The 49,386-nt window shown below is 71.2% G+C and carries 39 protein-coding genes and 2 pseudogenes (1 of these 41 only partly in view); 13 read left to right on the top strand and 28 right to left on the bottom strand.

Going from position 1 to position 49,386, the window contains the following annotated elements; translation table 11 throughout:
- From ACWC09_RS04200 to ACWC09_RS04170, 7 genes are all read right to left on the bottom strand, one after another.
- A partial coding sequence (locus ACWC09_RS04200) for an L-arabinose isomerase family protein (RefSeq protein ID WP_450848282.1) occupies positions 1-956 on the bottom strand: 956 nt, incomplete at its 3' end.
- 23 nt (positions 957-979) lie between these two features.
- On the bottom strand, positions 980-2,635 hold the full coding sequence (gene araB, locus ACWC09_RS04195; RefSeq protein WP_450848280.1) for a ribulokinase: 1,656 nt from the start codon (positions 2,633-2,635) through the stop codon (positions 980-982).
- Between the two features lie 97 nt (positions 2,636-2,732).
- Entirely contained in the window at positions 2,733-4,778 is a 2,046-nt protein-coding gene (locus ACWC09_RS04190) for an RICIN domain-containing protein (RefSeq protein WP_450848278.1), read from the bottom strand.
- A 94-nt stretch (positions 4,779-4,872) separates the two neighbouring features.
- The gene (gene arfA, locus ACWC09_RS04185; RefSeq protein WP_450848276.1) at positions 4,873-6,393 is read right to left on the bottom strand and encodes an arabinosylfuranosidase ArfA; all 1,521 of its coding nucleotides are present in this window, start codon (positions 6,391-6,393) and stop codon (positions 4,873-4,875) included.
- Positions 6,394-6,449: 56 nt separating this feature from the next.
- A complete protein-coding gene (locus tag ACWC09_RS04180; protein WP_390667040.1) occupies positions 6,450-7,352 on the bottom strand; it encodes a carbohydrate ABC transporter permease in 903 nt (300 codons plus the stop codon).
- Positions 7,349-8,332: a carbohydrate ABC transporter permease gene (locus tag ACWC09_RS04175; protein ID WP_450848274.1), complete on the bottom strand. Its 984-nt coding sequence runs from the start codon at positions 8,330-8,332 to the stop codon at positions 7,349-7,351. Before ACWC09_RS04175 ends, ACWC09_RS04180 begins: the two co-directional genes overlap by 4 nt.
- A 97-nt stretch (positions 8,333-8,429) precedes the next feature.
- Positions 8,430-9,785 (bottom strand): ABC transporter substrate-binding protein, encoded by a 1,356-nt coding sequence (locus ACWC09_RS04170; protein ID WP_450848272.1) that lies wholly within the window; start codon positions 9,783-9,785, stop codon positions 8,430-8,432.
- Positions 9,786-10,394: 609 nt separating this feature from the next.
- Here ACWC09_RS04170 and ACWC09_RS04165 point away from each other — a divergent pair.
- On the top strand, positions 10,395-11,438 hold the full coding sequence (locus ACWC09_RS04165; RefSeq protein WP_450848270.1) for a LacI family DNA-binding transcriptional regulator: 1,044 nt from the start codon (positions 10,395-10,397) through the stop codon (positions 11,436-11,438).
- Between the two features lie 243 nt (positions 11,439-11,681).
- Here the strand turns inward: ACWC09_RS04165 and ACWC09_RS04160 are convergent, their stop codons facing one another.
- The 9 genes and pseudogenes from ACWC09_RS04160 to ACWC09_RS04120 all read right to left on the bottom strand — a co-directional run.
- Positions 11,682-12,734: a metallophosphoesterase gene (locus ACWC09_RS04160; RefSeq protein ID WP_450848269.1), complete on the bottom strand. Its 1,053-nt coding sequence runs from the start codon at positions 12,732-12,734 to the stop codon at positions 11,682-11,684.
- Between the two features lie 265 nt (positions 12,735-12,999).
- The gene (locus ACWC09_RS04155; RefSeq protein WP_450848267.1) at positions 13,000-14,646 is read right to left on the bottom strand and encodes a hypothetical protein; all 1,647 of its coding nucleotides are present in this window, start codon (positions 14,644-14,646) and stop codon (positions 13,000-13,002) included.
- 404 nt (positions 14,647-15,050) lie between these two features.
- The gene (locus ACWC09_RS04150) at positions 15,051-15,494 is read right to left on the bottom strand and encodes a PIN domain-containing protein (protein WP_450848265.1); all 444 of its coding nucleotides are present in this window, start codon (positions 15,492-15,494) and stop codon (positions 15,051-15,053) included.
- Positions 15,491-15,751, bottom strand: coding sequence for a ribbon-helix-helix domain-containing protein (locus ACWC09_RS04145; RefSeq protein WP_450848264.1), 261 nt, complete (start codon positions 15,749-15,751; stop codon positions 15,491-15,493). Before ACWC09_RS04145 ends, ACWC09_RS04150 begins: the two co-directional genes overlap by 4 nt.
- A 47-nt stretch (positions 15,752-15,798) precedes the next feature.
- The gene (locus ACWC09_RS04140; protein WP_450848262.1) at positions 15,799-16,866 is read right to left on the bottom strand and encodes an iron-containing redox enzyme family protein; all 1,068 of its coding nucleotides are present in this window, start codon (positions 16,864-16,866) and stop codon (positions 15,799-15,801) included.
- Positions 16,866-17,078 (bottom strand): CDGSH iron-sulfur domain-containing protein, encoded by a 213-nt coding sequence (locus tag ACWC09_RS04135; RefSeq protein WP_450848260.1) that lies wholly within the window; start codon positions 17,076-17,078, stop codon positions 16,866-16,868. Before ACWC09_RS04135 ends, ACWC09_RS04140 begins: the two co-directional genes overlap by 1 nt.
- Positions 17,062-17,751: a HemK2/MTQ2 family protein methyltransferase gene (locus ACWC09_RS04130; RefSeq protein WP_450848258.1), complete on the bottom strand. Its 690-nt coding sequence runs from the start codon at positions 17,749-17,751 to the stop codon at positions 17,062-17,064. Before ACWC09_RS04130 ends, ACWC09_RS04135 begins: the two co-directional genes overlap by 17 nt.
- 14 nt (positions 17,752-17,765) lie before the next feature.
- Positions 17,766-18,368, bottom strand: coding sequence for a flavodoxin family protein (locus tag ACWC09_RS04125; protein ID WP_450848257.1), 603 nt, complete (start codon positions 18,366-18,368; stop codon positions 17,766-17,768).
- Between the two features lie 109 nt (positions 18,369-18,477).
- Positions 18,478-19,926 (bottom strand): annotated as a pseudogene (locus tag ACWC09_RS04120) (FAD-dependent oxidoreductase); the annotation flags it as partial.
- A 326-nt stretch (positions 19,927-20,252) separates the two neighbouring features.
- On the opposite strand from ACWC09_RS04120, the gene ACWC09_RS04115 reads away from it, so the two are divergent.
- The gene (locus ACWC09_RS04115; RefSeq protein WP_450848255.1) at positions 20,253-20,780 is read left to right on the top strand and encodes a hypothetical protein; all 528 of its coding nucleotides are present in this window, start codon (positions 20,253-20,255) and stop codon (positions 20,778-20,780) included.
- Between the two features lie 114 nt (positions 20,781-20,894).
- Here the strand turns inward: ACWC09_RS04115 and ACWC09_RS04110 are convergent, their stop codons facing one another.
- The 3 genes from ACWC09_RS04110 to ACWC09_RS04100 all read right to left on the bottom strand — a co-directional run bounded on the left by ACWC09_RS04110 (position 20,895) and on the right by ACWC09_RS04100 (position 22,946).
- Positions 20,895-21,833, bottom strand: coding sequence for an SGNH/GDSL hydrolase family protein (locus ACWC09_RS04110; protein ID WP_450848253.1), 939 nt, complete (start codon positions 21,831-21,833; stop codon positions 20,895-20,897).
- A gap of 190 nt (positions 21,834-22,023) precedes the next feature.
- Positions 22,024-22,158, bottom strand: coding sequence for a hypothetical protein (locus ACWC09_RS04105; RefSeq protein WP_450848251.1), 135 nt, complete (start codon positions 22,156-22,158; stop codon positions 22,024-22,026).
- Positions 22,159-22,217: 59 nt separating this feature from the next.
- Positions 22,218-22,946, bottom strand: a complete 729-nt coding sequence (locus tag ACWC09_RS04100) for a DUF4232 domain-containing protein (protein ID WP_450848249.1) — start codon at positions 22,944-22,946, stop codon at positions 22,218-22,220.
- Positions 22,947-23,566: 620 nt separating this feature from the next.
- Between ACWC09_RS04100 and ACWC09_RS04095 the strand changes: the two genes are divergently transcribed.
- From ACWC09_RS04095 to ACWC09_RS04085, 3 genes are all read left to right on the top strand, one after another.
- Positions 23,567-26,956, top strand: a complete 3,390-nt coding sequence (locus tag ACWC09_RS04095) for a BTAD domain-containing putative transcriptional regulator (RefSeq protein ID WP_450848303.1) — start codon at positions 23,567-23,569, stop codon at positions 26,954-26,956.
- A 179-nt stretch (positions 26,957-27,135) separates the two neighbouring features.
- Positions 27,136-28,935 (top strand): serine/threonine-protein kinase, encoded by a 1,800-nt coding sequence (locus ACWC09_RS04090; RefSeq protein ID WP_450848247.1) that lies wholly within the window; start codon positions 27,136-27,138, stop codon positions 28,933-28,935.
- Complete coding sequence (locus ACWC09_RS04085) at positions 28,932-29,600, top strand: hypothetical protein (protein ID WP_450848245.1); 669 nt, start codon at positions 28,932-28,934, stop codon at positions 29,598-29,600. Before ACWC09_RS04090 ends, ACWC09_RS04085 begins: the two co-directional genes overlap by 4 nt.
- A gap of 9 nt (positions 29,601-29,609) precedes the next feature.
- On the opposite strand, the gene ACWC09_RS04080 is transcribed toward ACWC09_RS04085, so the two are convergent.
- The 4 genes from ACWC09_RS04080 to ACWC09_RS04065 form a co-directional block, all read right to left on the bottom strand.
- Positions 29,610-33,008, bottom strand: coding sequence for a BTAD domain-containing putative transcriptional regulator (locus tag ACWC09_RS04080; RefSeq protein ID WP_450848244.1), 3,399 nt, complete (start codon positions 33,006-33,008; stop codon positions 29,610-29,612).
- A gap of 202 nt (positions 33,009-33,210) precedes the next feature.
- On the bottom strand, positions 33,211-34,422 hold the full coding sequence (locus ACWC09_RS04075; protein ID WP_450848242.1) for an ATP-binding protein: 1,212 nt from the start codon (positions 34,420-34,422) through the stop codon (positions 33,211-33,213).
- Positions 34,419-35,087: a two-component system response regulator CseB gene (gene cseB / locus ACWC09_RS04070; protein WP_450848241.1), complete on the bottom strand. Its 669-nt coding sequence runs from the start codon at positions 35,085-35,087 to the stop codon at positions 34,419-34,421. Before cseB ends, ACWC09_RS04075 begins: the two co-directional genes overlap by 4 nt.
- A 57-nt stretch (positions 35,088-35,144) precedes the next feature.
- On the bottom strand, positions 35,145-35,600 hold the full coding sequence (locus ACWC09_RS04065) for a hypothetical protein (RefSeq protein WP_450848239.1): 456 nt from the start codon (positions 35,598-35,600) through the stop codon (positions 35,145-35,147).
- A 153-nt stretch (positions 35,601-35,753) separates the two neighbouring features.
- On the opposite strand from ACWC09_RS04065, the gene ACWC09_RS04060 reads away from it, so the two are divergent.
- From ACWC09_RS04060 to ACWC09_RS04045, 4 genes are all read left to right on the top strand, one after another.
- Positions 35,754-39,077, top strand: a complete 3,324-nt coding sequence (locus ACWC09_RS04060) for a S8 family peptidase (protein ID WP_450848237.1) — start codon at positions 35,754-35,756, stop codon at positions 39,075-39,077.
- A 207-nt stretch (positions 39,078-39,284) separates the two neighbouring features.
- The gene (locus ACWC09_RS04055) at positions 39,285-40,406 is read left to right on the top strand and encodes a sugar ABC transporter substrate-binding protein (RefSeq protein WP_450848235.1); all 1,122 of its coding nucleotides are present in this window, start codon (positions 39,285-39,287) and stop codon (positions 40,404-40,406) included.
- 59 nt (positions 40,407-40,465) lie between these two features.
- Positions 40,466-41,242: an ATP-binding cassette domain-containing protein gene (locus ACWC09_RS04050; RefSeq protein WP_450848233.1), complete on the top strand. Its 777-nt coding sequence runs from the start codon at positions 40,466-40,468 to the stop codon at positions 41,240-41,242.
- Entirely contained in the window at positions 41,233-42,501 is a 1,269-nt protein-coding gene (locus tag ACWC09_RS04045) for a sugar ABC transporter permease (RefSeq protein WP_450848231.1), read from the top strand. The genes ACWC09_RS04050 and ACWC09_RS04045 overlap by 10 nt, the downstream gene beginning before the upstream one ends.
- A 78-nt stretch (positions 42,502-42,579) precedes the next feature.
- On the opposite strand, the gene ACWC09_RS04040 is transcribed toward ACWC09_RS04045, so the two are convergent.
- On the bottom strand, positions 42,580-42,771 hold the full coding sequence (locus tag ACWC09_RS04040) for a hypothetical protein (protein WP_450848230.1): 192 nt from the start codon (positions 42,769-42,771) through the stop codon (positions 42,580-42,582).
- Between the two features lie 213 nt (positions 42,772-42,984).
- On the opposite strand from ACWC09_RS04040, the gene ACWC09_RS04035 reads away from it, so the two are divergent.
- Positions 42,985-43,308, top strand: a complete 324-nt coding sequence (locus ACWC09_RS04035; RefSeq protein WP_450848229.1) for a hypothetical protein — start codon at positions 42,985-42,987, stop codon at positions 43,306-43,308.
- Positions 43,309-43,504: 196 nt separating this feature from the next.
- The gene (locus ACWC09_RS04030) at positions 43,505-43,789 is read left to right on the top strand and encodes a hypothetical protein (protein WP_450848227.1); all 285 of its coding nucleotides are present in this window, start codon (positions 43,505-43,507) and stop codon (positions 43,787-43,789) included.
- Between the two features lie 7 nt (positions 43,790-43,796).
- Here the strand turns inward: ACWC09_RS04030 and ACWC09_RS04025 are convergent, their stop codons facing one another.
- Together ACWC09_RS04025 and ACWC09_RS04020 are read right to left on the bottom strand one after the other, a co-directional pair.
- On the bottom strand, positions 43,797-45,152 hold the full coding sequence (locus ACWC09_RS04025) for a chloride channel protein (protein ID WP_450848225.1): 1,356 nt from the start codon (positions 45,150-45,152) through the stop codon (positions 43,797-43,799).
- 234 nt (positions 45,153-45,386) lie between these two features.
- Positions 45,387-46,778 (bottom strand): glutamate decarboxylase, encoded by a 1,392-nt coding sequence (locus tag ACWC09_RS04020; RefSeq protein ID WP_450848223.1) that lies wholly within the window; start codon positions 46,776-46,778, stop codon positions 45,387-45,389.
- Positions 46,779-47,076: 298 nt separating this feature from the next.
- On the opposite strand from ACWC09_RS04020, the pseudogene ACWC09_RS04015 reads away from it, so the two are divergent.
- A pseudogene (locus tag ACWC09_RS04015) lies at positions 47,077-47,388 on the top strand (IS200/IS605 family accessory protein TnpB-related protein); the annotation flags it as partial.
- 176 nt (positions 47,389-47,564) lie between these two features.
- On the opposite strand, the gene ACWC09_RS04010 reads toward ACWC09_RS04015, so the two are convergent.
- On the bottom strand, positions 47,565-47,834 hold the full coding sequence (locus tag ACWC09_RS04010) for a hypothetical protein (protein WP_450848301.1): 270 nt from the start codon (positions 47,832-47,834) through the stop codon (positions 47,565-47,567).
- Between the two features lie 5 nt (positions 47,835-47,839).
- A complete protein-coding gene (locus ACWC09_RS04005; RefSeq protein ID WP_450848221.1) occupies positions 47,840-48,418 on the bottom strand; it encodes a DUF5994 family protein in 579 nt (192 codons plus the stop codon).
- A 293-nt stretch (positions 48,419-48,711) separates the two neighbouring features.
- Between ACWC09_RS04005 and ACWC09_RS04000 the strand changes: the two genes are divergently transcribed.
- Positions 48,712-49,386, top strand: the beginning of a protein-coding gene (locus tag ACWC09_RS04000; RefSeq protein WP_450848219.1) for a SpoIIE family protein phosphatase. 1,047 nt of this gene lie beyond the right edge of the window; only the first 675 of its 1,722 coding nucleotides appear in the window; its start codon is at positions 48,712-48,714; the stop codon falls past the right edge of the window.

Below are 49,386 nucleotides of genomic sequence, written 5' to 3'. Positions count from 1 at the left end.
AGCAGGGCGGAGGTCTTCCAGTCGCCTTCGCCGCCGAAGCCGTAGCCGTCGGCCATGAGGCGCTGGACCGCGAGGCCGGGCAGCTGGCGCAGGCCTCCGAGGTCCTCGAAGTTGGTGGTGAAGGCGGTGAAACCGCCCTCCGTCAGGAAGGCGCGCAGGCCGAGTTCGAGGCGGGCCGCGTACAGCAGCGAGTCGTGGCGGATGCCGCCGGGGCGCAGGGCCGGGACGACCTCGTACGACTCCACGTACTCGTCGGCGAGTTCGGCGGCCGCCTTGTCCTCGACGTCGTCGACCACGGCGACCAGGTCGTTGACGGCATAGGTGTTGACGGAGAAGCCGAACCGCAGCTGGGCCTCCACCTTGTCGCCCTCGGTCACCGCGACGTCGCGCATGTTGTCGCCGAAGCGGGCCAGGCGCAGGGTGCGCGAGGTGTGGCGGCCGACGGCGGCACGGGCCCAGGCGGCAACGCGCCGGATCACCCTCGGGTCGGTGGCGTGACCGGCGACGATCTTGCGGTCGACGCCGACGCGGGACTCGATGTGCCCGAACTCCCGGTCGCCGTGGGCGGCTTGATTGAGGTTCATGAAGTCCATGTCGATGCTCGGCCAGGGCAGCGACAGGTTGTACTGGGTGTGCAGATGCAGCAACGGCCGGTCCAGCGCGCTCAGTCCGGCGATCCACATCTTCGCTGGGGAGAAGGTGTGCATCCACACGATCACGCCGACGCAGGCGTCGGAGGCGCTCGCCTCCTGGCACATCCGGCGGATCGACTCGGCGTCGGTGAGGACCGGCTTCCACACGATCCTGACCGGGACCTTCCCGGGGCGGCCGAGGGTCTCGGAAATGCTTCTGGACTGGTCGGCGACCTGGCGCAGCACGTCGTCGCCGTACAGGCCCTGGCTACCGGTGAGGAACCAGATCTCCTGGCTGTCGTAGGGCCTTTCGGAAATGGTCATGAGGGGGTTCCTTCCACAGTGGCTCAGGCAGAGGCTTCCGCGCGGATGCGGCGCAGGCGGTGCATGACGTCGTTGGTGCCGCGGCCGAAGTAGTCGTGCAGCACGCGGTACTCGGAGTAGAGGCGCTCGTAGGCCGCCGCGCGCTGCGGGTCCGGCAGGTAGACCCGGCGGTGGACCTTGCCCATGGCGTGGGCCGCGGCACGGATGTCGGAGTACGCCCCGGCGGCGACGGCGGCGTGCATCGCGGCGCCGAGGGCCGGGCCCTGGGTCGAGCCGATGATGCTCAGCGGGCGGCGGGTGACGTCGGCGTAGATCTGCATGAGGAGGGCGTTCTTCGTCAGGCCGCCCGCGATGATCAGTTCCGTCACCGGTACGGCGGCGGACTCGAAGGCGTCGATGATGGTGCGGGTGCCAAAGGCGGTGGACTCGAGCAGGGCGCGGTAGATGTCCTCGGGGCGGGTGGAGAGCGTCTGGCCGATGAGCAGGCCGCTGAGGTCGTGGTCCACCAGGACGGAGCGGTTGCCGCTGTGCCAGTCGAGGGCGAGGAGGCCGTGTTCGCCGACCTTCTGTCCGGCCGCGAGGGCGGTCAGGTACTCGTGCGGGGTCTGGCCGGCCGCGGCGGCACGCTCCGCGTACTCGGCGGGCAGGCCCGTGCGGACGAACCAGCCGAAGATGTCGCCGACGCCGCTCTGCCCGGCCTCGTAGCCCCACAGCCCGGGGAGGATGCCACCGTCCACGACCCCGCACATGCCGGGCACGGCACCCTGCTGGTCGGAGCTCATCACATGGCAGGTGGAGGTGCCCATGATGGCGACCATCTGGCCGGGTTCCACGGCGACCGCCGCCGGGGCGGTGACATGGGCGTCGACGTTGCCGACACAGACCGTGATGCCCTCCGACAGCCCGGTCCAGGCGGCCGCCTCGGCCGTCAACACTCCGGCCGGATCGCCGAGTTGACCGATGGGATGGTCCAGCTTGTCGGTCACGAAGTCGGCGAAGTCCGGGTGCAGCGCCGCCAGATACTCGGGCGACGGGTAACGCCCGTCCTGGTACTGGCCCTTGTAGCCTGCCGTGCAGGCGTTGCGGACGTACGTCCCGCACAGCCGCCACACGATCCAGTCGGCTGCCTCCAGCCAGCGCTCGGTGCGCCGGTAGACCTCGGGGTCCTCCTCCAGGACCTGGAGCGCCTTGGCGAACTCCCACTCCGAGGAGATCTTCCCGCCGTACCGCCCAAGCCACGGCTCCTTCATCTCGGCGGCCAGCGCGTTGATCCGGTCGGCCTGGCCCTGGGCGGCATGGTGGCGCCACAGCTTGACGTAGGCGTGCGGGCGGTTCTCCAGGCCGGGGAGTTCGCGCAGCGGTGTGCCGTCGGCGAGGACCGGCAGGACCGTGCAGGCGGTGAAGTCGGTGCCGATGCCGATGACTTGCTCCGGCCGCACTCCGGCGCGGGCGAGAGCCTCGGGTACGGCGCCTCGCAGCACGTCGATGTAGTCCGAGGGGACCTGCAGGGCCCAGTCGGGGGGCAGCCGGGTGCCGTCGGGCAGGGTCCGGTCCAGGACGGCGTGGGCGTAGACGTGCTCCGCCGACGCCAGTTCCGCGCCGTCGCTGACCCGTACCACCACGGCACGGCCGGACAGGGTGCCGAAGTCGACGCCCACGACACAGGGTTCTTCAGACACGGGCCAACCCACCTCTCTCGTTCGATATGTCAGTCATCGTTCGGAATGCTGGACAGAAGGGCGGGGGGCCCGGCCGCGACCGGGCCCCCCGGGTGGGTCAGTTGACCCGTACGACCTGCCACAGTTCGTCATCGGCGCCGTTGTCCGCCGACTGGACGATCAGCGCGCCGTTGGCGGTGGAGGCGGAGGCGACGTCCGCCACCAGGCCGCTGCCGGAGTTGACGAGCTTGTAGTAGCCGCCGCCCGCGTCCGTGAGCGTCCACTTCTGGGAGCTCGCGGTGGACGACGAGTTCTGGACGACGGCCGCGCCGGCCGAGGCCGAGCCGTTGTTGTCGAGGAACAGACCGCTGTTGACGTTCTTCACGGTCCACGCCCCGCCGCTGACCGACTGGAACGTCCACAGCTGGCAGTTGTTGGCGGTGTTGACCCACTGGCCGGCCTGCTTGCCCACCGTGGTGGAGGCGCCGGGGATCTCCAGGAACTTGCCGCTGTTCTTGTTGACCAGCCGGTACTGGCCGGTGGACAGGGTGGGCAGGGCGGTCTGGGTGAGGTTCCAGCGCTGGCAGGCGCAGCCGGTGTCGGACCACTGCCCGGCGGCGGTGCCGACGGTGGTGGAGGCGCTGGGGATCTCCAGGTACTTGCTGCTGATCCGGTTGGTGGCGGTGAAGCCGCCCGCCGGGTTCGGGGCGATCGCCCACTCGTGGTCGAGGGTGCCGTTGTCGTCCCACTGCAGGACCTTGGCGCCGTTGGCGGTGGACTGGTTCTGCACGCCCAGGACCTTGCCACTGGCCACGTTGAAGATCTTGAAGTAGCCGGAGGTCTGCTGGACGAACTTCCACTGCTGGTCGGTGGCGTTGTCGGCGTTCTGCTGGGTGGCGTTGATTCCGTTGGTGGTGGAGCCACCCGCGATGGCCAGCATCAGGTTGCTGTTGGCGTTGGACATGGTGTACGTGGCGCCGTCGGAGATGCCGCCGCCGAGGTCGATGGTGCCGTAGGTGACAGGGTTGAGGCCGGTGCTGGTCAGGTGGCCGCCGCTGAGGACGAGCAGGCTGTGGCCGTCGGCCAGCGGGAGCAGACCGCGGCTGTAGCCGCCGGGCACGGTGGAGGCGATGCGCGTCCAGGTGTTCGCAGCACCGTTCTGGGTGTTGAGGAACAGGTCGTCACTGCTGTTGGCGCTGACGACGAGGGTGCCGTTGGCGCCGCCGGTGGGCAGCCAGGTGATGTACGGGGAGCTCTTGGGCTGGGTGCCGTCGGTCGCCTTGAGGGCGATGCCAGTGGCGGAACCGAACGCTTCCGGGTTGGAGGAGATCTTGTAGTAGACGGCGAAGCCGCCCTCCGGAGCGCCCCAGAACTCGTACGTCATCACGTAGTTGCCGTTGGGCAGCTTGGCGACGACGGGCATGCCCGGGCGGTCACCGTACGTCGAGGTGGCGACGTCGTTCACCACGGAACCCCAGGTCAGGCCGTCCGTGCTGACCTGGTGCACGATCTTCTGGCCGTTGTTGGGGTCACGCTGGTCGGAGTAGTACGCGATCAGCTTGTTGCCGGACACCATCAGGAACGGCTCCCACACCGGCGTCTTGCCGTTGGTGGGGTCGGCCTCGCCGCCGGTGGCGATGGTGCTGACGTAGGACCAGCTGCTGCCATGGTCGGTGCTGGCGTACAGGTCGAGGGAGGTCGAGGAGAGGTCGCTGGGGATGGAGTTGCCGGCGGCGAGGATCGTGCCCGCCGGGAAGTTGCCTACTGCGGTGGGGAGTTCGTACAGGAACGGCTGGTAGCGCATGCCGAAGCCGTTGTGCGTGTCGGTGATGCTGGAGATCTGCGTCCAGCTGTTGCCGTTGTCGGTGCTGCGGTAGATCGGGAAGACCGGGGTGCCCGAGCTGTACTGCTCGAACGTGGCGAGCAGGGTGCCGTCGGAGGATCCGCTGTACTGCAGGCGCACGGCGCGCGGGTAGAGCGAGCCGGGGGACGGGGCGTTCGACGGCGGGGTGTACATGGTCTGCGAGGCGCGCGAGATCGCGTGCGCCGGGCCGGCGGCGGGCAGGACGAGGGCGACGGCGGCTGCGAGCAGGGCCAGCAGCAGAGTGATCGCCTGGGTGCGGGGTACGGCGCGGAGTATGGCGCCTTCCCTGGTGGTGGACATGGGCGGCTCCCAAGGGATGTCCGGGATGAGGGGGTGGTGCTGGGCCCGCCGCTCTCCGGGAGAACAAGGAACGGCGGGTGTCCGAGGGGGCGGGTCAGCCGGCGCGGCGCAACCGGATGACGTTCCAGGAGACCGGCGGCAGGCTCGCGGTGAGACGGCCGTCGGCGACGGGACCGGTGTCGGCGGCGTACGGGCGTACCCGGTCGGGGTCGTCCTGGGTGTTGGCGGCGCGGATGTCGGGGTCGCTCAGCACCGAGTGCTCGACCGGCGTGTAGCCGGGGAACGCCCGCAGGTCGAGGGCGAGTTCGACGTTCTCGCTCTGGTGCCGGTTGACGGCGAAGACGGTGAGCTCGTCGGCGCCGTCCGCCTCCGAGAGGTGCGTGGCCACGGCGTCGACGACGGAGACTTCGCCGAAACGTTTCGTCTCATACGTCGGCGCCACCGGCTCCACGCGCAGGACCGTGCCTCGGGCGTGCCGGGCGGCCTGGGCGAAGGGGTGGAAGGTGGTCTGCCGCCAGCTGGGACCGCCGGCCTCGCTGCGGATGGGGGCGATGACGTTGACGAGCTGGGCGAGGCAGGCGGCGGTGACGCGGTCGCTGTGCCGCAGCAGGCTGATCAGCAGCCCGCCGACGACGACGGCGTCGGCGACGTTGTATTCGTCCTCGATCACGCGCGGGGCGACGGCCCATTCGGCGGGCTTCTCCTGCGCCTCGAAACGGGTGTTGTACCAGACGTTCCACTCGTCGAAGGAGAGGTTGATCCGCTTCTTGCGGCGCAGCTTGGCCCGGATGTGGTCGGCGGTGGCGACCACCGAGTCGACGAAGTGGTCCATGTCGACTCCGGAGGCCAGGAAGCTGCCGAGGTCGCCGTCGAGTTCCTCGTAGTAGGCGTGGCAGGAGATGTAGTCGACCTGGTCGTACGCCTCCTCCAGGACCGTGGCCTCCCAAGCGCCGAAGGTCGGCATGGAGGAGCTGGAGCTGCCGCACGCGACCAGTTCGAGCTTCGGGTCGATCATGCGCATGGCCCGGGCGGCCTCGGCGGCGATGCGGCCGTACTCCTGGGCGGTCTTGTGGCCGGTCTGCCAGGGGCCGTCCATCTCGTTGCCCAGGCACCACATGCGGATGCCGAAGGGGTCGGGGGCGCCGTTCTTGATCCGCTGGTCGGACCAGGCGGTGCCGCCCGGGTGGTTGCAGTACTCCAGCAGGTCCAGGGCCTCGGCGACGCCCCGGGTGCCGAGGTTGAGGGCCATCATCGGCTCGACGCCGGCCTTCTCGGCCCAGCGGTGGAACTCGTGCAGGCCAAACGCGTTGGTCTCGGTGCTGTGCCAGGCGAGGTCGAGACGGGTGGGCCGTTCGGCCACCGGGCCGACGCTGTCCTCCCAGCGGAAGCCGGAGACGAAGTTGCCGCCGGGATAGCGCACGGCGGTCACGCCCAGCTCGCGCACCAGGTCCAGGACGTCACGGCGCAGGCCGTCCTCGTCTGCAAGGGGATGGCCGGGCTCGTAGATGCCGGTGTAGACGCAGCGGCCCATGTGTTCGACGAACGAGCCGAAGGTACGGGGACTCACGTCGGCGACGCGGAAGGCGGGGTCGACGGCCAGGGAGGCGTGCAGCATGAAGGTCGCTCCGGGAGGTGCGCGAAGAAGAGGGGAGAACGGGCGGGCCCGTCAGGTCACTTGAGGCTTCCGACGGTCAGACCGCCGCGCCAGTACCGCTGGAGGAGCAGGAAGGTGACGATCAGCGGCAGGATCGCCACCAGGGAACCCGCGATGACCAGGGTGAACAGCGCGTTTGCGCCGGACTGGATCATCGCCCCCTCGTACCAGGACTGCAGGCCGACGGTGAGCGGGAACAGCTTGTCGTTGTTGAGCATCACCAACGGCAGGAAGAAGTTGTTCCAGGTGCCGACCATGGAGAACAGCAGCACCGTGACGAGCGCCGGCTTCAGGGTCGGCAGTGCGACCGACCACAGCACGCGCAGCTCGCCGGCCCCGTCCATGCGGGCCGCCTCCAGCAGCTCGTCCGGCAGGGACTCCTGGACGTAGACCCGTACGAGGTAGACGCCGAAGGGGTTGAGCAGCTGGGGCAGGATGACCGCCCACATGGTGTTGGTCAGCGCCACCTTGCTCAGCAGCAGATAGGTGGGGATGGCCAGCGCGGTGGCGGGCACCATGATGGCGCCGAGGAGGCTGGAGAAGAGCAGGTTGCGACCGGGGAAGCGGTACTTGGCGAAGGCGTAGCCCGCGAGGGTCGCCACGGCGGTGGCACCGACGCCGCTGACACCGGCGTAGATCGCGGTGTTGCCCATCCAGCGCAGGTACTCGCCGTCGTTGTACGTGAACAGCTGCTGGAGGTTGGTGAAGAAGGAGCCCGGCGAGTGGAACCAGAGGGCGGCGGTGGAGAAAAGCGCGTCGTTGCCCTTGGTGGCGGCGACGACCAGCCACCAGAACGGCAGCAGGAAGTACAGGATCATCGCGACCATCACCACGTTGACGGTGACGCGTCCACCTGCGGCGGACGGACGACGGCCGGTGGCCGGGGCGGCGGTTACGGCGGGTGCGGCGACGGTGGTCACTTCAGTCCGCTCCTCTTGCGCGTGGCGAACAGGAAGAGGTAGGAGCCGATGAAGACCACCGCTCCGAGGGAGAAGGAGATGGCGGCGGAGTAGTTGAACTCCGAGTACTGGAAGGCCAGGTTGTAGGCGTACAGGTTCGGCGTGTAGTCCGGCGTGATCACCGAGGAGGCGGTCTTCTCCAGGACCCGCGGCTCGGTGAAGAACTGCAGGGTGCCGATGAGGGTGAACATCAGGGTGAGCACCAGCGCCGAGGAGATCATCGGGACCTTGATGCGCAGGGCCGTCTGGAGCTGGCCGGCGCCGTCGAGCTTCGCCGCCTCGTAGACCTCGCGGGGCAGGCCCTGCAGGGCGGCGTACAGGACGATCATGTTGTAGCCGGTCCACTGCCAGGTCACGATGTTGCCGAGCGAGGTCAGCATCAGACCGTGCGACAGCAGGTCGACCTTGCCGAGGCCGAGCGAGTTGCTGATCGAGTTCACCGGGCCGAAGGTCGGGCTGTAGAGGAAGCCCCACATCAGGGCGCCGATCACCGCGGGCACGGCGTACGGCATGAACAGGGTCATCCGGAAGACCTTGGCGAGCCTGCTGGTGACCTCGTCGATGATCAGCGCGCCCAGCAGGGCGAAGCCGAGCATCAGCGGGATCTGGACCACACCGAAGACGACGACTCTGCGCACGCCGGACAGGAACTGCGGGTCGGTGAAGGTCTGCTGGTAGTTGGCGAACCAGCTGAAGTGGTCCCCGCCGACCAGGGTGGAGGTCCTCAGGCTCAGCCAGAAGGCGTAGCACAGCGGGGCCACCAGGAAGGCCAGAAAGAGCAGGAGGAACGGGCTGACCAGCAGCAGGCCCATGCCCTTGTGCCGGGTGCGGGCGGACAGCCCGCCGGGGCGCCGGCCCGCCACGGGAGTGCGAAGTCCCCTCGCGGGGACGGCACTTGGCGGTGCCGTCGCGGTGGATCCCTGCTGTCGGAGCAGGCTCATCACTTCTCCTTGCGCGTGGTGCGGGCCCCCGCCGGCGGCGGAGCTGTCGGGCGCGGACGCGCCGGCGGGGGCGGTGGGGAGTCGGGACTCGGGCCGGTTACTTGCTGACCTTGAATCCCTGCTTGCCCGCGTAGGAGGTCACCTGCTGCTGGACGTTGTCGTTGACGGACGACCAGGCGGTCTGGCCCTGGAGGGCCTTGCCCACCTCACTGGTGTCGGTGTTGTAGGCGTAGTCCTGGAACGGGCTCCAGTCGAAGGTCGAGATGCCGTTCGCGGCGGGCACGAACACCGAGTTGATCTGCTGGCCGCCGAAGAAGTCGTACTTCTTGGACTTGAAGTACGCCCCGTTGAGGACCGGGTTGGACAGCGGGAAGAGGTAGGCCTGGTCGATGCCGATCTTCCAGGCCGCCTGGGAGGTGCCGAACAGCTCCCGGGCGACCTCCGTGGCCTCCTTGGGGTGCTTGGTCTGCGAGGTCACCGAGAAGCTCGAACCGCCCCAGTCGCCCTGGGCGCCCGCACCCGCCGTCCACTGCGGCAGTGGGGCGACGCGCCACTTGCCGGAGGTCTTGGCGGCGACGCTGGAGAGGTAGCCCGGGCCCCAGCCGGCCGCGATGTAGGTGGCGTACTTGCCGGTGCTCAGGCCGTTGTAGAAGTCCGTGGTGGCGTACGACTGGGTGTCGACCAGCTTGTTCTTGACCAGGTCGCCCCAGTACCCGTACACCTTCTTGGCGTTGTCGTCGTTGAGCTTGACCCCGATGTCCGGCAGCTTGCTCGCCGAGTACGTGTAGGGGCGGGAGCCCGCCTGCCACATCAGGCCCTGGCGCCAGCCGGCGGCCGTCTCGTCGCTGCCGAAGTCGGTCATGTAGGCGCTGGGGTCGGCCTTGTGCAGCTTGGCCGCCTCCTCCTTGTACTCCGCCCAGGTGGTCGGCACCTTGAGGTGGTACTTCTTGAAGAGGTCGGCCCGGTACATCATCGCCATCGGGCCGCCGTCGACCGGGATGGCGTAGACGTGGTCGCCGTCGGAGGCCTGGTTCCAGGCCCAGGACACGTAGTTGCCCTTGTCGGCGTTCGCGCCGTACTTGCCCATGTCGAGCAGGCCCTTGGTGAGCTGGATGGTCGGCAGCTCCTGGAACTCCAGCATGACGACGTCCGGGGCGCCCTGGCCGGCCTTCAGCGCGGTCTTCAGCTTGGTGTACTCGTCCTGGCCCACGCCCGCCTGCACCCAGTCGACCTGGACGTCCTTGTGGGTCTTGTTGAACTGGGCCACGACCTGCTTGAACTGCGGGTACCAGGCCCACACCTTGATGTGCACGGGACCGCTCTGCGCGCCGCCGCTGGAGCTGCCGCCCCCGCCTCCGCAGGCCGCGAGAAGCACACCGGCGAGGGCGGCGGAGGTCGCCGCGACCGTGGTCCGGCGGAGGGAACGGAGCTGGGGCTTTCTGCTGGACGACATGAGCGATCTCCTGGGTGTGGTGCCCGAGGGCAGGACGGAGTACGGGAGGTGCGGGGGGCAGGGAGGTGCGCCGGGCATACGGAGGACCGGCGTGAAGAGGGTGAAGACGGTGAACGGGGCGAGGGCGTGCGGGTACGCCGGACCCGGTGAAGGGCGGGCGCTTCGGGCGCGAAGCGCTCAGGGGTTGCCCGCCTACGGATGCCGGCGGGCGGACGTCGGTCGACGCGGGAGGGTGAGCGTGCGTGACGTCGGTGAGGGGGGAGAGACGGCTCGGTGATCAGCGCGGCGGGCGCGCCAGGAAACGGCTCAGACGGCGGTGAGTAAAGAGTGATGCCCGGTCAGGACGGGTGCGGCTCCCGGCCCGTGAGAGGTTGCTGGTCCCACTGCGGCTCCTACTGTTCATCCCCGTGATCGCTCTCGGGGATCCGGTCCGTGGCGCGGCGCCGTCACGGTCCCTGGGTACTTGATCCGACTGGCTCAAGCCCTTCTGCTACGCTCTGCAGCGCTGCAAAAGTGTTAACCGAGAAGTTGCCGCGCTGCAAGAGGCACAGGGGACCTCTTGGAGGAAAATTTCAGCGCTGAAACCGACATCCGGGATGAAGGTGGCATATGGCAAAGGGCGTCACACTCCGCGACGTCGCGGAGCTCGCCGGCGTCTCCAGCCGGACCGTGTCCAACGTGGTCAACGGCTACGCGCCCGTCGCCGAGGCCACCCGCCTCCGGGTTCAGCAGGCCGTGGACAAGCTCGGCTACCGGCCCAACGTCCTGGCCCGCAACCTCGCCGCAGGCCGCTCGGGCCAGATAGCGGTGGTGGTGCCGTACCTGGACACCCCGTACTTTGCCGAACTGCTGCAGGGCATCATCCGTGCGGCCCGCGTCCAGGGCTACAACGTCCTGATCGACCAGACGGACGGCGACGCCGAGCACGAGAAGCTGTTCCTCAGCCGCGGCTCCCAGCACCTGCTCTTCGACGGCGTCATCTTCAGCCCCCTCGGCCTCGCCCAGTCCGACCTGACCGAACGCGACCCGAGCCTGCCGCTCGTCGTGCTCGGCGAGCGGGTGAGCGACGGCGGTTTCGACCACGTCGGCATCGACGACGTAGCTGCCTCCCTGGAGGCGACCGAGCATCTGCTCGGCCTCGGCCGGCGCCACGTCGCCGCGATCGGCGACCAGCCCTACCGCACCGGCGAGGCGGCCCAACTGCGCACCCGGGGCTACCGGTTGGCCCATGAGCGGGCCGGTCTGCCCGTCCGCGAGGAACTCGTCGTCTCCACCCCGCGCTTCAACCGCGCCGACGGCGCGACGGCCATGGCCCACCTGCTCGACCTGGAGGAACCGCCCGACGCGGTCTTCTGCTACAGCGACCTGGTCGCCCTGGGCGCTCTGCACACCCTGGCCTCCCGCGGACTGCGCGTCCCCGAGGACGTCGCCGTCGTCGGTTACGACGACATCGAGGACGGTCGCTACTCCAATCCGTCCGTCACCACGGTCTCCCCGGACAAGAAGGTGATCGCGGAGACGGCGGTGGAACGACTGCTCAAGCGGATCGGCAGCTCGACCCCCGTCCCGGGCATGGAGATCCGGGCGCCGCACCGGCTGATTCCCAGAGCCAGCACCATCGGGCGACAGGCGGCGGCAGCTGACCGATCGTGAGCATGCGGGCGCATGCCCGGTGCTCGATCACCTCAGAGAGAGGAAAATCCGCACAGGTCAGAAGCCACCCACATCCGCAAGCGCCGTCGCTTCCCAAGCTGAGAGCGCGAGTTGCGGCGACGACCTCTTCTGCTGCTCCTCGTCCGAGTGCTGGTAGACAAGCGCCGCTTACTCGGACGACTGCCCAGAACTTCCGGCACCGGCGCCGGGCCCCGGGTAGGGACTCCGGCGTCGGCTGAAGAGTCAGGAGCCGGAGCCGTCCAGGGGAATCCGGGTCCAGCTGAGGACCTGGGGGTTGTGCGGCTGGACGGTGGCCTTCAGGTAGTCCTTGGCGTTGTTGGAGCCGTCGACGGTGACGCGGTGCAGGTTGGGCACCGCGGCGGTCAGGTGGTAGAAGGACAGCCACGAGGAGCCGGCGGCCAGCGGCTGGTCGCTGTTGTAGAGGTGGCTGTCGCCGTTGAAGAGGTAGACCGGGCCGTCGAAGGCGGCCGACTCGCGGGCGATGGCGGCGACGATCGGCTGGAAGGCGTAGTAGTCGGCGTAGGAGGGATTGCTGACGGTGGGGTCGAACATGTCGGCCTGCATCATCAGGGTGACGGCCCGGTCGTGGTGGCGGCGGGCCGAGGCGAAGGTGTCGTGGATGGACTCGGTCACCGACGCCGTGCGGGCCAGTACCTCGGCGGCCTGCTCGGGGGTGGGCTGGGTGTTTCCGGTCCACGGCGCCATGCTGTTGTTGCTGCCCACCACGTCGAGCGCGGCGAAGGCGACGCCGGCACGGGTGTAGCGGACGTCCTCCGGGACACCCTCGTCGGCCTGCGAGGTCACCGGCACGCTGTTCTGGCCCAGGGTCCGGCCGGGGCTGGGGAAGAACACCTGGCGGATCTTGGCGAGACGCTCAAGCGGGTTGTAGGAGCCGTTGTTGGGCCGGTGGCAGTCGGTCCACTCGTTGTCGCCCACGGTGTACACCAGCGGGTCCTTGAACTGGTCGAAGTCCGACTTGATCATCTGGAAGTACGCGTCGCTGCACACCGACGAGCCGTTCTTGATGTCCCCGAGGTGCGTGACGAAGGTGACGTCGGGGTCGGCGTTGATCTCGCTGATGACGTGCGGGAAGTCGGCGATCTCGGCGTCGCCGTAGGGCATGTCGCCGAACACCGCGAAAGTGAACGGCGTGTCGTCGTGGGTGGTGGCCGTGTCGGCGGTGTCCGGGCCGGCCGAGGCGGTTCCGGTGGACACGGCGAGCGTGAGCAGGCTCAGGGCGGCTGTGGCGGACAGGGTGTGGCGCCACGATCTCATCGGGTTCTCCCTCACGGTCGAGCGGCCCCCGGGTGGGCCGGGGGCACGGCTGGTCAGCGGCCGGCGTGGGGGAAGCTGTGCGGCCCGCAGCGGCGCGGGCGGCACAAGCTGATCGGCCCGGCGGGGAGTCTGGCGGCCCCGGTTGGCCTCAAGGTCCGTGGGCGAACGGACAGGCGGTGAACTCTTGTCAGCGCTCCGGTGGCCGATGGGCGAGTGAGGCGGGACGTGAGCATCGGTCGCCGTCCCGCCCCAACCGGCCGCACGCCTACTTGTCGTCCGGGGTGATCTCCCAGGTGGTGTTGTCGCCGTGCTGCTGGGTCCAGAACAGCCGCCAGCCGTCACGGAACAGCGTCGGTACCTTGGCGCCGAGGATGCCGTCCGTGCCCGGGTCGCCGTCGGAGACGTGGATGCCGGTGATCTCGTTGTCACCGTCGTTCTGGATGCCGCCGTTCACCGCGGACAGCATGTTGTCCAGGGTGGCCGAGGGGTCGCGGCCCTCGGCCAGGAAGCGCACCGGCTGTGCGCCGCGCGAGTAGTCGGTCGTCGTGGCGAAGACGTATCCGGAGTCGAAGGCGCCCCGCTGGGTGTGCACGGTGTCGCTGGCGTCCTCGACGAACGCGACGTGCGTGCGGTCGAGGAAGGTGACGTTGTCGATGCCGGTGTGCGCTTTGTCGCCGGCGTAGAAGACGCTGAGCTTGCCGTCGTTCGAGCGCGGGTCGCTCTGTGTGAGCTTGTAGAGGGTGCCCCAGCCGCCGTAGCCGTCATTGGCCGTGCTGGTGGTGTTGGTGTCGCCGGTGGCGTCGAAATAGAACTCGCGGAAGTCCGTGCCGGGGCGGAACTGGCCGTTCTCCGGACGCTTGAGCGGGGTCGCCTTGGCCGCCTTCGCCAGGGCGTTGGCGTCGAACGCCTTGCCACTGGTGTCGGTCTTGGTGTCGTGGATGGTCACCCAGTGGGTGCTCAGGGCCGGACCGTAGTTGGTCAGATCCTTCTCGTCGTCGGTGAGCGCTCCGCCGGTGGGGTGCGCGCTGTCGACGTTCTGGTACGTGATGGGCGAACCGCTGTGGCGGGAGACCACCTGCAGCGCCTGGAGCCTGCCGCCCTTGGTCAGGTCGTGCTTGTCGTAGGGGATCAGCCGGTAGACGAAGCTGTTGGGCACCTTCGCCTTGTTGGCGACCATCGCTCCGCCGCTGTCCTCGACCATCCACAGGTTGCCGGCGGAGTCGTTCTGGATGCCCTCGTAGCCGGCGCGTCCGGTGACGAAGGAGATGTCCTGGACCTTCGAGTTGATGTCCGGGGTGGCCTGGAGCACGGCGCCCTCGGTCCCCTCCTCGGAGGTGAACAGCAGCCGCTTGGCCCAGGGGTCCCAGGTGGAGCCGTCGATGGCGGGAATGCTCGTGCCGTCGGTCTCCTTGGTGGCCAGCAGCGTCACCCGGTGCGCCTGGTCGGCGTCGAGGTTGACGCGGGTGATGTATCCGGCCTCGCCGCCCTCGTGGCCCTGGAAGAGGAAGTGCGTGCCGTACCGGTACGACGCGTCGGCGCCGTGCTGACCGGACAGCCTCAGGTAGGTGTTCTTGTCGGGCTCGGTCTTGCCGGCCTCGATCTTCACGCCCGGGGCCTGCTTGATGTCGGGGTCGGGCAGCAGCGTGCCGTCGCCGAGGTATCCGTAGTACGGGACCTGGTCGGTCGGGTTCTCCAGCTTCAGGGAGCCTTGCGCGACGGGGTGCTCGGTGAGCCCGGGCGACAGGACGTTCGGAGCGGTCACGCCGCGGGCGTCGGTGACAGCCGGCACCGACGACCAGGCGGCCACGCCGCCACTGGCGTCGGCCGCACCGGAGGACAGTGCGAGGCCGGCACCGATTGCGCCCGTCGCCACCGCTGTTGCGACAACGCGGCCACGTCTCTTCTTGGCCATGTGCGATCACCTTCCGGATGAGCGAGGGCACACAGTCAAGTCACAGCCGCCGTCACACGATGGCTGGATCGGTGTCAGTCCGATTGATGATTCGTGAACATCGCGCGGTCTTGCCCGGCAAGGCTGTACGGCAGCGGAGAGGCGGCTTGTGCGCAGCAGCACTATCAGTGGCGTCGGCCTCTCCCCTTCCGAGGTCCCGTGCCTCCGCGTCTCTGGGCCCGAAGATTGGGCACGAGGGTACGAGCACTCTGCGGATGCAGTCCGCTCGCTGTGCAGCACCGCGCTGACCTGGGACTGCACTCAGCCTGCCCGTCCTGCACAGTGCCGGACGCGCACCACACGTCGCGAACGGAAGGGACCAAACCGCTTGCGGATACAGGTGCTTGACCGCAGGGGATCTCGTGTCAGAGCGGGAGGTCGTCGGGCAGAACCCGGAACGCCTTGTGCCGGCCCAAGGGTCGCACGGCGCGGAAGTCCCGGCGGTCGAGGGTGAGGATCGCGTCGGTGTCGTAGTCCGCGGCGAGCGCCACGTTCACGGCGTCGGCGAGGTCCAGGTCGAGCGCGCCGTAGCGGACTCGGACAGACTGTGCGGCGCCCAGGTGGTCTTCCGTGATCTCCGGCAGGACGACCCGGCCCCGGCTCATCCAACGCCGCAGGTCGTCGACCGCGCTGACAGCTGCTGCGCGCCCCAGCTCACGCGTGGCCACGTGATCGAGTTCCGCCAGCAGGAGCGGGGACATGACCAGGAGCCCGGCCGCCATGATCGCCTCGTTCGCCGCTCCGTGCTCCGGGTGCCTGGAGTCGAGAGCGGCCAGAAGGCCGGACGTGTCCGCGATGACGATGATCACGCCTCGGTTCCGGAGTCCGTCTCGCGGCGGACCGCGCCGGCGACCGCGTCACGGACCTCGGCCTTGGACGCCGTACGACCCGGCCCCTCGAACGTCCGCGAGAACAGCGGCTCGTCCCAGACCCGGTTCGCCATCGCCGCGAGATGGATCCCCTGACGGATGATCTCGGCCTCGCTTATGCCCCGGCGCTTGGCCGCCTCCTTGATGATCGCCAGGTCTTCGGGGTCGGCATAGACGTTCGTGCGCTTCATGGACATGTACCAAGCGTAGTCCATGTACTGGATTGATGTATCAGTCGTCCTCCTCAGTCGTCCTCCTCAGTCGGGCTGCCGGGACGCCGAGCTGCCCTCACAGGCCCGGTCGCGGTGCCGGACCGATCCTGGGGAGATGGGCCCGTACGCAGCGCGGAACGGCCATCGCGCCACGCTGCCAGCAGCCGGGCGGCCAGCCGGGCCTCCAAGTGGCCGGTCGCCCGTACCCCGAAGACCACGTCGGCGTCCAACTGCGGCTCGTCCGCCAGCAGTCCGGCGACCACCTCGTGCCGTACGACCTGTTCGTGCACCGCGTCCGCCTCGACGTGCTCGGTGTAGAAGCGGACGGCCGCCGGGCCGGTGCCCATGCGGCGCAGGGCCTCGGACAGACGCCGGGAGGCGGGGGAAGAGGTGATCTCGACGGTCGCGAAGTGGCCGACGAGCGCTCCGCGCAGGGCCCGGTGCAGGCCGAACAGAGACATCAGGTTGACGGTGGTCAGGGCCTCGGCCGGTGCGGCGTCGACGTAGTGGCCGTAGGTGGTGTCCAGGCCCAGGTCCGCCATGAGGTCGGCGAAGAGCTGGGCGTGGATCTCGTCGGCGCGGCCGGCGCCGAACTCGTCGAACTCCACGGCGACCATGGCGGCCTTGGCCCGTCCGCGCAGCCGGGGGATGACCCAGGCGTGCGGGTCGGCCTCCTTGAGGTGGTAGAGCGAGCGCAGCGCGGCGTACTCCCGGAAGTGGTCGAGGGTGCCGTGGTCGCGCAGGAAGTGGGAGAGGCTGCCGTCGACCTCGCCGATCGGTTCGAGCTGGAGCTCGTCCAGGGCCTGCCCGGCGGTGTCGGACGCGTCGATCGGTACGTCCGCGCGCAGCGCGCCGAGGAAGCACTCCTCCAACCTGGCGCGCAGGGTGAGGAGGTGAGGGTCCCATTCGCGGTCGTCGGGGACGCCGTCGAAGCCGAGGTAGTGGAGTTCGTAGAGGATGTACAGGGCGAGTTGGAGGTCGTCGCCGTAGGGGTCGGTCTCGGAGGGGAGCGTGGGCAGGCCGGATTCCGGTTCACGCAGTACGGCGGTGAGCGCGGCCGAGAGCGGGCCGCGGGGCTCCGGCAGTCGTACGTTCGTCATCACGATGCCTCGTCCGGTTTCGTACGGCGGCGATGGCTGGTGTCGCACCATGGCGGGGTCCGGGTGCGGCGGCAGGTGCAGATGGCCGCTGTGAAGCGCTGCGACACATGCACCTCGCCGTCCTCGCCCACGACTTCGACCGGCCCCTCCACCAGGAGCGGACCGTCGCGCTGGATGCGGATGCGGCGGGGGTGTTCAGATCTGTTCGGCACGGATCACCACCAGCTCCTCCGTCGTACGGTCGGCGCTGTCGGTCACCATGCCGCGTTCGCGGAGCCAGCCGAGCCGGGAGCGCAGTACGCGGCCGAAGGGCAGCCGGGTACGGTCGACGACCTGGGCGTGCAGCCCGGCCGCGTGGAGCCGGGCCAGGGTCTCGTCGACGCCGCTCAGGTGGGAGTGCACCATCAGCAGCCTCCCCGCGGGGCGCAGGACCGCCGGTGCCGTCGCGCAGATACGGTCGATGAGCAGCCGGCCGTCGGGACCGGCGTCCCAGGCCCGGGCGCGGCCCCGGGGTGGGCCGTCGGCGGGTGGGGCCGGGACGTATGGCGGGTTGGTGACCACGAGGTCGAACCGGCGGCCCGGCACGGCGGACGCCAGGTCACCGTGGCGCACCAGCACCGTCTGCCCGTTCAGCAGGGCGTTGCACCAGGCCGCGGCGAGCGCCTGCCAGGAGATGTCCACCGCGGTCACCCGCGCGCCGAGCCGGGCCGCCTCCACCGCGAGGGCACCGCTGCCGGTGCCGAGGTCCAGGACCTCGGTCCGGCCGGTGATCCGCTCCCGGCGCAGCGCCCGGCCGAGCAGCCCGGTGTCGGCCTGCGGCCGGTAGACGCCCGGCGGGATCCAGCCGCGGAACCGGGGCGGGGAGACGAGGGAGTCGGTTGCCATCGCGGTGCCCCTGGTCAGCTCGACGCCTTCAACGGCCGCTCGGCGAGTGCGCGGGCGACTCCGCAGAGGTTGTCGGCCCTCGTGCGGCCGGTGCTGTGCGCCCGGTCGCGGCCGCGCTGTTCCTTCAGGTAGTCGGGGCCGGGTCCGGGTCCGAGGTGCCCGTGCGCCCACGCCTGGCCCGGGACCGTGCAGCCGATGTCCGTGAGAGCGCCGGAGATCTCGCTGATGACGTGGTGGGCGCCGTCCTCGTTCCCGGTGACGACCACGCCCGCGACCCGGTTGCAGGCGACGGGGCGGTCCTCGCCGCCGGTCCCGGACATCATCGCGTCCATCCGCTCCAGCACCCGCTGCGCCATCGACGGCGGCCGGCCCCGCCAGGTCGGCGAGGCGACGACCGGGATCTCGGAGCCGAGGAGCCGGTCGTGCACGCCCGGCCATTCGCCGCCGTCGCCCGCGTCCGTGACCACGCCGGGGGCGAGGGCCAGGTCCACGGCACTCACAGACTCCGTCTTCACCTCCAGCTCGGCCGGCCGCGCGGCGACCGCCGAGGCCGGCGCCTCCGTGTTGGAGGGTCCGGGGGATGTCTTCGGCGTGCCGTTGATGACGAGGGCTTTCACGGGTGCTCTCCACGTTGGTGAGAGTCATGCGCGCGGACCGGATCCGGCCCGTCGTGTCACACGGGTACCCCGGGGCCGCCGTCGTAACGAGCGAGCCCGGCGGGGGCTGTCACGCCGACCGGATCTCGCGCTGCTCCAGCGGCCGGACGGCGGGACCTTGGAGGATGCGGCCGTCGGTGGCGAAGCGGGACCCGTGGCACGGGCACTCCCATGCCTGTTCCGCGCGGTTGAACGCGACGAGGCAGCCGAGGTGGGGGCAACGGGCCGAGACCGCATGGAGCTGACCGCTGTCGTCCCGGTGGACCGCGCACAGGTGGCCGCCCACGCGCAGCACCGCTCCGTCTCCGGGGGCGACGTCCTCGGGTGCGGGTGCCGTGACGGGCGGCAGCCGGTCACCGACGAAGTGCCTGACCACATGTGCCTGGTGCTTGAGGAACGACATGCCTTCACGGACCACGGAACCGAGTCGGCGCGGGTCGTACAGGGCCGCCCATTCCACCTCCCGGCCTTCGACGAGGTCAGCGATCAGGAGGCCGGCCATGATCCCGCCGCTCAGGCCCCAGCCGCCGAAGCCGGTGGCCACGTAGGTGTGGCGGCTGCCCGGGTGCATCGGTCCTACCACGGGAACCGAGTCGGTGGAGTCGTTGTCCTGGGTGGCCCAGCGGTGGGTGGGCGTCAGGCCCGTGAACCGGCTGTCGGCCCAGGCGGTCAGGCGGGCGAAGCGTTCCTCGACGTCGGTACCGCCGGGCGCGCCGGGGATGAAGTGCTCGCCCGTGACGATCAGCAGGCGTTTGCCGTCGGCGTAGGGGGCGCTGCGCACGGACCGGGTGTGCTGTTCGGGGGTGATGTACATGTCGCGCGGCGCCCGGTCGGCGTCGAGGGTCCCCGCGACGACCAGCTCGGCGCGGGGAGAGCCGGGTGAAGAGCAGGGCCCGGTCGAAGACGGGGTAGTGCGTGGCGACGACGACCTCGCGCGCCCGCACTTCCGCACCCGCGTCGGTCGACAGGACGCACGGCTCGCCTTCGGTGAGACCGGTGACGCGCGTCCCCTCGTACACGGTGCCGCCGTGTCGGCGCAGGTCCTCGGCGAGTGCGTGCAGGTACTTCACGGGATGGAACTGAGCCTGGCCGCCCACTCGTACCGCGCCTGCCACCGGGTAGGGCAGCTCGGTGCCGGTGACGAACTCGGCCGGCAGGCCCGCGTCGCGAGCCGCCTCCGCTTCCGCCCGCACCTGCGCGACGTGCTCCGGATTCTCGGCGTACGTACAGGCCGCGGCCTCCTCCCACTCGCAGTCGATACCCAGGTCGCCGACGATCTCGGCGGCGCGGCGGATCGCCGCCGACTGCGAGTCGGCGTAGAGCCGCGCGCCCTCGCGGCCGCGGGTGCGGCGCAGGTGGTCGTAGACGAGTGTGTGCAGCGCGGTCAGTTTGGCGGTCGTGTGGCCGGTGACCCCGCCGGCGATCCGCTCGGCCTCCAGCACGGCCACCCCATGCCCGCGCCGGGCCGGCTCCCATGCCGTGCTGAGCCCCGCCATGCCGCCGCCCACCACCGCGACATCGACGGTGAGGCCCCCGGACAGCGGGGGAGCGGGCTCGCCGCCCGGTGCGGTATCGATCCCGTACGCCCCCGGAGTCCTTGCTCGCTGTTCATGGCCGCCGAGTTCCCTCGCTGCCGAGGCGACACGCACCGGCATGTTCGCGGTACGCGTGACCGTCACGCCCTTTTGGTCCGTTTCGGTGGAATCGTGCGCGGGGACCCGGATCGTGCGCGGGGACCCGGCACGGGCAGTGGTCGGCAAGGTGAAGGTCGCAGCTGAGGCAGTCCGCGGTCGGACGTTCCGTGAGGATGCCGCACGCGGGCGGAGGGAAGCGAGGGCACGAGCCATGACGACACCGATGCCGGGCACCCGTCCGCAGATCCACAGGGTCCGCACGGACCTGCTCGGGATCTACCTCAACGACCATCTGGCGGGTTCCACGGTCGGAGCCGGACGCTCTCTGTACATGGCCCGATCGCACCGCGACCCGCCCTTCGCGGAACCGCTGCGGCACCTCGCCGGCGAGATCGCCGAGGACCGTGCGAGCCTGCTGCGCATCATGCGGAGGCTGGGTGTGCCGAAGCGCCGCTACAAGGTCGCAGCATCCGGCGTGGCCGAGCGACTGGGGCGTCTCAAGAGCAACGGGCGCCTCTACAGGCGTTCACCTCTGACGCTGGTGATCGAACTCGAATTCCTCCGGCTGGGAGTGAAGGGCAAGGAGCTCGGCTGGCGCACGCTGCGCGCCCTGGCCGAGGCGGACGGACGCCTCGACGAGAAGGAGCTCGACGGACTGATCGCACGGGCCGAGCGGCAGATCAGCACACTGGAGGAGCTACGCGTCAGAGCGGTCCGCGACAGGTTGCTCACCGGCTGACGCGGAGCGGGAAGACGAACGGGTCGAAGGTCGGTTTCCGCTGCACCGCGCGGGTGCCGGTGAAGGTGCAGGTGCCGCCCTCGCTCGCCCACCGATTGAACTCCGCGCCCGGCTTCACCCCAGCGCGGACTTCACCAGGGAGGCCGCGGCCTTCATGCCGGCCTCGTTCGGGTGGTACGTGGTCCGTCCCGAGGCCGGCTTGTACTTCTCCACCCACGGGTCGGCCGCGCAGGCATCGTGGCCGTGGCTGGCGGTGGCGAAGCGGACCAGGGTCGCCCCGGTGTCGTTCGCCGCGTCGATGTACGCCTGTGCCAGACGGACGGCGACGGTGCGCTCGAACACGCGCTGGTCGGCGGTGAGTGGTACACCGGTGCAACCACCGGTGTCGGGCAGGAGGGTGGAGTAGCTCACCAGGAGGACGCGTGCCTGCGGGGCCCTGGCGTGGACGGCGTTCACGACGTTCTCGATCCGCCGGCCCACCGAACCGAGGGCGGTGTTGATCGCGGCCTGGTCCACGGTGCCGCAGTTCGTGCCGCCGCTGTTCTGGCAGGAGTACGTGACCATGCTGCCCAGGTAGTTGACGTCGTTGCCGCCGATGGTGATCGTGACCAGGTCGGTCCCGCTGTTCACGGCGTTGATCTGCGGCGGCTGCGAACCCTGGTTGGTGGTGAGGATGTTCGCCGTGGTGGCGCCGCTACAGGTGACGTCCGTCAGGTTCGCCCCGATGTCACGGGCCACGATGCTCGCGTAGTTGTTGCCCGACCGCATGCACGCGGCGGCCCCGCTGCTGGACTGCAGGGGTGGGATGCTCGGGCCCGCAGCGAACGAGCTGCCCATCGCGACGTAGTCGAGACCGGCCGCCGTGGTCGAGGCGGTCCCCGCCCGAGCGGTCTTCGTGGTGACCGAGTCGGCGCTCAGGGCCAGTTGCTCCTTCGACTGCCGGCTGGAGCCGTCCGCTGTCGCGCTGCCGCCGCAGGCCGTGAGGGTGAGGGCACCCACCACCAGGGCCGCACAGGCCAGCAGGGCGTTTCGTCGGAGTGTGTCCGCTGCCACAAGCTTCTCCTGTCTGCATGGTTCATGAGGTGTGGTCCGCTGCGGTGTTGTGGGAGGAGAGCACGCAGTGGCGGTACGTGGTTACTGGTGGAACCACGTGATGGCCGTTGCGTGACAGAACCAGGACATCCGGAGGGCCGGCGTTCGCCGACAGTGACGCGTACGCAACTCACCGGTTGCGATGGAGAGTTCAGACCGCGTGGCCGCGGCGGAGGACCCCCGCCTCCGCCGCCGCGTGGCCCGTGGTGCCCAGGACGACGACCTGGAAGGCCGCGCCGATGTAGGCGGTGACGAAGCGGGAGATCCTGCGAGTTCTGCTGCGCATACTGGGTTACCTGCCTTCCGGGTCCATGAGGTGCTGTTCGTCGAACGGGCGCTCAGGTGTCACCAGTTGGTGGCGTCGCTCATCGACTGCTGCCAGTACGTGGCCTTGAGCGAGTCGTCGATGTGGACGCCCTTGGCGGGCAGCGCCGGGTTGGCGGCCTTGCCGACGTTCTCGCTGAGGGAGCGGCCGAAGAAGTAGACGGTCAGGGACTTCACCGTGCGGCCGTTCGTGCCGCTGCCGTCGGTGGCGGACAGGCTCACGGAGGCGTACCCGGACTGGCCCGGCTCCAGCGTGACGACCGCCTGCGGCTGCGAGTCCTTGATGACCGGCGGCACCGACTGGGCGTCGGTGAACTGGAGGGCCGGGTAGCCGTACAGGAAGCAGGTCTTGCTGCCGGTGTTGGTCACCGTGAGCAGCATGTGGTTCACAGGGCGGCTCAGCGGGGCCGCGACCGTCTTGGTGTTGGACCCCTCGCAGGTGACCGGCTTGCCTGTCGAGCCGGGCGCCTTCGACGCGGAGGCGCCGCCGGCGGGCTTCGAACCGGCCGTGGTGGACCCGGCGGTGGACGTGCCGCCGGAGGAGCCCGTCGAGCCCGTGGAGCCGGTGGAGTTGGAGTTCGCGCCCGAGGGGGAGGCCGCGTCGGACGACGGGCTCGTGGAGGTGGTCGCCGCCGCACCCTCGTCGTTGGCGCCCGTTCCGTCGTTGCACGCGGTCAGGGAGAGAGCTGCGAGGACGGTGGTCGCGGCGGCGGCGACGAGACGGGCGCGGGAGGTGCGGAACCTGGACATGTTGTGGTGCCCCTTCGGTGTTCGGGTGGCGGTGGTGACTGGATGACCGAAGCTTGTGACGTGATCCGTCCCAACCGCCACGCCCGGCGGGGAGTTGGGGACGCTGGAACGCCGAAATGCGCTCTGACCAGGGCGAACACAGGGTCTCTGGAACGGGGGAATGGGACGCGGGGGTCGAGGGGAACGGGCAGCAGATCGTCGGGCAGTACCCGGATGGGGTGTGGCGGCGACCCCGCGGACGCACATCCCGAAGTCATGATCGACCTGGACCATCAGCTGGTCGCAGACGTGGGCCCCGTCTGCGGGTCCCGGCCACGTGCCGGTGAGCGTGCGCGATCGTGGGGTCCACCCGGCCGGCCCGGGTCAGGTCGGCCCGGCCCGCGTCCGAACGCGGAGCGCGCCCACGCCGTCTCATGCTCATCAGCCCTGTACGTACGGCCATACCGATGCGAACAGGGGCATGTCCGTCGGCTTCCTGGCATGGTGCAATCGGTCGAACGGCCGACAGTGAGTGGGGACGTATGGAGTACGCCGCCGAAGAGGGGCCGAGACCGAGCGCCCCGGGACCGGATCCCCGCGGGGCTGCCGGTCTCCGGGTGGGTGTCCTCGGTGAATTGACCGTGACGCACGACGGACGGGCCCTGAGCCTCGGCGGGCCCCGGCCCCGTGCGCTGTTCGCGCTGCTGGTGCTGGCACGGGGCGCCGTGGTCACGGGCGACCGGCTGATCGACGTCGTGTGGGGCGAGGAGCCGCCGCCGAGCGCGGTCGGTGCTCTGCAGGCGTACGTCTCGCGGCTGCGACGGCAACTGGAACCGGCCCGGCCGGCCGGTACCCGCAGCAGTGTCATCGTGCGGGAAGGCACCGGCTACGCGATCCGTCTCGCCACGGACGAGGTCGACGCCTGGCGGTTCGAAGCGCTGCTCAAGCAGGCCGGGCAGTCCGTGCCGCCGACGGAGCGGGTGGCCCTGCTCACCGAGGCGCTCGCTCTCTGGCGGGGCCCGGCCTTCGCCGGGTTCGCGGACGGGCCGTGGGCGCGGACGGAGGCGGCGCGCCTGGGAGAACTGCGTGAGGTGGTACGGGAACAGCTACTGGCCGCCCGCCTGGAGTGCGGGCAGCACACCGAGGCGCTGCTCACCGAAGCGGAGGACCTCGTCGCCGGACAACCCCTGCGCGAGGAGCGCTGGTCCCTGCTGGCCCTCGCCCACTACCGCGCGCACGGCCAGGCCGACGCCCTCTCCGTGCTCCGCCGCGCCCGCCGCACCCTCGCCGACCGGCTGGGCATCGACCCCGGCCCCGCCCTGCGCGGCGTCGAGGCCGAGGTCCTGTCCCACGCGCCGCGTCTCGCCGCACCCCTGCCGTCTGCTCCGCCCACGTCCGCGCCTGTGTCTGTGCCCGCCTTCGTGTTCGGCCGACTCGTCGAGCGGGAAAAGGAGTTGGCCGAGCTGCGGCACTGCCTGTCGGACGCGGTCGCGGGCCGCGGCGGGCTGGCGTGTGTGCAGGGCCCTGCCGGGATCGGGCGGAGCGCACTGCTGGCAGAGGCGGGGCGGCTCGGCAGGGAGTGGGGCGTACGGGTGCTGGACGTCGGTGACGGTCCGGAGGGGGCCCACGCGGAGGCGGCGCCGGGTTCCATGCGGCGTGAGCGGCACCGTCAGCAGTCCGGTGACGTGCAGCTTTCCCCCGGCACCCGACCGTGCGATCCCCCCGACGTCGTACGCCGGTTGCTGGGCGCGGTGGCCGCCGGGCCCGACGGCACGCTGCCGGCCACTGCTACGGCGGTGTTCGACGGGCAGGCCGCCGACGGTCCCGACGGCTTCGACGTCCTGCACGGGCTCTACCGGATCGTCGAGCGCCTGGTCACCGACGACCGCCCCGCGCGGCGCCCCCTGCTCCTCCTCGTGGACGACCTCCAGTCGTGCGACACGGCGTCCCTGCGTTTCCTGGCCCATCTGCTGCCGCGTATCCAGACCCTGCCGGTCCTCGTCGTCACCGCACTGCGCGCCGGGGAGCCCCCTGTCCGCCGCGAGGACGAGCAGGTGCTGGCCGACATCGTGCAGGACCCGACGGTGGTGCACATCCGGCCCGAGCCGTTGAGCGCGGGAGGTGTCGCCCTGCTCGTGCGCCGGCTGCTCGGTGCCGCGGTGGACGGGGAGCTCGAACGCGCCTGTCACCGGGTGTCGGCCGGTCTGCCGCTGCTGCTGACACACGTGCTCGGGGCGCTGGAGACGACGGGCACGGGCCCGCGCGCCGTGGAGGAGTCGGGCGTCCGTGCCGTCTCCGACCTCGTGCTCACCGTGCTGGACCGGTTGCCGTCCGCCGCCACGGCCGTCGTACGGGCGGTCGCGGTTCTCGACGGCGGCAGCGGTGACGGCGGGGCCTCGCTGCCGACGGTCGCCGCCTTCACGGAACTGTCCGAGCAGGACGTGGCCACGGCGACGGCGGCCCTCGTACGGGCCGAAGTGGTCCGTGACCAGTACCCGCTGGCCTTCGTCCACCCCCTGGCCGGCGAGGCCGTGCTGCGGACGGTGTCACCGCGGGAGCGTCCGGACCTGCACGAAAGGGCGGCAAGGCTCCTCGACCGTGCCGGTGCGGCTCCCGAGCGGACCGCCGCGCATCTGCTCCTGGTCCCCTACCGGGGCGACCCCTGGGTGGTCGGCGTCCTGCGCACCGCCGCGGCCCGCGCGACCGCCCGCGGCGCGAACGACGCGGCCGCCACCCTGCTCACCCGCGCGCTGCTCGAGCCGCCCGCGCCGGACGTCCGGCCCGAGGTGCTGCTGGAACTGGGGCGGGCCGAAGCACTCGTCGACGGGCCTGCGGCGGCCCGTCACCTGCGGGAGGCGTACGAGACGTCGCCCCGGGGAGCCGGCGCCGCGCGCCTGCTCGCGCAGACGCTGATCTACACCGGCAGGCCCGGCGAGGCGGCCGAGTTCGCGGCCCGGGCGGCGGCGGAGCTGCCCACCGGACAGGCCGCCGCGGACGACACGGCGGATACGGTGGATACGGCCGACGAGCGGCAGGGGCTGCTGGCCCTGGCGCGGCTCGGCGCCTTCGCGCACGGGCTGTACACCGTGGGCGGCGGCCCGGATGTCCCGGCGCCGACTCCCGTCGGGGACGGGCCCGGCGCCCGCATGCTCGCCGCCGAGGCGGCGAGGGACGCCACCGTGTGGGGCCTCGACCGCGCCGCGGCCGTCGCCTCGGCCCGGTTCGCGCTCACCGACCGGGTGCTGCTGCGCAGCGGAAAGGTGCTCTCGTGGTGCACTGCGGGGGTCGTGCTGCACCTGGCCGACGACGACGTCAGGCTGCTGTGGGAGGAGACGCTGACGTACGCCGGGCAGCGGGGGTCGCTGATCGGGACGCTCTCGGCGCACCTGTGGAACGGGTTCACACAGTGGCGGCACGGCGAGCTGCACCGGGCCCGCCGGTCGCTCGAGACCGCGCTCGAACAGTTCGGCGCGTGGGGGGTCACGCCCGGTGCCCCGCAGTGCCGCGCGTTCCTGACCGGGGTGCTGCTGGACCTCGGGGACACCGTCGGTGCGCGTGCCTGTCTGGAGCGGATGAGGGCGCGGGCCGGGGGCGCCGAGGGGGCGCGGCTCCGCGCGGAGAGCGAGGCGCGGGTGCTGATCGCCGAGGGCCGGTGCGCTCAGGCGCTGGCCGTGCTCGACGGCGTACGGCATCTCCAGCCGGCGGTGGTGAACCCGGTGTGGTGGGACGGGGAACTGCTGCGGGTACGGGCGCTGACCGGGCTGGGTGAGCGGGAGCCGGCCGAGCGGTTGGCACGGGAGCAGCTCCTGATGGCCCGCAGGTGGGGCGCGCCCGGCACCGTCGGCCGGGTGCTGCGGCTGCTCGGCGAGGCACGCGGGCTCGACGGCGGACCCGAACTCCGGGAGGCGCTCGCCCTGCTGGCCGACGGCCCGGCCCGCCTTGAGCGGGCCCGCGCCCAGCAGTCCCTGGCTGCCTTGACCTGCGGGGGTATCACTCACGACGCCGTCGGACGCCGATTCCCCCCAGCGTGACCGGCGTCCGACGGGCCGTCGGGCCGAGCATCAGACGGCCGACTTGCGATCGGCTTGCAAGCGGTTCGCAAGACCGGCGGCGCATCATCCAGTCCGCAACCGAATCAGCCGTAGCACGCGTCAGACACACCACAGAACGAACGGGGGTGGCCCGGGGGACGGGCCGGGGGGCGAAGAACATGAGCGAAGCGACACGCGACGGGGGCCAGTGGGCGGTACCCGGCTACACACAGGTCAAGGAGCTGGGTTCCGGGGCCAGCGGCCGGGTGGTCCTGGCCACTCACGACACGACCGGTACCCACGTGGCGATCAAGTACCTCGCCGAACAGCTCCGTGACGACCCCGCCTTCCGCGGGGTCTTCCGCGCCGAGGCCCGGCTGCTGGGCGAGCTGCGCTCCCCCCATGTCGTCGAGCTGTACGAGTACGTCGAGAGCCCGCGCGGCGCCGCCATCGTCATGGAGCTCGTGGACGGCGTGCCGCTGCGCAAGCTGCTCCGAGAGCACGGCGCCACGACCCCCGAGGCCGCACTCGTCGTCCTCAAGGGCTCACTGCTCGGCCTCGCGGCCGCCCATGCGGCGGGGGTCGTGCACCGCGACTACAAGCCGGACAACGTCCTGGTCGCCGCCGACGGTTCCTCCAAGCTCGTGGACTTCGGCATCGCCGTGCCGAGCGGGGTGGCGGCCAACGCCTCGGGCACCCCGACCTATATGGCGCCCGAGCAGTGGACCGGCGGTGCGGCCGGACCGGCGACCGACGTGTACGCGGCGACCGCGACGTTCTTCGAGTGCCTGACCGGGATGAAGCCCTACCCCGGCCAGACACTGGCCGAGCTGGCCATCCAGCACATCGAGGCGCCGATTCCGGACGAACTGGCCCCCGAGCCGGTGCGCCCGCTGATCCGCAGAGGCCTGGCCAAGACGCCCGAGGAGCGCCCGGAGAGCGCGGCGGCGTTCGTCGAGGAGCTCGAAGCCGTCGCCATGGCCGCGTACAGCGAGGACTGGGAGGAGCGCGGCCGACGCGAACTCGCCGCGCTCGCCGCCCTGTTGCTCCTCCTCTTCCCGTTGGCCGACGGTACGGCCTCGGGTACGACGGCCCTGGCCACGACCACCCTCGGGCCGGGCGCCCGGCGGCTGCCCGGCCGGAGGGGGAAGATGCTGGCCGGAGTGGCGGCGGGGGTCGTGCTGGTGGTCGGCGGGGTCGCGGTGACGGCGGTCGCCACGGGCGCGGTCGGCGGAGACCGCAGGACGAACGCCTCCGGGTCCGGTCCCGGGTCGGACGGATCCGGAGGCGGCACCGCTCCGAGCGGGTCGGCCGACTCCCCCGACGGGACCCCTTCGGCGTCGGACGTTTCCTCGTCGCCCTCGGGGACCGGGTCGCCCTCCGCGTCGGCGTCCGGGGACGACAGCGCCTCGCCCGGCACGGCCGGACCGTCCGGCGGGTCCGCGTCCGGTGGGGCGGGCGGCACGGGCGGCGGATCGTCCGGCACGGGAGGGACGACCACGACGGGCGGCGGTACGGGCACCACGGGCGGCGGCACGGGAACCACCGGCGGCAGTACCTCCGGTGGCGGCGCGACGACGAGCGGCGGCGGTACGACGACGAGCGGCGGCACCACGTCCACACCCGCGCCCACCCTCGATGTGAAGTCCGTACAGATCAACGCGGTCGGCCCGACCTCGGCGGCCTGCACCATCGTGGCCTCCGTCAGCGTGACGACCGACGGCGCCGCCGACGGCACGCTCTACCTCAGCTGGTACGTCAGCGACTCGGCCGGCGCGGTCGGGACCGTTGTGGCCACCGACTCGGTTGCGCTGCCCAAGGGGAAGACGCAGATCTCGAACCGCTACCCCCACTCCTTCGCCATCCCGACGCGCTACGACTACCTCGGCGTCGAGGTCACCACCGACCCGGCCGCCGACTCGGGCAACGGCTCCTTCCAGTCCACCGCCGCACCCGTCGATTGCGACCCGCCCCGATGAGCACACCTTCCGAGGACCCCCGACTGCGGTTCGCCCGTACCGATCCGCCGGTCCGCCCCGACGACCCGGATCTCACCGCCACCCTCCCACCGGCGGATCCGGCCGCGACCCGGCACCTCCCGCCTTCGGACGCGGGCGAGGGGGAGACCCGGTTCGGACCCGGAGTGCCGGGTGCGACGGGCACGGCCGACGACCGCGCGACGGGCATCTGGCGGGGCACGATCACCCCGGAGGTGCCGTCCCAGGCGAGCGCCCGGCGCCGTCGGCCGTGGTGGCGGCGCGAGCTGCGGTCCCTGCTGGTCGTGGTCGCCGTCGTCGTGGCCGTGGTGGTGGGCCTGCGCTCCTGCTCGCCCTCCGATCCCCTGCACGTGCTGGGCGCCACGGTCACCGTGCCCAAGGTGGGCCATTGTGCGAAGACGGTCCCGGTCACCGGCGTCCTGAGGACCGACGGCCACCCCGGCACCGTCGACTACCGCTGGAAGCGCAGCGACGGCACGGCCTCGGAAATCCTCCACCAGAAGGTCGGCAGGAACGTCGAGCGCTCCGAGGTCGTCCTGCGCTGGAGCTTCGACGGCCGCGGCACGATGAAGGCCACCGCCACCCTCGAAGTGCTCGCGCCGAACCGGCAGACGGCCTCGGCCGGCTTCACGTACGACTGCTCCTGACCACCGGGTTCAAGCAGGGCTGTCCCGGGTCTCGGACATCGCGGCCACGAGACCCGCCGCCCCGCACTCCCGAGCGATGGACCGCCCCCGGCTCAGCAGGGCGGCGGCCTCTTCCTGAGGCGCGTGTCCGGCGAGGGCGTACAGCGCGCGGGCGTACTCGAGGCGCGCCGGACCGGGCGCCAACAGGGCGACCGCCTCGCGCAGTTCGGGCTCGCCCTCGGGCCCGCGCAGCTCTCCGGCGATCCGCAGCACCCGCCCCAGCGTGCTGGGCGCTCCCCAGCCCTGGGCGACCTTCAGCTGCTCCTCGGCCAGGGTCAGCGCCTCGGTCCGTCGGCCGGCGCCCGCGAGCGCCTGCACCCGCAGCAGCGACCACGGCCACCACGCCGGGTTGGCCACGGCGGGCTGGAGGTGCCGTACGTCGTCGAGGGCGGCGAGCGCCTCCCCGTACCGTCCCTCGGCGTTCAGCACCCGTGCCTCGCTCTCCCCGAGCAGCCGCCGGCCCTCCGCGCCCCGGATCCAGCCGCGCATCCGCTCCAGGCAGGCGCGGGCCCCGGCGGTGTCGCCCAGGTCCAGCAGGACGGCGGTCAGGAAGGTGCGGCCCTGCGGGGCGCCCGGTGCGAGGCCCCAGATCTCCGACTGCCCGACCGCCGTCTCCAGTGACCGCCGTGCCGCGTCCAGGGCGCCGTGGTTCCACTGGGTGAAGCCGCGCCACAGATGCGTGGCGAGGACGGAGAACAGCGAGCCTCGCTCGACCGCGCGGACCACCGCGGCGTCCCAGAGCTCGCCGACCTCCTCGTCGGCGAGGTGCAGGACGATGCCGGCGGTGTACCAGAGCATCTCCTCACCGGCCGCCTGGAGCACTCCGTCGGCGACGGCGAAGCGGGCGAGCGCTACGGCCCGGGCCCGGTCGCTGCCGTCCGACGCCGCCTCCCGGGAGAGGTTGGCGGCGAGCATCCGGGCGCCGGGGCCTTCGCCCTCGACGACCGGGTCCTCGACGGTCCGCCACAGCTTCGGGTCCAGGCCGTGCATGAACCCGCTGATGCGCTCCAGCGCCAGCAGCCCCTGTCGTTCGTCGCTCAGCTCGACGGGCAGCTCCGCCGCCGCCCTGCGGGCGAACTCGGTCGCCTGGCCGTGGCCGCCGGCGAAGACCAGGATCCGGGCGAGCAGCAGGGCGGCCACCGCCCTGCGGCCCGGGTCGGCAAGGGTGTCGTACGCCTGGCGCAGGTGTTCCACGGCGGCCGGACCGTTGCCGAGCGTCTCGGCGCGCCCGAGTCCGAGCAGCACCTCGGGGCGGAGTTCGGGAGCGGGCGGTTCGTCGAGCGCGCGGGTGAGGTACGTGGCGGCGGCGTCGGGGGCGCCCCGGCCCGCGGCCTCCCGGGCCGCCGCGCAGAGGACGTCCACGACGTGCGGGTCGCCCCGGTGCGGGGCGAGCAGCAGCTGGGCCGCCGTCCGCTCGGGCGGCGCGTCGGCGGCCGACAGCGCACCGGCCGCCCGCTCATGGCACAACTGCCGCTCTCCGGGAGGAAGTTCGCGGTAGACGGCTTCCCCGACAAGGGGGTGCACAAAGGCGTACGGGTGGCCCTCGCGCAGGATCTCGGCCTGCACGAGCGGCACGATCGCCCGGGCCGCCTCCGCCTCCGGCCGCTCCATGAGTGCCGCCACCTCGGCGAGCGTCGCCGCCCCGTCCCCGAGCACGGCCACCGCCCGCGCCGCGGCCCGTGCCCCCTCGGGCAGGCGCGCGAGGCGGCCCAGGACCAGCCCGGACACCGCCCGCGCCCCGGTTTCCGCGACCTCCCCGCTGTGCGCGGCATCGGGCCGGGTCCCGCGCGAGTGCAGGGCCCGCAGCAACTGCCGCAGCAGCAGCGGGTTCCCGGCCGTGGCGCGATGGCAGGCCGCGGTGAACTCCTCGTGCGGCTCCTCGCGGAGCGTCTGCCGTACGAGACCGGCGACCCCGGTCGCGGTCAGCGGCGTGGGCCTGATCCGCACCACCGAGGGGTCCGTCGTCAAGGTCCCGGGCAACTCCTCGCCCTGCTGGGGCTCCCCCGTCCGCAGCGTGGCGGCGATGAGCACCGGCAGCCCTTCCAGCCGGCCCGCGAGATACGCCAGGAACCGCACCGAGCCGCTGTCGCACCACTGCAGGTCGTCCACGGCCAGCACCAGCGGTCCCGCCGCCCGCACCAGCTTCCTCGTCAGCTCGTACAGCCCGTTCAGCACCGCGAAACTCTGCGGCTGGGGCCCCCGCACCGCCCCGAAGACCGCCCCCGCCGCGACGGCGGACCCGGCGAGGAGCGACTCCTCGCTCTCGCTCACCACCCGCTCGAACAACTGGCGTACGGCCCCGTAGCCGTAGTCCTTCTCCCGCTGGCTGCCCCTCGCGGTCAGGGTCCGTACCCTTTGCCCGGCCGCCGCCTCGGACACCTCGCTGAGCAGACGGCTCTTGCCGATGCCCGCCGGCCCCTCGATGAGCACCACGTGGGGTCTGCCGTCCAGGGCCGAGCGCAGGCTGTCGTGCAGTGCGGCGATCTGGAGGGCGCGGTCCACGAGCACATCGGTCCGCGGGGCGGAGTACGGCACCGGTCCCGCCGGGCCTGTTCCGGGCAGGGCGGCCGTCCCGGCAGGCGCGGAGGCGGTGTCCGGCACCCGGCGGGCGGGAGCGTCGAGGTCGGGCGACTGGGCCAGGATCCCTGCCTCCAGGTCGCGCAGGACGGCCGTCGGGGTGCCCGGTCCGGCGGGCAGCAGCCGCCTCGCGCGGCGGAGCGCGTCGAGTGCGTCGGCCTGGCGGTGCGCGCGGTAGAGGGCGAGGGCGAGAAGACGCCAGCGTTCCTCGCGGAGGGGGTCCTGGGAGACCAGGGCTTCGAGTTCCGGCACGAGGACGGCGTCCTCGCCGCAGGCGAGGCGGGCGGAAAGCAGCCGTTCGCGGGCCAGCTCGCGCAGTTCGGCGAGGCGGGCCGACTCCTGGTGGGCCCAGGGCTCGTCGGCGTACTCCGCGTAGGCCGGGCCCCGCCACAGCGCGAGCCCGGACTCCAGGACGGACACGGCCTCCGACGGCCTGCCCTCGTCGGTGTGCACGGCGGCGGACCGCAGCGCCTCCTCGAACCGCCAGGCGTCCACCGCGTCGTCCGGCAGCCGCAGCGCGTACCCCGTCCGCTCGCTGACGATGACGCCCCCACGTGCCCTCGCCTCCCGCTCCGGCTCCAGACAGCGCCGCAGATGGGAGACATGGGCCTGCAGCGAGGCGGCGGCGCTCAGCGGCGGCCTGCCGCCCCAGACCCCTTCGACCAGCCGGTCCCGGGTGACCACGGAGCCCCGGGCGACGATCAGCAGGGCGAGGACCGCACGCTGCCGCCGGCCGCCCAGCTCCAGCGGGCGGCCCCGGAACGCGGCCCCTACCCCACCCAGCACGGTCATGCGCAGTTCGTGTAGCGACACACAGCGCATCAAACCAGAACATCGGTTCGCCAACGCCACATGTGCCGCACGGAGTCCCGGCAGTGTGAACCGGGCGGATCCGCAGTACACCCTGGTGAAGGAAACCACGGGCGGTCGCTCCGCAAGGCCGCAGCGCCCGACGACGCAGGCCCCTGCGCGTGCCCACAAGAGCGGACGCGGGTCACTCCGTCGGCAGCTGCAACTCCGTCTCCGCGCCCCAGCCCGGACGGTTGCGGAAGGTCAGGCGGGCGCCGAGCAGGCGGGCCTGGCCGGTCGCGATGGTCAGGCCCAGGCCGGTGCCGCCGGTCCGGGAGCCCGTGCGGAAGCGCTGGGGGCCGGAGGTGTGCAGTACGGCGAGCAGATCGGGCGGGAACCCGGGGCCGTGGTCGCGTACCCGGACGACCGGGCCGTCGACCTCCACCTCCACGGGCGGGGCGCCGTGCCGCAGGGCGTTGGCGGCCAGGTTGGCCAGGATGCGTTCGACGCGACGCGGGTCGGTCGCCACGACCGCGTCCGCCACGACCTGTACCCGCACGTCGTCGAGTCCGGCGACCGCACGCCGGGCCATGGCGCTCACCTCGCGCTGCTCGGTGTCCACCGTCGCCGTCCGAGCGTCGAGGCGGGCCACCTCCAGTACGTCCTCGACCAGCCCGCGCAGCTTCTGCACGCTGCCCGCCACCAGCTCCGATGCCCGGCCGGGCGGCAGCAGGCCGACCGCTGTCGACATGCCCGCGACCGGCGTGCGCAGTTCGTGCGCGATGTCGGCGGTCACCCGGCGCTCCGCCTCCAGGCGGGCCCCGAGCGCGTCCGCCATGGCGTCGACGGAGGCGGCGAGCCGGGCGATCTCGTCACGGCCGTGGGGGCGGACCCGGGCGTCGAGGTCGCCGTCGGCGATGCGTTCCGCCGTACGCGCCGCGGCCGTTGCCCGGCGGCCCATCCGCACGCCCAGCAAGAGTCCCGTCAGGGACACCGGCACGGTGGCGGTCGCGCCCGTGGCGAGCAGCGTCCGGTCGAGCACGGCCAGGGAGTGCTCCTCGGGGCCGTACGAACGGGAGAGTGCGAGCACCTTCCGGTCCGAGAGCCGGGTCGCCGCCCACAGCACCGGATGGTCGCCGCCGTCCTGCAGATAGGTGACGCGTACGTCGCGACGTACGGCCCGTGCCACCGGGCCGGGCAGATCGGCGGGGTCGATCCGGGCGCGGGTGCCGCGTCCGGCGGCGCGGTCGTCGGCGGCGCTCAGCAGCTCCTGGTCCAGGCCGGAGCGGGCGGTGGCCAGCTGGTCGGCGGCGGTGATCCGGTGCACCAGTACCCCGATCGCACCCGCCACGCAGACGGCCGCGGCGGCGACGGCCAGGGCGACCTTCGTTCCCACGTCGAGGGCGGGTGGCCTCACGGGAGCAGCTTGTAGCCGAAGCCGCGTACCGTCTCGATCCGCTCCCGGCCGATCTTGGAACGCAGTCGCTGCACATGGACGTCCACCACCCGGGTGTCACCGGACCAGGCGTAGTCCCAGACCCGCTCCAGGAGCAGATCCCGGGTGAGCACGGTCCCCGGCGACGCGGCGAACTCGGTCAGCAGTTTCAGCTCGGTCGTGGTCAGCGTGAGCGGCTTGCCGTCCCGGTGCACGGTCAGGGACACCGGACAGAAGACCAGGTCCCCGAAGCGCCGACGCGGGCTCCGAGCCGGCCGGTCGGCGGGTGTCGCGCGGCGCAGCAGGGAGCGGATGCGGGCCACCAGGACGGGGCCGTCGAAGGGCTTGGTGACGTAGTCGTCGGCGCCCGCCTCCAGACCCATCACCACGTCCACCGGGTCGTTGCGGGCCGAGATCAGCAGCACGGGCACCCCCGACTCCTCGCGGATACGGCGGGCCAGACTCACCCCGTTCAGGCCGGGCAGCATGATGTCGAGGACGGCCACGTCCGGGTGGCGTTCCTGGAACAGCGCGAGCCCGGTCAGACCGTCCGCCGCGCTGCGGACCTGGTAGCCGCGCTGCTCCAGGGTGAGCCGGGTGGCCTCCCGGATCAACTCGTCGTCCTCGACCAGCAGAACGTCGTGCATGGGGGTTTCCTCTCCGACGGTCGTCTTCCCGTGCGGTCCGTGGGGTGCGTGGCGTCGTCAGCTGTCCGGCAGGTTCAGGTTCTGCGTGCTGTCGAAGCCTGTCGCCCAGCCCGGTGCGGGGGGATGGACGGGAGTGATCTTCACTTCGCCGTAGTACGCCACGGAGGCGCGCCGCGCCTGGCCGCTCAGGACGACCTGGACCCGGTAGGTCCGGTGCTGGTAGTCGGAGCAGTCGGCTCCGCAGACCACCTCTCCGGTGGCCAGGGTCCGGGAGGCGCCCCAGCGCCGCCACGTCAAATGGTCCAGAAAGATGAGCTCGGTCAGATCGATCGTCGTGGGGCGCTGCCAGGCCCGCCCGTACTGGTCCTCCACGTACACCGGCCCCGACCAGGGGATCGCCGTCGGCGCCGGACCCTCGACCCGTACGCCACCGTTCACCCCGCCGCACCCGGTCAGACAGGCGGCCAGCACGACGCACGGCACGACGGACGGAACGAATCGACGACTTGGCACGGCCAGCAGCCTGACCTGCGTTTGTAACAGCTGCCCATCAAAGCGACATCGACATCGATACGTCATCGCCGCACAGCTGACGAACAGCTGTGCGGCAGCGTTCCTAGCGTCCCTTCGGTCACTGCCACCCGGCACTCCAGCACTGGGGGAACCTTGCGCAGAAGAGCGAAAGCAGCATGTGCGGCCACGGCCGCGACGACGGTGGCGGCGGCCCTCGCCACGGGACTGACCAGCACGGCACAGGCGACGCCCGTGCCGACAGCGGTGCCGAAGGCCGTCAAAAGCGCGGAAACCACCGCCAAGCACCGCATCACCCTCATCACCGGTGACCGAGTCGTCGTCGACGCCAAGGGCCGGGTCGTCGGCATGGAGCGGGCCAAGGGGCGCGAGCGGATCCCCGTGCAGATCCGCAAGGCCGACGGCCACACCCTCGTCGTTCCGACGGACGCGGCCCGGATGATCGCGAGCGGCAGGCTCGACCAGCGGCTGTTCGACATCACCGAGCTCAACAAGACGGCCACCCGCAAGCTCCAGAGGAACGGCCTGAAGGTCATCGTCGGCTACAAGGGCGCGGCGCAGTCCGCGAAGGCCGACGTCCGGGACACGGGAACGCTCCGCCAGGCCCTCAAGACCCTGAACGCGGACGTACTCCAGACGCCCCGCAAGGAAACGCCCGAGCTGTGGCATGCCGTCACCGACGGCGACACCATCGCCTCGGGCATCGCCCACGTCTGGCTGGACGGCGTCCGCAAGGCCAGCCTCGACAAGTCCGTGCCGCAGATCGGCGCACCCGCGGCCTGGGCCAAGGGCTACACCGGCAAGGGCGTCAAGGTCGCCGTACTGGACACCGGTGTCGACACCGACCACCCGGACCTCAAGACCCAGGTGATCGCGTCCAAGAACTTCACCACGTCCACCACCACCCTCGACCACTTCGGCCACGGCACGCACGTCGCGTCCATCATCGCGGGCACCGGCGCCAAGTCCGGCGGCAAGTACAAGGGTGTCGCGCCCGGCGCGCAGCTCCTCAACGGCAAGGTCCTGGACGACTCGGGCGCCGGCGACGACTCCACCATCCTCGCGGGCATGGAGTGGGCCGCCCAGCAGGGCGCCGACGTCGTCAACCTGAGCCTGGGCGCCACCGACACCCCCGGGATCGACCCGCTCGAAGCGGAGGTCAACAAGCTCTCCGAGACCAAGGGCATCCTCTTCGCCATCGCCGCCGGCAACGAGGGCGAGGACGGCCCCCAGACCATCGACTCCCCCGGCAGCGCGGCCGACGCGCTCACCGTCGGCGCCGTCGACGGCAACGACAAGCTCGCGAGCTTCTCCAGCACCGGCCCGAACGCCGACGGCGCCCTCAAGCCGGACGTGACCGCGCCCGGCGTGGACATCACCGCGGCCGCGGCCCCGGGCAGCGTCCTCGACAAGGAGGTCGGCGAGAAGCCGCCCGGCTATCTCACGATCTCCGGTACGTCGATGGCGACCCCGCATGTCGCGGGCGCCGCCGCCATCCTCAAGCAGGAGCACCCGGACTGGACGTACGCCGAGCTGAAGGCGGCCCTCGTGGGCTCGGCCAAGGGCGGCGACTACGCGCCGCTCGAGCAGGGTTCGGGCCGTATCGCCGTCGACAGGGCCATCGGCCAGGAGGTGCTCGCCGAGCCGTCCTCGGTGGACTTCCCGGCCCAGCGGTACCCGCACACCGATGACACCCCGGTCACCAAGCAGGTCACGTACCGCAACCTCGGCACCAAGGACGTCACGCTGGCCCTGTCGGCCACGACCCGCAATCCCGGCGGCCGGGCGGCCCCGGCGGGGTTCTTCACCCTCGGCGCGACGACGGTCACCGTCCCGGCCGGCGGCAAGGCGTCCGTCGACGTCACCGTGAACACCAAGCTGGGTGGCTCGCAGAACGGCACGTACTCGGCGTACGTGACCGCCACGGGCGACGGCACGACCGTCCGCACCGCGGTGGGCGTGCTGCGGGAGTCGGAGATGTACGACCTCACCGTGAAGTTCGTCGACCGCCCCGGGCAGACCCCGACCCACTTCACCAGCCTGTCCTCGACCGTCCGCGGCAGCGGTGGCTACACGAACCAGACCACCGACAACACCGTCACCTTCCGCGTCCCCAAGGGGGGTTACATCCTGGACTCGTTCAGCATGAAGAACCCCGACTCGACCGCGGGCGGCGTCGACTGGCTGACCCAGCCGGTGCTGAACATCACCAAGGACACGACGGTCACGTTCGACTTCAACAAGACCAGGTCGGCCGACATCACCGTGCCGGACACCCGGGCCAGGCCGCTGACCGCCATGGTGTCGTACGAACACCGGCCCGCGGACGTGGCGTTCAGCATGGTCACGCCCTCCTTCTCCGACATACGGCTCGCGCACGTCGGCCCGGCGATGCCTTCCGGTCTGCTCCAGACCTGGTCCGGACAGTGGAACAAGGGCAGCAGCGCCGAGTACGACATCGTCGGCGGGGCCGAGGTCAAGAAGGTCTCGGGGGCGCGGGTCCACCACTACAAGGCCAGTGAGTTCGCCACGATGAGGGCCGGTCTGGGCGCCTCGACTCCCGGCAAGACCGGCATCCTCGACATGACCGAGTCCGTGTCCTCGGGCTACGGTCTCCACACCCCGGTCGAGCAGAAGCTGCCCGCCACCCGCACGCTGTACCTGTCGACCGGCGAAGGGGCCGAGTGGTACCTCGACTTCGAGCAGTACTCGGGGAAGAAGGACTCCGACGGCAACCCGATCTCCGACGCGCACTCCGACACCGGTGACTACCTGAAGCTCACCGGGGGCAGGACCTACCGGCAGACGTTCAACACGGCGGTGTTCGCGCCGCGGGTGGTCCCCGAGGAGTTCGGCGTCTTCCACAGCATGGACGGGATCTACGCCATGCTCCCGCTCTTCGCCGACGGCAAGCGGCATGACGCGGGGTCGGATCTGACCTCGGTGCGGACGACGCTGTACCGCAACGGCAGGAAGGTCGGCTCGAACGCCGACCCGCTCACCGGCAACAAGACGTTCAAGGTCCCGGCCGGCGAGGCCGCGTACCGGCTGACCACCTCGGCCGGCCGGAGCACCGAGGTCGAGGCCGCCTCGTCGCGGATCGACGCCAGCTGGACGTTCCACTCGAAGGCGCCGTCCACCGGCCTGCCGACCGAACTGCCGGTCTCCACGGTCCGCTTCAACGCGCAGACGGGACTGGACAGCCGGGTCACGGCGAGCCGGACGGTCACGTACCCGGTCGCCGTCGAGGGCGCGGCAAGGAGCCTGGGCCTCAAGTCGCTGTCGGTGTACGTGTCGTACGACGGCGGCAGGACCTGGAAGAAGACCGACGTCAGGAACGGAAAGATCACCGTCAGGAACCCGGCGAAGGGGAAGGGCATCTCCCTCCGCGCCAGGATCGTCGACAAGAAGGACAACACATCGACGATATCGATCTACAACGCGTACTACGGCAAGTGAGGCCGACGTTCGCTGACGTGGGTCGCTGAGTGGGCCGGTCTGCCGGAGTCACGAGCTCCGGCAGACCGGCTCTTCGTCGTACACCTCTTGTTCCGCATGGCTCCGCGGCTCGGCGAAGCAGACGCGTCGAATTGAACCCTTGACTACGCTTGGGGTGAAACAGTCCATTACAGGATAAAATCAAACAATTTCTCTAAGGAACCTGAAATGGTTCTCCGCGTCAGTCTTCCGACCGTGAAGCGCAGGTCCCTCGCCCGTGCGTCTGTGGCGATCGCGGTCGCCGCCGGCCTGACCCTGGCCCAGGCCTGCGGCGGGGGCGGCGGGGGCGGCCGGGGCGGCGGCGACAGTCTCACCGTCGGCGTGCTGCTCCCGGGTGGCGGAGCCTCTCGCTTCGGACAGTTCGACAGACCTCTGATCGAGAAGGAACTGAAGCAGCTCTGCCCGCACTGCCCCGCGGCGGCCGTCGCCGCAACACCCGACCCGACGGTCCAGCAGCAGCAGCTCGACGCCATGATCGCCAGGGGGGTGGACGTCCTGATCGTCGCCGCCGTCGACGCCAAGGCGATGCGCTCGTCGGTCGAGGCCGCCCATCGGGCCGGCATCCCGGTGGTCGCCTATGACCGGCTCGCACAGGGCCCCATCTCCGGTTACGTCACCTTCGACGGCGCGACGATCGGCAAGCTCCAGGGCGAGGCGCTGCTGCAGGCCATGGGCGCGAAGGCGGACGGCAGCCAGATCGTCATGATGAACGGCGCCACGATCGACCCCAACGCCGGCTGGTTCAAGCGGGGAGCACTCTCCGTCCTCCAGGGCAAGGTGAAGATCGGCAAGTCGTACGACACCGTCGGCTGGCGGCCGGAGAACGCCTACGTCAACATGACCGGCGCCATCTCCGCTCTCGGCCCGGGCAACATCGACGGCGTCCTCGCCGCCAACGACAGCCTCGCCGGTGCCGTCATCTCCGCCCTCAAGGCCAGCGCGGTCAAACCGCTGCCTCCGGTCACCGGCCAGGACGCCGACCTCGCGGCCGTGCGGCGGATCGTCGCGGGCGACCAGTACATGACCGTCTACAAGCCCTACAAGCGCGCGGCCGACGCCGCCGTCGAGATGGCCGTGGCCCTGGGGCGCGGCGAGTCGGTCGGGTCCATCGCCACCGGCACCGTCGACAACGCCACCACCAAGGACATCCCGGCGGTCCTGCTCCCCTCGGTCTCGGTGACGGTCGGCAACATCGAGAACAGCCTGGTGAAGGACGGTATCTACACCATCGCCCAGATCTGCACCCCGAGGCTCCGGGCCGCCTGCGACAAGGCCGGACTCACTGGATGAGCCTCGGCGGATGAGCCTCACCCGATGAAATCTCAGCGAAGGTGGAGGGAGGTGGGCCCGTGGTCCAGCCCTTGCTGGCCTTGCGCGGCGTCTCCAAGCGCTTCGCCGCCGTCCAGGCGCTGGTGGACGTCGAGCTGGAGATCAGGGCCGGGGAGGTGGTCGCCCTGGTGGGTGGCAACGCCGCCGGCAAGTCCACCCTGGTCAAGGTGATCTCGGGGGTCGGGCCCGCCGACAAGGGCGTCATCGAGTGGGAGGGCGTCGCCGTCCAGATCAAGCGTCCCCAGGACGCCCGGGTCCTGGGGATCGCGACCGTCTACCAGGACCTCGCGATGTGCGGCAACCTCGATGTCGTCGGCAATCTCTTCCTCGGCCGGGAGATCCACCGGTTCGGCATCCTCGACGAGGTGGAGATGGAGCGCCGGACCCGCGAGCTGCTGAAGACCCTGTCCATCCGCATCCCCGACGTACGGGTGCCGCTCGCCACCCTGTCCGGCGGCCAACGGCAGGTCGTCGCGATCACCCGCTCGTTCCTCAGCGCGCCCAGGCTGCTCCTGCTCGACGAACCCACCGCCTCCCTGGGCATCGAGCAGACCAACCAGCTCCTCGACCTCGTGGAGGAACTGCGCGACCAGGGCGTCGGGGTACTCCTCATCAGCCACAACATGGGGGACATCAAGGCCGTGGCCGACCGGGTCGCCGTCCTGCGCCTGGGCCGCAACAACGGCCTCTTCGACGTGAACACCACGCCCCAGGAACACATCATCGCCTCCATCACCGGCGCGGCGGACAACTCCGCCCCCCACCGCCCGGCGAACCCGGAGGAGACATGGCCGTGAGCGGGAGGTGGAGATGGCGGGGCCTCCGGGCGCGCGCCGCAGATGCCCCGCCCGCCGCCGAGCGGCCCCGCGACGGACGTCTCAGGTCGTACGCGGGTGCGGTGCGCCGCAGAGTGCACGACGGTGAACTCGGCCCGGCCCCGGCCCTGCTCGCTCTCGCCGTGACCTGGATCGTCTTCCAGAGCCTCAACGACAACTTCCTCTCGCCGCGCAACCTGTCCGTCCTCAGCGTGGACATCGTCGGGACCGGCATGATCGCCGTCGGCGTCGTCTTCGTGCTGCTGATCGGCGAGATCGACCTGTCGGTGGGCTCGCTCGCCGGCCTGTCCGGCGCCCTGTTCGCGACGCTGAACGTGAACCACGGGATGCCGGAGTCGCTCGCCGTGATGATGGCGGTGCTGTGCGGTGCGGCCGCCGGAGCGTTCCAGGGGTTCGTCTTCACCAAGATCGGCGTACCCGCGTTCGTCGTCACCCTCGCGGGCCTGCTGGCCTGGAACGGTCTGATGCTCTACCTGCTGGGGCCGGAGGGCTCCATCAGTTTCAGCGGGGACGGGCTGGTCGCCGAGCTGACCAGCCGTTACTTCAGCACCGCCGTCGTCACCTACGGCCTGGCCGCGCTCGGCACGGCCGCGTACCTCCTCGCCTCCTTCCACGACCGCAGACGGCGCGGCGCCGCCGGGATGCCGTACCGGCCGGTGGGCGAGATCTGGGCGCGCACGGCCCTCCTCGCGGTGGTCGCGTTCGCCACCGTCTATGTGCTGGACGGTTTCGAGGGCCTGCCGCTGGCGCTCCTGATCTTCCTCGCGGTGATCGTCGCCACGGACCTCCTCCTGCGCCGCACGCCCTACGGCCGGCAGGTCCTCGCCCTGGGCGGCGGTGTGGAGGCCGCCCGGCGGGCCGGCGTGGATGTGTCACGCTTGCGGGTCTCGGTGTTCCTCGTCTCGGGGACCCTGGCCGCGGCCGGCGGCCTGTTCGTCGCGTCCCGGCTCACCTCGGCGACCCAGGTCCCGGGCTCCGGCATGCTGCTGATCAACGCCATCGCCGCCGCGGTCATCGGCGGCACCAGCCTGTTCGGCGGCCGCGGCTCGACCTGGTCCGCGCTGCTGGGGGTGCTCATCATCCAGTCGATCGCCTCGGGCATGGCACTGCTGGGAGTCCAGCCCGCGGTCCAGTTCATGATCACCGGCGGGGTGCTGCTCATCGCGGTGGTCTTCGACTCGCTGGCGCGGCGTGCCGCGGAGTCGCGGGGGCGGGCCTGACGATGCCTGGCGCCGGCCACCCCTGACGTCGGACGCCCCGAGGGCTCGGATCAGGCAACGTCGTGGAGGACGGCCACGCTACTGGGGCTCGCGGTCGAGTCCGGTCCGGTGTCCGTCGAGCGGCTCGGCAAGGCGAGGGAAGTGTCCGCGAGAACCCCGGTCGGCGAGCCGGACGGGCCGGCCCGGCTGCGGGAGGGCGACCCGGCCGTCGAGCATCCCGAACTGCCCGTGGAGACGACGCCCGCCGCCCGGGAAGAAGCTGCTCGACACGGACGGCGACGAGCTGTGGACGAACGGCTGAAAGACGTTACGAGGTCATTTCGCTGAAGAGCCTCACGGAGTGACGGGACTTCCGCACCGGCCGGCTATCGGCTCGACGTCTCCGCTTCACGGGACACCAGTTGGCACGGTCAGCGTTCGCAGCGGATCGAGGCCAGTTGGGCGTTCCGCTCGGGCAGCACGGACACGACCGACCCGCTTCCGGTGACCGTGCTGCGCTTCCAGCCGCCGACCGACCCGAACGGCGTCGCCCCGGCCGACACGACCTTCACGGTCCCGTTCACCGTGCAGCAGCAGGGGCCCCGCAAGCATCGGGGCCTCGACACGGTGAAGGTCGAGGTGTCGTACGACGACGGCGCGACGTGGACGAGTGTCCCCGCGAAGGTCAGGGGCACCACCGGGCACGCCGTCCTGACCCACCCCGCGGCGTCCTCCGGCAGCGGCTGGGTGTCACTGCGCGCGAGCGGTGAGGACCACTCCGGCAACACCTTCAGCCAGACGGTGATCCGGGCCTACCGCATCGGCTGACGTTCGCCCGGGGCCGGGTGGGACGCTGTGCCTCCCACTTGGCCCCGGAACACGGCCACCACGGCTCGGGGCCCGGAAGGACGGACAGCCGCGGTCGACAGCGGTGCGGCCAGATCGCAGGCCGTGCTGTTGATGTCGAGTGCGGGACCGGCCGGGTCGGGATGCGAGGTGGTTCCCCCTGTTGGATGGTGGAGTCATGAACCATCACCACCACCAGTCCCATCGGGCGATCGACATCGACACCCGGCTCGTCACAATCGGTGCCGTGCTCACCGCGACCGGTGCCGTGGTGGCATGCACCGGCATGGCCATCGGGGCCTTCGCCGTGCTCACGGCAGGCCGGCGCATGATCCGCGACATGGACGTGCCCCCGACCCAGCAGGCGGCCGCGAAGTGGCAGCAGGCCAAGGAGGCGTCCCGAGCGGCCATGCAGGCGTGGCAGTCCGCGTCCGATGCCCAGAACGGGTCACTCGCCCGCTAGGGCCGGCTCACGAGCGCTGCCCGCCCGGCTTCTCCTCCTGCCCCGTCTCCGGGGCAGGAGGAGGTGTGAGCCACGCCGTCGCGACGTACGAGACCACGACCGCGACGATCACCAGCGGCATGACGGTGAGCCCCTGTGACCCGATCAGCAGGGTGGCGAGCAGGACGGATACCAGCGGAAGTCTCAGCATCGCGGCACTCATCGCTCCGATGCCCATCGCGAACCCCGCGACCAGGGTCAGCCCCGGCAGGTGGGAGAGCAGGATGCCGCCCGCCGCTCCCACGAACATCGCGGGAAAGATCGGGCCTCCCCTGAAGCTGCTGAGCGATGCGCAGTAGGCCAGGCCCTTGCACAACAACAGCAGGAACAACGCTCCCACCGAATAGGCGGCGCTGTGTGTGAGGAACGGATCCAGCGCGGTCTGCCCCGAATACAGCACATCGGTCGCTGCTTTGTCGGTGCCCTCCGCGTAGCCGATCGCCAGCCCCGCCACGACCAGGCCCATGACCACCGTGGCCGGCACCCGTCGCCTCTCGACGTGCGTCCTGAGCCGGATCGCGAGCCATCGGATTCCCAGACCCACGAGTGCCGCCGACAGTCCGATGACCAGCGCCCAGCCGAATTCCGCCGCTGTCGGGCGGGTGGCCTCGGGCACGTCGTGAAGTGCCAGCGAGTAGGTGCCCAGCCCGGTCCAGGATCCCAGCCCCACGAAGATGAGTGCGCCGATGCCCGCGGCCAGCAGGCCGGGCACCAACACCAGCGCCATCATCGGCCCACCCAGCCCTGAGGCCTCCATCAGGAGGAACGCTCCCAGCAGCGGTGACCCCAACAGCGAGCTGACGGCCGCGAAGCTGCCCGCCGCACCCAACACCGCGATCGCCTGCTCCGGGGGGTCACGCTTGACCATCCGCACGGCTCCGGCGGCGAGCCCGCCGCCGAGCGCCAGGAGAGGCGACTCGGGTCCGAGGACGGCAGCGAAGCAGAGCGTCGCCAGGGCGGCGAAGAAGATACCGGGCAGCTCGATGGGGGTGGGCACACCGCCGGCCTTGAACCCGCCTGTCGGTTCATGGCCGCCGTGTCCCGGAAGGTACCGAACCGTCAGTCCCACGAGCAGCCCCCCGACGGCAAGGAGCGGCAGCGGCCACCACGGTGGCGTTCCGTCGAACCCCAGCGACTTGGGCAGATCCGTGTAGATCAATGGCTGAAGTTCGCCGACCAGTGCGAGGAAGCCGAACGCCGCCGCGGACACCGGCACGCCGATCAGCGCCGCCATCAACAGGAGCACCAGGTACGCGCGGCTTCGAAGAAGCGTCAAGGGGTCCTTGGGCGACGCGGCCTCGGGCCCAGTCGTGGCGACCGGCATGCGCATTGTCTCCTCGCGACGCGGACCCGTTGTGGCCTCACCGGCCGCCTTCAGCGAACCTGGAGCGCCCGGCCACCCGATGCGAGTGGCGCGGTTCCGAGCTTGGCACGGCGTTCCCACGCAGGCATTTCAACGCCGCCGATGGGTGTCACTCCGACGCGTCAACCTCGACCATCCGGACTAGGAAGGATCCGCGCGATCAGTCAGCCCGTTCTGGCCGTCAGTGGTGGACCGTCAGTGGTGGAAGCCGGCGCGGTTCGCGTCCTGCGGCCGGCCTTCCTCTAGGTGCTTGATCGCTCGGCGCATGTCGTCGGCGAGGAGTTCGATTTCGTCGCGGTCGACGCCGTGCCGGATCAGAACGCGCTGGATGACCGTCTCCTGGCGGCTCGGCGGCAGCGGGTAGGAGGGCACCTGCCAGCCGCGCATCCGCAGCAGGTCGGAGAGGTCGTAGAGACTCCAGCTCGACGACGCCGGGTCGGTCAGCGTGTACGAGACGGCCGGGAGGGCGCCTTGGCCGTCGTAGAGGAGGGTGAAGGGGCCCATCTCGGTGATCTGGCGGGCCAGGTGCTGCGCGGTGTCGGCGCAGGACTGGTAGACCCGCCGGTACCCCTCCCGGCCGAGGCGCAGGAACATGAAGTACTGGCTGACGACCTGCCCGCCGGGGCGGGAGAAGTTCAGCGCCAGGGTCGGCATGTCGCCACCCAGGTAGTCGACGTGGAAGACCAGGTCCTCCGGCAGGGCGGACTTGTCGCGCCACAGCGCCCAGCCCACGCCGAGCGGAGCCATGCCGTACTTGTGGCCGGAGGCATTGATGGAGGCGACTCGGGGCAGCCGGAAGTCCCAGGTCAGATCGGGGTGGAGGAACGGCGCGATGAATCCGCCGGAAGCCGCGTCGACGTGCAGCGGGACGTCGAGGCCCGTCTCCTCCTGCAGGCGGTCGAGCTCGGCCGCGATCTCCGCGACCGGCTCGTAGGTGCAGGTGTACGTGACGCCGAGGATCGCGACGACGCCGATGGTGTTCTCGTCGACGTACTCGCGCAGCTGGTGCGGCTGCAGGCCGGTCGCCTCGGGCTCCACCGGGACCTGACGCAGCTCCACGTCGAAGTACCGGGCGAACTTCTCCCAGCACACCTGCACCGGACCGCACACCAGGTTCGGACGGTCGGTGGACAGGCCGGCGGCGCGCCGCCGGTCGCGCCAGCGCCACTTCAGGGCGAGGCCGCAGAGGATGGCGGCTTCACTGGAGCCGGTGGTCGAGCAGCCCACCGCGATCGCGTCGCCGCCCGTGCCGGCCGGTGCGTGCCAGAGGTCGGCGAGGATGTTGACGCAGCGCGACTCGATCTCCGCGGTCTGCGGGTACTCGTCCTTGTCGACGATGTTCTTGTCCAGGCACAGGTCCATCAGGCGGCGGACCTCGTCGTCCGACCAGGTGGTGCAGAAGGTGGCCAGATTCTGGGCGGCGTTGCCGTCCAGGAGCAGCTCGTTGCGCAGCAGCTGGAAGACCACGGCCGGCGGCGCGGGGAATTCCGGCATCGACCGCTTGGGCAGGGGCCGCTCGCTCAGCGGCGAGGCGAAGATGTCGACGGCGGGATCGGCCGCCGGCTCCTGAGCGTTGTGCAGGGCCACAAGTCACCTCACGTAGCAGTCTCAGACCTGAATGCGACGCTACGGGCCGGACAGGGGCTCGGCATGAGGACGTAGCCCATCTCGGGCACGACGCGGCCATCTCGGGCACGACGCGGCCATCTCGGGCACGACGCGGGGACATCGCCCCGGATGACGTGTTCGCCCGCCCTGCCATCGCGTCCACTTCCTTCGGGGCCGGCGGGCTCGTCCCGGTCTCCCTGTACGAGGCCGCCGCGATCGACGGCGCGGGGCCCGTGACCCGCTTCCTGCGCATCAGCAGCCGACGGCCGGCCTCACCCGTACAACCACCCGGCACGATGCGGCCAGCATCGCGATCGGACGACGCGCCCAGGGACACCCGATCCGGCGACGGACGACACCGCCCCGTGCACACCAGAGCGATGTGCACGGGCATCGGACCATCCAGGCCGACCGGTGTGCCCCTGGGCGTGAGGGACCCCGCCCCCGCATCCCCGGACCACGGACACGATCCGTGCCGCCGGACGCGGCGAGTACGCGGGCAACCAGGACATCCACAACCGTTCGGGGTGTCCGCAGTGACCAGGTATGGGTCCAAGACTCACTCCTGCGCACTGATGAGGAACGGTAGGGGCATGGCTCCCCGGTTCGGGGAGGGTCGTGGTGGATCGGCCGGCCGGGGATGCGCCCGGGGCCCGGACGGCGCTGTCGGGAACCCGGTCGACGCGGAGGGGACAGGGCAGGGAGAGACCCCGGCCTGTCATGAACGGTGCTGCGGCCGGGGTCCCGGGCTGTGGGCTGTGCGCGTCAGTCGGCTCCGCCACGGGTACGGCGCCGGGGGCGGAGCCGCCCGCGTCCGCCGTCGCGATGGTCGCGGCGGCGGGCGGTGCTGCTCGTCCCCACCCGGCCGTGGGTCTTCCGCGGAGCCGAGGCGGGCGGTCCCGCGACGGGCGTTCCGGAGCGGCCGTAGTGGAATGCGGCGATACGGTCGCCGTGCTGGGCGTCGAGCAGATGGATGAGGAGCGCCCCGAGGGCGATCATCGCGAGGATCACGAGCACGGTCACGAACGTCTCCACGGTGCTCACCAGCTACCCGTCGGCCCAAGCGGCATCGCGGCGGTCACGGCCGGATCGCGGGCCGTATGTCCTCCTTCGGAGTCCCAGGCCGCCTCCACGGCCCGGTCGGCCTCGGACACCGTCCGCAGACGCGCCGCCTCCTCCATCAGTCGGCTCGCGGTCGACGTGCCCAGTGGGTCGCTCGCGGCGGTCATCAGCCAGGCGGCCGAGACGGGGTCCGTACGCGGCGGGACCACGAGGAGGTTCCAGTGGCCCACGTGGTACGAGAGCAACAGCAGCTCGTGCGGGTCCTGCTCGGCCAGGAACCAGCCCACCTTCACCACGTGGCCCGCGACGGGCACCTTGCGCGGGACGACCGGCCAGTGGGTGGGATTCACCGTGACCCGGGTGATCCGCCCCCACAACGGATCCAGCACGGCGGTCAGAGAGGGGAGTTCCGCCCCCAGATCGCGGGAGCGGGGCCACCAGGCGCCGTCCAGCAGAGCCGGTGCGGGACCGACGGGAGCCAGCGACATACGGAGAGGCAACGAGGAGGACCGGTCTTCGGCTTCGGCTGTCGGCGGGAGGGAGATGGTCGCAGTCATGACGCGAACCCTGCCCCGGGCCGGCTGCGACCGGCCCGGCATATTCGATCGCCGAAAACGACAGAGGCGTGGAAGCCGGTGCGCGAAATATCCTCGGTGATCCCAGGGTACTCCTCGGGCGGGCCCGACGGACCGTACGGCCGACGGAGGAACGGCCCCGCGCGTAGCCCCAAAGCACCCAATGACGTCAAGGGGTTTCGGTCATACGATGACAAGTGGGTCGTCCGGGGACAGGTTCGGAAGGCCCCGTCGATCGGGACGGACGCTGACGGCCGCCACGACTGGAGGGCGGCATGGTGGAGGTCGCGGGAGGTGAAGGGTGGTCGTGGCCGGCGGCCGGGCCGGGCTTCTGGCCGCGGGTCGTCGAGCAGCTGGGCACCGCCCTGATGGTGGTGGATCCGGCCGGACGGATCCTCGCCGTCAACCCGGCCGCCGAACGGCTGCTGGGCCGGGCCGCCCGCGCGATGCGCGGGATGGACGCCCACGAGATGCTGCACCGGGACGCGGACGGGAGCACGCTTCTGCGGAAGCAGTGCCCGCTGCTCCAGTCGCTGACCGAGGGGGCCGCCGCGCGCGGTGAGGGCGACAGCTATCTGCGCGGTGACGGTCGCCTGGTCACCATCTCCTGGTCCGCTTCTCCCCTGGTGGCCGACGGCTCGCTCAGGGGCATGGCCGTGCTCTTCACCGACGTCACGGGCGACCACGGCGCGCGCCGTGAACGTGCGGCCTACACGAGCGCTCTGGAGGACCTCAACGAGCGGCTGACGCTGGTCGCGGAGATCACCGACGTACTGGGCCAGACCCTGGAGACCGACGAGGCCCTCGCCCGGCTGGGCCGTCTGCTCGTCCCCCGCCTCGCCGACTGGGCGGCGGTGGACCTCGGGGCCGGTTCCGGGCAGGTCCACCGGGTGACGGTGACGGGTCCGTCGGGCCGGGACGCCGCGCTGGAGGGCGGGCGCGAGCACCTT

The organism is Streptomyces sp. NPDC001617, from assembly GCF_053596855.1.
The sequence above is the reverse complement of the archived record's forward strand: the minus strand, read 5'-3'. Positions and strand labels throughout refer to the sequence as shown.

What these genes read in the sequence shown, in the direction of transcription:
- ACWC09_RS04085 (WP_450848245.1), top strand. Translation starts at nt 28,932, where the DNA reads ATGAGCACACCTTCCGAGGACCCCCGACTGCGGTTCGCCCGTACCGAT.
- ACWC09_RS04045 (WP_450848231.1), top strand. Translation starts at nt 41,233, where the DNA reads ATGGCCGTGAGCGGGAGGTGGAGATGGCGGGGCCTCCGGGCGCGCGCC.
- ACWC09_RS04090 (WP_450848247.1), top strand. Translation starts at nt 27,136, where the DNA reads ATGAGCGAAGCGACACGCGACGGGGGCCAGTGGGCGGTACCCGGCTAC.
- ACWC09_RS04080 (WP_450848244.1), bottom strand. Translation starts at nt 33,008, where the DNA reads ATGACCGTGCTGGGTGGGGTAGGGGCCGCGTTCCGGGGCCGCCCGCTG.
- ACWC09_RS04115 (WP_450848255.1), top strand. Translation starts at nt 20,253, where the DNA reads ATGACGACACCGATGCCGGGCACCCGTCCGCAGATCCACAGGGTCCGC.
- ACWC09_RS04155 (WP_450848267.1), bottom strand. Translation starts at nt 14,646, where the DNA reads ATGGCCAAGAAGAGACGTGGCCGCGTTGTCGCAACAGCGGTGGCGACG.
- arfA (WP_450848276.1), bottom strand. Translation starts at nt 6,393, where the DNA reads ATGCTGCACGCCTCCCTGGCCGTCGACCCCGCCTTCCGCGTCGCCGAC.
- ACWC09_RS04055 (WP_450848235.1), top strand. Translation starts at nt 39,285, where the DNA reads ATGGTTCTCCGCGTCAGTCTTCCGACCGTGAAGCGCAGGTCCCTCGCC.
- ACWC09_RS04190 (WP_450848278.1), bottom strand. Translation starts at nt 4,778, where the DNA reads ATGTCCACCACCAGGGAAGGCGCCATACTCCGCGCCGTACCCCGCACC.
- ACWC09_RS04140 (WP_450848262.1), bottom strand. Translation starts at nt 16,866, where the DNA reads ATGACGAACGTACGACTGCCGGAGCCCCGCGGCCCGCTCTCGGCCGCG.
- ACWC09_RS04175 (WP_450848274.1), bottom strand. Translation starts at nt 8,332, where the DNA reads ATGAGCCTGCTCCGACAGCAGGGATCCACCGCGACGGCACCGCCAAGT.
- ACWC09_RS04160 (WP_450848269.1), bottom strand. Translation starts at nt 12,734, where the DNA reads ATGAGATCGTGGCGCCACACCCTGTCCGCCACAGCCGCCCTGAGCCTG.
- ACWC09_RS04030 (WP_450848227.1), top strand. Translation starts at nt 43,505, where the DNA reads ATGAACCATCACCACCACCAGTCCCATCGGGCGATCGACATCGACACC.
- ACWC09_RS04170 (WP_450848272.1), bottom strand. Translation starts at nt 9,785, where the DNA reads ATGTCGTCCAGCAGAAAGCCCCAGCTCCGTTCCCTCCGCCGGACCACG.
- ACWC09_RS04105 (WP_450848251.1), bottom strand. Translation starts at nt 22,158, where the DNA reads ATGCGCAGCAGAACTCGCAGGATCTCCCGCTTCGTCACCGCCTACATC.
- ACWC09_RS04100 (WP_450848249.1), bottom strand. Translation starts at nt 22,946, where the DNA reads ATGTCCAGGTTCCGCACCTCCCGCGCCCGTCTCGTCGCCGCCGCCGCG.
- ACWC09_RS04165 (WP_450848270.1), top strand. Translation starts at nt 10,395, where the DNA reads ATGGCAAAGGGCGTCACACTCCGCGACGTCGCGGAGCTCGCCGGCGTC.
- ACWC09_RS04025 (WP_450848225.1), bottom strand. Translation starts at nt 45,152, where the DNA reads ATGCCGGTCGCCACGACTGGGCCCGAGGCCGCGTCGCCCAAGGACCCC.
- cseB (WP_450848241.1), bottom strand. Translation starts at nt 35,087, where the DNA reads ATGCACGACGTTCTGCTGGTCGAGGACGACGAGTTGATCCGGGAGGCC.
- ACWC09_RS04145 (WP_450848264.1), bottom strand. Translation starts at nt 15,751, where the DNA reads ATGTCCATGAAGCGCACGAACGTCTATGCCGACCCCGAAGACCTGGCG.
- ACWC09_RS04130 (WP_450848258.1), bottom strand. Translation starts at nt 17,751, where the DNA reads ATGGCAACCGACTCCCTCGTCTCCCCGCCCCGGTTCCGCGGCTGGATC.
- ACWC09_RS04005 (WP_450848221.1), bottom strand. Translation starts at nt 48,418, where the DNA reads ATGACTGCGACCATCTCCCTCCCGCCGACAGCCGAAGCCGAAGACCGG.